Genomic DNA, 55188 nt, shown 5'->3' with positions numbered 1-55188 from the left:
CGGGCGACCGAACTGGGCGTGGTCCTGCGGGACGGCCTGTCGGCCCTGCTCGGCAAGGGCGTCGTCGGCTTCCGCTCCCGGGGCCTGTGGGCGGGCGTCGACATCGACCCGGCGTTCGGCACCGGACGCGAGATCGGCGAACGCCTGATGCGCGAGGGCGTCCTGGTCAAGGACACCCACGGCTCCACGATCCGCCTGGCCCCGCCGCTGACGATCACCGCGGAGGAGCTGACCGGGGCGTTGGAGACGCTGGAGAAGGTGCTGGCGTAGACGACGCGACTCGGCGGCCCGGCTGTGTGCGTCTGGGTCGGGCTGCCGGGTCTCGGCGCGTGGATTGTCGCCCGGCGTGTTGGGCTGCGCGGGGCTGCCGTCGGCTCCGTGGGTGCTGCGCCCGGCGTGTTGGGCTGCGCGGGGCTGCCGTCGGCTCCGTGGGTGCTGCGCCCGGCGTGTTGGGCTGCCCGGGGCTGGCGTCCGCGCTGTGGATCGTGCACCCGGCGTGCGGAGTTGCGTGGGCCTGTCGTCGGCTCGCCCGGTGGGTGAGCTGTCGGAGGAAGACAGGCAGCTGATCCGGACGGGCGCGACACCGGGCCGCACCCGGCTGTACCCGGCCGCCGGGCCAGGACGCGGTGACCGTACCGGTTCGGCGTCCGCAGGTGCGGCCGACCGGGCCACCCCGACCTGCGCGTCCGAGTCGCCTGCCCGGCCAGGGCCGCTGGACGTGCCCGGATCACGCCGATGCTCCCCTCCGGAGGCAATGCGCCCTTAAACCGCTCCCGTCCTCACACCCCGCACACGCCCGGCCCCCACAAAGAGGCAGTGGCGGCCGGAAGGGTGAAGATGGGGACAAGTGGTGGTAGACCGCTCTCAGCGACAGAGAGGTCGGCCGTGGGCACATTCGAGGAGCAGGAGCAGGGCGTTGCCCGGCACGGGTTCGACGTGGCGGACGCCGCGCCCGTGCTGGTCGATGCGCGGGGCCTGGTGACGGGTTGGACCAGGAGTGCGCAGCGGCTGCTGGCGTACACCGCCTCCGAGGCGGTGGGCAGGAGCGTCGCCGAGCTGCTGAGCTCCGAGGACGCGGTGCGCGTGCCGGAGTTGATCGAGCGGTGCCGCACGGAGGGCGGCTGGGTGGGGCTGCTCACCGCCCTGCGCGCGGACGGTACCCCGGTCGGACTGAACGTGCGGATCACATCGGCCCAGGATGCCCAGGGCCCCTCCCGCTGGCTGGTGCTGCTGTCGGAGCTCGCGGACGCCCCCGGCTGGGACATGAGCCGCGACACCCTGGAGCAGATGGTCGCCCGCTCCCCCGTCGGCATAGCGATCGTCGACACGGAGCTGCGCTACGTCTGGTCGAACGCCGCCCTCGCCCGCTACGGCGGCGGCCCGCCACCCCACCGGCTCGGTCTGCGGCTCGCCGACATCCAGCCCGGCCTGGACTCCGAGTCCATCGAGACACAGATGCGCCAGGTCCTGGAGACCGGCGTGGCGATCGTCGGCTACGAGCACGTCGGACACGCCCGCTCCGCCCCGCTGCGCGAGACCGCCCACATGATGTCGTTCACCCGGCTCGACGACGGCCACGGCCACCCCACCGGCGTGTACTACACGGTGGAGGACATCACCGAGCGGCACCGCGCCCGACAGCGCCTCGCCCTGCTCGACCGGGCCGGCGAGCACATCGGCCGCACCCTCGACATCACGCGCACCGCCCAGGAGCTGGCGGAGGTGGCCGTACCCGGACTCGCCGACCTGGTCACCGTGGACCTGCTGGAGTCGGTGCTGCGGGGCGGGGAGCCCGAGCCCGGACCGCCGGGCGACAGCGATCCGATGCCGCTGCGGCGGGCCGGGCAGCGTTCGGTTGCCGAGGGCGTGCCGCAGGCCGTAGTGGCCGTCGGCGATCCGGTCACGTATCCGGCCGAATCGCCTCCGACCCGTGCCCTGCGGACCGCCACGTCCTGGCGCAAGGAGAAGCTGGACCCGCTCGCCGAGGCATGGGCCGAGCACGCGCACGGCGGGCAGCCGGCCATCTTCCTGGAGCTGGGCCTGCACAGCGTGATGATCGTGCCGATCCGCTCGCGGGGCATCACCCTGGGCCTGACCACGTTCTTCCGGCGCCATCGTCAGGAGCCCTTCGAGGAGGACGACCTGCACCTGGCGGAAGACCTGGTCTCCCGCGCCGCCGTCTGCGTCGACAACGCCCGGCGCTACACCCGCGAGCGCGACGCGGCGCTCGTCCTGCAACGCAGCCTGCTGCCGCACCGGCTGCCCGAACAGGAGGCGGTGGAGGTGTCCGCCTGCTACCGGCCGGCCGACGAACTGACCGGCCTGGGCGGCGACTGGTACGACGTCATCCCGCTGTCGGGCGCCCGTGTCGCCCTGGTGGTGGGCGAGGTGCCCGGGCACGGCATCGACGCCGCCGCGGCCATGGGAGGACTGCGGACCGCCGTACGGACGCTGGCCGCGCTGGATCTGCCGCCCGAGGAGGTGCTGGCCCACCTCGACGACGTGGTCGCGCGCTCGGCTCGTGAGGACAGCGTCGAGGCGGGCGGGGAGGCGGCCGCCGTCGCCCAGTCGGTGGGCTCCGGGTGCGTGTACATCGTCTACGACCCGGTCGACGGGACGTGCACGATGGCGGCCGCGGGCCATCCGGCGCCCGCCGTCGTCATGCCCGACGGCACCGTCACCTTCGTGGACCTGCCGCAGGGGCCGCCGCTCGGCGTGGGCGGCCCGCCCTTCGAGTCGGTGGAGCTGGCGCTGGCGGAGGGCAGCACGCTCGCCCTGCACACCGACGGGCTGCTGGCCGGCGGGGACGAGGGGGCCGTGAACAGCGACCGGGAGCGGCTGCGGCAGGCCCTGGAGCGGCCCGCCGCCTCGCTCGAACTGCGCTGCCGGTCCGTGGTCGAGGCCCTCGTCCCGTCCCGCCCGTACGACGACGTGGCCCTGCTCATGGCCCGCACCCGGCTCCTGGGCGCCGAACAGGTCGCCGACTGGGACCTGGCCGCCGACCCGGCAGCCGTCGCCGACGCCCGTAAGACCGTGACCCGGCAGCTGGCCGACTGGGGGCTCGAAGAGCTGGCGTTCACGACGGAACTGGTGGTCAGCGAGCTGGTCACCAACGCCATCCGGTACGCCACCGGCCCCATCCGGCTGCGCCTGATCAGGGAGCGCGCCCTGTTCTGCGAGGTCTACGACGGCGGTGCCACGGCCCCCCATCTGCGCCATCCCCGCACCACGGACGAGGGCGGGCGCGGGTTGCTGCTGGTCTCCCAGTTCACACAGCAGTGGGGCACACGGTTCGTGCCCGAGGGGAAGATCATCTGGGCGGAGCAGCCCCTGACCGACCCCTTGGCCTGACCTGACGAATCCGTGCAGATGTAGTACATCCATACATACGCCGCATGGCGTGGGAAACTGGTCAGATCCCGGTGGTGAGGCGGGAGCCATGAACGAGACGGCGATCGACTACGAGGCGGTGTTCCAGGGACTGCCGGGGATGGTGGCGCTACTGACCCCGGAGCTGGTCTACGCCGACGCCAACAAGGACTTCCAGCGCCTGTCCGGACGTATGCGCGAAGAGCTGATCGGCCGGTATCTCTTCGACGTCTTCCCCGACAACCCCAACGACACCACCGCCACCGGCATGCGCAACCTCCACAAGTCGTTGCTGCGCGTGCTGGCCGGCGGCGAGCGCGACGCCATGGCGTTGCAGCGCTACGACGTGGAGGACCCGCTGCACCCCGGCGAGTGGGAGGAGCGGTACTGGAGCCCGGTCAACGCGCCCGTCTTCGGTCCCGACGGCAACGTGGCGCTCCTCGTGCACCGGGTGGAGGAGGTCACCGAGCTCATCCGGCTGCGCGGCGGCACCGGCGGCGACAGCCGGGCCCGCGTGCTGGAGGCCGAGCTGTACACCCGGGCGCGTGAGCTCCAGGACCTCAACGAACGGCTGCGGCAGTCCCACGCCCGCGAGCGCGAGGTGGCCCTGGCGTTGCAGGAGGCGATGCTGCCCGCCCGCCGGCAGGTCGGCAACCACCGGGCCGCGGTGCGCTACCGGCCCGCGGTCGGCGCACTGAACGTGTGCGGGGACTGGTACGACCTGGTCGATCTGGTCGGCGGCAACCGGATCGGGGTCGCGGTGGGCGACGTGGTCGGGCACGGTCTGGAGGCGGCCGGCGTGATGGGGCAGCTGCGCAGCGCGCTCAGCGCCGCGTCACGCGTCGCCGACGGACCGGCCCAGGCGCTGGACGTGCTGGGGCGGTACGCGCATGTCGTCGACGGCGCCGAGTCGGCCACCGCGGTCACGACGTTCATCGACTTCGACGCCCACACCATCACCTACAGCAGCGCCGGACATCCGCCGCCCTGCCTGGTGCACGCCGACGGCCGGGTGGAGTTCCTGGACCTGGCCACCGATCCTCCGCTGGACGCCCGTCCCGACCCGAGGCCGAGACCCGAGGCGCTGGTCTCCTACACCAGCGGCGCCACACTCGCGCTGTACACCGACGGCCTGGTCGAACGCCGCCGCGAGGACATCGACACGGGACTGTCTCGTCTCGCCGACTCCCTCGTCCGCCATCGCACGGCCGACCCGGAGTCCCTCGCCGACGCCGTTCTGCTGGAGCTGTTGCCGCCGGGCGGCGCGACGGACGACACGGCGCTGATCATCGTGCGGCTGTGATGGACGAGCAGACGCACCCGTGCCTCGCAAGGGCCGGGCACCTGCCAGCCGTGGATCACGATCACGCCAATCGCCGCAGGCGGGTTGCCGCGGCCCGACCCGGAACACCAGGCTGGTCCGGCGGCCCTCCCCATCCGCGAACGACACCGGTCCGACGTCCACCTGACATCCAGTCAGGAACATCGGTATGGGTCGGTATCCGTCCGTCCCGGCCCGGTTCCGGCGGCCCACCCCTGCGCCTACACTGGCACCCCCACGGCACGCTGGTTGACCTGCCAGAACACGGCGGCCCGAGCTGATCCCCCCGAGTGAGGAGCGCCCCCCTTGTTCTACTACGTACTGAAATACGTGCTGTTGGGACCGCTGCTGAGACTGGTCTTCCGGCCTCGAATAGAGGGCCTGGAGCACGTGCCGGCCACGGGCGCGGCCATCATCGCGGGCAACCACCTGTCCTTCTCGGACCACTTCCTGATGCCGGCGATACTCAAGCGGCGCATCACCTTCCTCGCGAAGAAGGAGTACTTCACCGGCCCCGGCATCAAGGGCCGGCTGACCGCCGCCTTCTTCCGCAGCGCCGGACAGATCCCGGTCGACCGCACCGGCAAGGAGGCGGGCCAGGCCGCGATCCGCGAGGGCCTCGGCGTCCTGAGCAAGGACGAACTGCTCGGCATCTACCCCGAGGGCACCCGCTCGCACGACGGCCGCCTCTACAAGGGCAAGGTCGGCGTCGCCGTGATGGCCCTGAAGGCAAAGGTCCCCGTCATCCCCTGCGCGATGATCGGCACCTTCGAGGCGCAGCCTCCGGGCAAGGTCATCCCGAACATCCACCCCGTGAAGATCCGCTTCGGCGAGCCCCTGGACTTCTCCCGCTACGACGGCATGGAGAACGAGAAGGCCATCCTGCGCGCCATCACCGACGAGATCATGTACGCGATCCTGTCGCTGTCCGAGCAGGAGTACGTCGACCAGTACGCGGCGGTCGTCAAGGCCGAGGAGACCGCCGCCAAGGCGGACAAGGAGCGCAGGTTCCTCCGGCTGCCCAGCCGCTGACCCGACGCCGCCGACCGCGTGGGCCGGCGGCCCTCACCCCAGTGACGCCAAGGCCTCGTCGAGCAACCCACGCAACCGCAACGCATCATCCGCCACCGCGCTGACCAGAACGGCCGGCCCGGCAAGCGGCATCACCGCGGCACCGCCCCCCAGCACCCCGGCCGCCACCGGGGCCCGCGCGAACTCCGGCCGCACGACGACCAACTGCCCCACGGCACGACACCCACCCAGCCCCGCGGGACCGTCCCAGCCACCCGGCGCACCGGGCCCACAGGCCAACTCCTGGTCGAGCACCATCCGCCCCGCGACCCGCACCCGGATCCGGCTGTTGAGTCGGCCGGGCTCCTCCCCCGCGCGCCCGAGCACCTGCTCCTCACGCAGCACCAGCCGCCCGGCCGCACCGACGTCGACGCGGGTCATCACGGTCAGATCGCTGCCCCGGGCGGCGATCAACTGCTCGGGCAGCCAGTGCAGTTCACCGCCGTCGGCCACGGACAGCCGTACGTCGTAGCGGGCCTCGTCCTTGCCCTGCCCCGGCAGCGCGATGGTGGCCGCCGCCGATCCGACGCGCAGCCGGGCGCCCTGTTCCACATCGGCCTCGACGGTGAAGTGATCCCCGCCCAGCGGCCCGCTCATCGCGCCGACGAGCACGACCCGCGCCTCGGCGCCGCTCCCCCGGGTCCGCCGGAGCGCCAGGGGTCCGCCGCCGTCGAGGACGGGCAGCGCCGTGCCGCCCCGCCCGTCGTCCCGGGCGACGATCCGCGCGAGCGCCCGTACCCTCACCTGGTCCACGCCGCGAGTTGTGCCCGCACCCAGCCGGCGACGTCCGTCACACCCGGTTCGCTGCGCAACGACTGGAAGACGACCGGCAGTTCGGCGCGCTGCGCCTTGGCGTCCGCGGCCATCCGGGCCAGGTCGGAGCCGACGTACGGCGCGAGGTCCGTCTTGTTGACGACGAGCAGGTCGGCGGTGGTGACCCCGGGACCGCCCTTGCGGGGGATGTCGTCGCCTCCGGCCACGTCGATCACGAAGATCTGGGCGTCGACGAGCCCCTTGGAGAAGGTGGCGGTCAGATTGTCACCGCCGGACTCGACGAGGATGAGATCGAGCGGCCCGACCTCGTCCTCCAGATCCTCGACGGCTTCGAGGTTCGCGGAGATGTCGTCCCGGATCGCGGTGTGCGGACAGGCCCCCGTCTCCACCGCCGTGATCCGCTCGGGCGGCAGCACGGCCTCCCGCAACAGGAACTCGGCGTCCTCCCGCGTGTAGATGTCGTTCGTGACGACGGCCAGGGACAGTTCGTCCCGCAGGACCCGGCACAGCGCCGCGACGGTCGCCGTCTTCCCTGACCCGACGGGTCCACCGAGCCCGATCCGCAGGGCCCGGCGCGATCCGTCGGGACGGCGGGCGTCGGCGCTGACGGCAGCGGGGCCCTGGTGGGAGTGGTCGAGGTGCATGGCGCTCCTTCGCTATGAGATCTACGGATCTAGAGGGGACTGACCCGGCGGGATGGCCGGGGGGGTGCTCGCTACGACGCGAAGAGCCGCACCGGCCAAGCGGCGTGCACCTCCGCCCCGATCTCCAGCAACGCCCCCGACACCGCCGGTAGTTCATCGACCCCGCCCTCGGTCACCCGGCGCCCGGCCTCCACCCCCCGGTCCACGACCCGGTCCACCTCGGGCGCCAACCGGGCCAGCACAGCCGTGGCGTCGAAGGGGTCGAGGCTCAGCAGCCGCACCGTCGCACTCGCCGGCCCGCTCACGCTCTCGTACGCCGCGCAGTACGCCGCCTCGACCGCCCCCAGCCCCGCCGCGCGGGCCACGGTCCCCAGCACGACCGGCTGATGGGCGCCCTTGGGGAACCGACTTGCCAGGGCGTCGAGTTCGGCCGACGGCCAGGTCGCCCGAGCCGCCCGGGTCAGCTGCCGGCCGAGCTTGCGCGCGGCCAGCCGCAGGGCGGGCGACGGTGTGCGCGCGTCGGCCGCCTCGTCCAGAGCGACCGCGTCGACGCCGAGCGCGGCGGCCGCGGCGAGCGAGGCCGCGACCAGCCCGGCGGTGTGCAACCGCCCCCGGCAGAAGTCCTCCAGGCCGGCGGCGTCGGTGATCCGCCCCGCCTTGACCGCCGCCTCCGCCCCGCCGGAGTGCGCGTGCCCTCCGGCGGGGAAACGCCCGTCGGCCAGGACGAGCAGTGCCGCGCGCGACATCAGAAGAGGAAGTAGCGCTGGGCCATGGGCAGTTCGGCGGCCGGAGCGGCCTCGACCAGCTCCCCGTCGATGTGCACGGCGAAGCTGTCGGGGTCGATCCGCACATCCGGGCGCGCGTCGTTCTCCCGCATGTCGGCCTTGGTGACACCGCGCGTCGACTCGATGGCCACGAACCGCTTCCCGAGCTGGAGCCGCTCCGGGAGCCCGTCCTCGACGGCGAGCGGCGCCACGAAGTTGACCGAGTTGGACGCCGGGGCCCGCCCGATCGCGCCGAACATCGGTCGGGGCAGGATCGGCTGCGGGGTGGGGATCGAGGCGTTGGCGTCGCCCATCTGCGCGTACGCGATCTGCCCGCCCTTGATGACGAGCTGCGGCTTGACCCCGAAGAACGCCGGCTCCCACAGCACCAGGTCGGCGAGCTTGCCGCTCTCCACGGAGCCGATCTCGCGGCCGAGGCCCTGCGCGAGCGCGGGGTTGATCGTGTACTTGGCCACGTACCGCCGCACCCGGAGGTTGTCGGCCCGTCCGTCCCCCGGCAGCGCGCCGCGCCGCCGCTTCATCACATGCGCGCTCTGCCAGGTCCGCATGACGACCTCGCCCACCCGCCCCATGGCCTGCGAGTCGGAGGAGATGATCGAGATCGCGCCGAGGTCGTGCAGTATGTCCTCCGCCCCGATGGTCGACGGCCGGATCCGGGACTCGGCGAAGGCGAGGTCCTCGGGGACGGCCGCGTTGAGGTGGTGGCACACCATCAGCATGTCGAGGTGTTCCTCGGCGGTGTTGACGGTGAACGGCCGCGTCGGGTTGGTCGAGCTGGGCAGCACGTGCGGCTCGGAGACTACGGTCATGATGTCCGGCGCGTGCCCGCCGCCCGCACCCTCGGTGTGGTACGCGTGGATGCCCCGGCCGCCGATGGCGGCGAGCGTGTCGCCGACGAAGCCGGCCTCGTTCAGTGTGTCGGTGTGGATGGCGACCTGGATGCCGGTCCGGTCGGCGACGGTCAGCGAGGCGTCGATGACGGCCGGCGTGGAGCCCCAGTCCTCGTGCAGCTTGAGGCCGAGCGCGCCGCCGCGGATCTGGGACAGCATCGCCTCGTGGGAGACGGTGTTGCCCTTGCCCAACAGGCCGACGTTGACGGGGTGTTCCTCCATCGCCTCCAGCATCCGGGCCAGATGCCAGGGGCCGGGGGTGACGGTGGTCGCCTTGGAGCCCTCGGCGGGTCCGGTGCCGCCGCCGACGAGCGTGGTGATGCCGGAGGCGAGGGCCTCGTCGGCGATCTGGGGGCAGATGAAGTGGACGTGCGCGTCGATGGCACCGGCGGTGAGGATCCGTCCGTTGCCCGCGATGATCTCGGTCTCGGGGCCGATGACCAGGTCCGGGTGCACCCCGTCCATGGTGTCGGGGTTGCCCGCCTTGCCGATGCCGGTGATCCGGCCGTCGCGGATGCCGACGTCGGCCTTGACGATGCCCCAGTGGTCGACGATCACGACGCCGGTGATCACGGTGTCCGGGGTGCCCTCGGCGCGCGTGGCCCGGGACTGGCCCATGGACTCGCGGATCACCTTGCCACCGCCGAACACGGCCTCGTCCCCGGCGAGTCCGGGACCGCCGGAGCGGTCCTCCTCGATCTCGACCAGCAGATCGGTGTCGGCGAGCCGGATGCGGTCACCGGTCGTCGGGCCGAACAGGTCGGCGTACGCGGCGCGGGAGATCTCAGGCATCGAGGGCACCTCCGGTCTCGGCGCGCAGACCGGGCACGACCCGGGCGCCGGTGAGCGGGACGAGCTCGACCTCGACGGGGATGCCGGGCTCGAAGCGTACGGCGGTGCCGGCGGCGATGTTCAGCCGCTTGCCGCGGGCGGCGGCACGGTCGAGCTCCAGGCCCGGGTTGGCCTCCGCGAAGTGGTAGTGGGAGCCGACCTGGACGGGCCGGTCGGCGGTGTTGAGGACGGTGAGACGGGTGACCTCCCGGCCCTCGTTGTATGCGATCGGGCCGTCGGCGAAGAGGATCTCTCCGGGAATCATCGAGGCCCCCTTCACACGATCGGGTCGTGGACGGTGACGAGTTTGGTGCCGTCCGGGAAGGTCGCCTCGACCTGGACGTCGTGGATCATCTCGGGGATGCCCGCCATGACGTCGTCGCGGGTGAGCAGCTTGCGGCCGGAGGACATCAGCTCGGCGACGGTGCGGCCGTCGCGCGCGCCCTCCAGGATGTGCGAGGTGATGAGGGCGACCGCCTCGGGGTGGTTGAGCTTGAGCCCGCGGGCCCGGCGCTTCTCGGCGACGTCGGCCGCCACGTGGATGAGCAGTCGCTCTTGCTCGTGCGGGGTCAGTTGCACGTCCCACCTCACAGTCCTCGCTCCGGACCGTGCGGGGTCCGGTTTCCGCGGCCACCGGGCCGAAGTCCCTGGTGGCGTGGATCCGCAGGCTAGTTGGACCGCGTTTCGGGCAAGTTAACCAAGCTGTGATCAGCCGGTTACGGAGCCGTCGTCCCGCATGCTCATCAGCGCGCGCAGACCGTCCCGGAGCACCTCGACCGGGGCGGGCCCGAAGAGGGACTGCTGGGCGATGAAGCCCAGCACGGACGCGATCATCGTGCGCGCCACATCGTCGGGCGCCACGTCGGCCCGCATCATCCCGGCCTTCTGGTAGCCCTCGACGATCTGCCCCCAGGCCGCGCGCACCGACAGATAGCCCTCCCTGAGGATCGCCGCCAGCTCCTCGTTGCGCAGGGTCTCCGTCCACACCTGGACGACGAGCCGCGGAAACGCGGGCCGGCCGTCGACGACCAGGGACTCGCGGGCGGCGAGTGTCCGGCCGAGCACGGAGGTGACGAGTTCGTCCGGCGGCGGGGGCGGGGTCTGGCGCGCCGCCTCCTCGAAGGCCGCGCGGACCGAGCCGAGCACCTCGGAGACGATCGCGCCGATCAGCTCCTCCTTGCCGCTGAAGTAGCGGTACACCGCGCCTGCCGACAGGTCGACCTCCTTCAGCACGTCCTGCATGGACGTGGCGTGGAAGCCGTTGCGGGCGAAGCAGATCGAGGCGCCGTCGAGGATCTGCCGGCGGCGGGCGTCGAGGTGTTCCTGGGATACGCGGGCCATGGTCCAAAACTAAAACGAACATTCCTTCTTGACAAGGGAGCGAGGTCGGGAGGACGGTGGTGGCGTCAGCAAAACGAACGATCCTTCTTTTTAGCCGTCGCAGAAGCGACCTCCAGCCACCACCCTCAGACGTCCAGGGAGCCTCCATGTCCACGCCCTCCGCTACACCGCGCCCCAGGCACACGGCGGCCCCCCGACGCCTGATCGCGATCGTCGTGCTCGTCCCCGTCCTCGCCGCGCTCGCTTTGTGGGCGTTCGCCTGGCCGGCCGCCCGCACGGCCCCGCGCGACCTGCCGCTCGGCGTGGCGGGACCGGCCGCCGCCACGGCCCAGGTCGAGCAGCGACTCGAGCGGAACGAGGGCGCGTTCGACCTCCACCGCTACGCCGACGAGACCGCCGCCCGTGAGGCTGTCGAGGACCGGACCGTGTACGGCGCCGTCGTCGTGACTCCGGAGGGCCCGAAGCTGCTGACCGCGTCGGCCGCGAGCCCCGTCGTCGCCCAGCTCCTACAGCAGGCGGTGACCCAGCAGGCCGCCGCCGAGGGCACCCAGGTCAAGACCGTCGACGTCGTGCCCGCCCCCGAGAACGACCCGCGCGGCGCGGCCCTGAACGCGAGCGTCCTGCCGCTCGCCCTGGCCGGCATGGCGGCCGGCGCCGCGGTGACCCTGCTCGGGCTGCGGGGCATCCGCGCCGCGAGCGCGCTGGTCGTGGCCGCCGCGCTGATCGGCGTGGTCGCGGCGGCGATCGCGCACAGCTGGCTGGGCGTGCTCACCGGCGACTGGTGGGCGGAGGCCGGGGTCCTGGCGCTGGCGACGCTGGCCGTGAGCGCCGGCGTGGCGGGACTGGCCGCGCTCGTCGGCACCGCCGGCATCGGGATCGTGGCCGGCACGGTGATGCTGTTCGGCAACCCCTTCTCCGGCGCCGCCTCGGCCCCGCAGATGCTGCCCGAGCCGGCCGGCGCGATCGGCCAGTGGCTGCCGCCGGGCGCGGGCACGACCCTGCTGCGCTCGGTGTCCTTCTTCGACGGCGCCGCGGCGACCGGCCCGGCCCTGACGCTGGCCTGGTGGGCCGCACTGGGACTCAGTGCGGTACTGCTCGGCGCCGCGCTCAAGGCCCGCAGGACCACCACCGAGCCCGCCACCGACCGCGAACTGGCGCCCGTCGGCTGACCCCCGACCACACCGAACCGACCGTGCGCCCCCGCTGTAGCGGACGGGGGTGCACGGTCTCGTTGTGCGCGCTGGGGAGGGGCCGGCCCGCGCTAGGAGGGGTTCGGCCCCCGGTGCTCCGCGGCGATGCCGAAGCGCCGGTGTTCACGGGGAGCGGACGCGACCTCGTGGACGCGGGAGACCGCGCCGATCACCTGGTCGTCGGCGGGGGCGTCGAGGGCGTCGAGTCGCTCCAGGTCAGCGGCGGAGACAAGGGCGATCAGGGGCTTGCCGTGCCGCGTCACGACGACGCGCTCGCCGCCGTACACCACTCGGTTGATGAGGTCGGCGAGTTCAGCCCGGGCTTGCGTCACCGGAATCTCGTAGGCCATGCTCCCCACATTACGTCATGTACGTCCTGTACATTTTTTACAGGCACCCCGGCAAGGGAGCGTGAGTCATGACCCGACCGTCCGCCCGCTACGTACTGCCCGAGTTCACCGAACGCACGAGCTCAGGCCTCAGGACGCAGGATCCGTATTCCAAGCTGCTGGAGGAACGGATCGTCTTCCTCGGCACACCGGTCGACGACACCTCGGCGAACGACGTGATGGCGCAGTTCATGTACCTGGAGCACAAGGACCCGGACCAGGACATCTCGCTGTACGTCAATTCACCCGGCGGCTCGTTCAGCGCGATGTCGGCGATCTACGACACGATGCGGTTCGTCGCCTGCGACGTGGAGACGGTCTGCCTGGGCCAGGCCGGCTCCTCCGCCGCCGTACTGCTGGCCGCGGGCACGCCCGGCAAGCGGTTCGCACTGCCCGGGGCCCGGGTGGTGATCCATCAGCCGGGCCTGCCCGAACCGGTCCAGGGGCAGGCAAGCGATCTGGCGATCCAGGCCGAGGAACTGACGCGCGTCCGTGCCCGCCTGGAGGAGATGCTCGCCGAACACACCGGCCGCAGCCGCACGCAGGTGGCCGAGGACATCGAGCGGGACAAGATCCTCACCGCCGAAGAGGCCCTGGAGTACGGGCTGGTGGACCGCATCATCCCCCACCGCAAAGCCACGCTCGCGTCGCCCACGGGGCGGTGATCGGCCGGTGCTGCCACCCGAGTTGCCGCCGCTGCCCGCGCTGACCCGCGCGGAGGCGAGCTGATCGACCGTTACCTCGACGTGGTGGACCTGCTCGGCCGGATCAACCCGGCCCAGCACGGCGACACCTATCGCGGACTGCGTGCGGCCCAGGCGCTCGTGAGCAAGGCGGCCGAGCTGCGGGACGCGCTGGCGCTGATGCACCGGCGTGGCGAGACGGAGCTGCACGCCCCCACGCTGGCGCGTGCGTTGCGCGTGCTGGACGGAGAGCGCCGGACGGCTCGTGTCACGGTGCCGCCGCGCTCCGACAGTTGACGACGCACACAGGCGATTCCGGACGCTTCGACCCACTGACGAGGCGTCCGGATGCGAGCCGAAACGGACCGAACGGGGTACCCCCTTTCGGCGTAGTCGCCCGCCCTTTTTCGCGCCCGTCAAGGTTGCGCAACAGGTAGTACCGCCAGGCGGATTTGGGTGTTCCGCCGCTGGTCCGGGACTCCTCGGCCCCCTGGACACCCGCGCACGCCGGGGGGCACCCACCCGAACGGGTGAGTGGTGAGTAACCCCACAAATCCCCGATTCCGTTGGGTATTTCGCTCATCCGTGCGTCAAGATCCCTGACTGACGACAAGCCCCCGCCACAGCGGCGGGGCGGTCCGGGCGGACGCCGAGTCCTGCCGCCGCCCGGATGCCCGGTCGACAGGAGTGGATCGGCAGGAGTGGAGGACCCGAGCAAGACGGGTCGCCGGAGCGGACGTTCGTTCGAACCGAGCAGCCCTTGGGGTGAAGCCGCGACCTCGCGGCCGGGCAACTTCGCCAGCCCGAATCCGACAGGTCATCCTTCTCAGGCGGCTGACGAAGGGTTGCGCATGACTGCGCTCAATCGTGTCCCGTCGCTCATGGTCCGGGCCGGAACGGCTTCGGCTCTCACCATCGCCGCAGTGGGCGGCTCGATAGTGGCACCCGGCTTCACCTCCGAGGCCGAGGCCGCCACGCCGGCGTCGAAGGCACTCAAGGTCGCGGCCTCGAAGAAGGGCGCCCCCTACAGGTGGGGCGCCACCGGGCCGAACCGGTTCGACTGCTCCGGGCTCACGCTGTACTCGTACAAGAAGGCCGGCAAGAAGCTGCCTCGTACGGCGGCCCAGCAGTACAACAAGACGCGCCACATCTCCGCCAAGAACCGCAAGGCCGGGGACCTGGTGTTCTTCCACTCGGGGTCGTACGTCTACCACGTCGGCATCTACGCCGGGAAGGGCAGGATCTGGCACTCCCCGAAGTCCGGGGACGTCGTGAAACTTCAGCGGATCTGGACCAGGAGCGTCTGGTACGGCCGGGTCAAGTGACCCTCCCGGGGGCGGTGACGGCGACCTGACCTGCCGTCACCGCTCCTGGGGCCTCAGAGAGCCGCCAGCGGCCCGGCGAGCAGCGCCACGCCGAAGGCCGTCAGCGCGACGCCGGTGACGAGCGTGACGGCCCGCGCGGCGCGCGGGCGGCGCAGCCACCTGCCGAGCCGGTCCACCAGCAGGGCGACGACCTGGAACCACACCAGCGCGATCGCCAGCACGATCAGGGCCAGCAACAGGGTCCTGGGCAGCGCGGGAGCGCCCGCGGGCACGAACTGCGGCAGCACGCTGAGGAAGGTCAGCGACGCCTTCGGGTTGAGGGCGTTGGTGACGAAGCCCTGCCGCAGGGGCCGTGCGGTGGAGTCCTCGCGCTCGTCCAGCACGTCGGTGTGCCGGTGCCGCAGTGTCTGGACGCCCAGGTAGAGCACGTAGACGCCGCCGACCACCTGGAGGGCGCGGAACAGCGCCGGTACGGCGGCCAGGACCGCGGCGACCCCCACCACGGCCAGCGTCACATGGACCAGCAGCCCGGCCCCGATCCCGAGCGCGCAGGCGATGCCCGCCCGGCGGGAGACGAGGGCGTTGCGTACGACCACGGTGAAGTCGGCCCCGGGCATGGCGACCAGGCCGGCCGAGACTCCGGTGAAGGCGATGAGCTGAGCGTCCATGCGGTCCAGACTGCCGCGCGGAGGCCTTCAGTAGGTATTTCGGATATTCTGGGTTTACCTAAAGCACTGCTTAAGCCTGAAGTCCATTGCTGAGCCCACGGCCCTTGAAGCGTTGACCTGAGTCAGATCGGCGGCCCGTATGTACGACCCGACCCGGCTCGCCGCCCTCGTGGCGGTCGCGGAGGCGGGTTCGATCACTCGGGCGGCGGAGCGGCTCGGCTACACCACGCCCGCGCTGTCGCAGCAGTTGGCCAAGCTGGAGCGCGAGGCGGGCACCGCCCTGCTGGTACGGCACCACCGAGGGGCTCGGCTGACGGGGGCGGGCGAGCTGCTGGTGGCCCGGGCCCGGCGCGTGCTGGACGAGCTGGAGCGGGCCCGGCACGAGCTGGCACGGCTGACCGGGCTGACGGGCGGCACGCTGCGGCTCGGCACCTTCCAGACCGCGGGCATCCATCTGCTGCCCCCGGTGCTCAGCGCCTTCCGCCGGGCGCACCCGGACGTGGAGCTGACGGTCGCCGACTACGAGCCCTCGGCCGGTGTCGCCGCGGTGGCGGCGGGCGAGATCGACCTGGCGCTGAGCCACGCCTACGAGCCGGGAGATCCGATGCCGCTGCCCGCGGCTGTCGGCGTCGAGCCGATCCTGGTCGAGGAGCTGGTCCTGGTGTCCGCTCCGGGCCACGTCCTCACCAGCGGCACCGCGCGGCTTGCGCTGGCCGAGCTCGCCGGACAGCCCCTGATCAGCATGGCGCCGGACGCTCCGGCGCGGCGGGGCGTGGAGGAGGCGCTGGCCGGTGCCGGTGCCACTCCCTCGGTGCTGGTGCCGACGCCCGGATATCTGCTGGTGTGCGCGCTGGCGAGCGCCGGGCTCGGGGTGGCGGTGGTGCCGGAGATGGTGGCGCGCACGTCGGTCACTCCGGTCGGGGTGCGCGCGCTGGAAGGCGGGCGGTTGCGCCGTACGGTCTCGGTCGCCTTCCGGAGCGAGGAGGCGGCGCCCGCGGCGGATGCCTTCCGGGCCCTGCTGCGCGGTGCGTTCGGCCGGTCCTCGGGGCCGCCGCAGCAGGTCTGAGGGGGCTATGAGTCCTGTGGTGCGACGGCGCCGACCGGCGCGGCGGGCACGGTCCAGGGCAGTTCGATGGAGACGGTCTTGCCGCCCTCGCGGGTCGGGCGCACTCTCAGTTTGCCGCCGCACTCCGCGGTCAGCCAGCGGATGATCACCATGCCGCGTCCGTTGTCCTGCTGCACGGCGGCCGGTAGTCGCTTGGGGAAACGCGGATGGCTGTCGGTGACCCCGATGCGCAGGTGTTCGTCACGGTCGAGGGCGAGGTCCACCGTGAAGGTGGGTGACTGGCCGAGGGTGTGTTGTACGGCGTTGGTGGTGAGTTCGGAGACGATCAGGCGGATGGTGTCGGCCACTTCCGTATCGGGTGGCAGTCCCCACTCCGCGAGGGTGGTGAGCACATAGGCCCGGGCCGCGGAGACCGAGGCGGGATCGCTCGGCAGAGTGACGGATGCTTCCAGATGATCTGCCATGGCGACGTCGTCCCTTTCCCACGGGACCGCAGTCCGACACGGAGCGGATGGTTCGAGTACGGTCCCGGACTGGTGCTTCGTCGCCAGACTGCCATTACCGCGCCCGTCACGGGTGGCGATCCACCAAGATATGCATATATCTGTCGCTCGAAGCGGTGAACTCTGCGACGGCAGACCGTATTTGGGCGGCTCGATTGGAGTAAGGAGTTGCCCATGCAGCACGGTCCCGCGGTGCGCCGCCGAAAACTGGGCGCGGAACTGCGCACGTTGCGCACCGGGGCGGGGCTCACCAGTGGTGAGGCGGCCCGGTTGGCAGGCTGGCACCAGTCCAAGGTGAGCCGGATCGAGACCGGCGCCAGCGGGGTGAAACCGGCCGATGTGCGGTTACTGCTCGACGTCTACGGCGTACAGGACGCGCAACTGCGCGAGTTGCTCCTGGTGTTGGCGGGGTCCGACGACGGTGGTGGCCGGCACAACTGGTGGCACGCGTACCGCGGCGTTCTGCCGCCGACGTACCGGGATTTCATCAGCCTGGAGTCCCAGGCGAGGGCGATGCGCACGCTGGAGACGTCCGTGGTACCGGGGCTGCTTCAGACGCCGGAGTACGCCCGCGCGGTGACCCGGGCCGCGGTGGGCGGGCTCGACCCGGAGGCCGACGACCGCCTCGACGCGCTGGTCGCGGTGCGGCTGGCCAGGCAGGACGTGCTGCGGGCCGATCCGCCGCTGAAGCTGAGCGCGGTGCTGGACGAGGCGGTGCTGCGCCGCGAGATCGGCGGGCCCGAGGTGATGGCGCGGCAGTTGCGCCGGCTGACGGAGGCGGCGCGGCTGCCCCAAGTCAGCCTCCAGGTGCTGCCGTTCAGGGCCGGTGAGCATATCGGCATCACCGGGCCTTTCGTTATCTTCTCTTTTTCGAGCACTTCTGATCTGGATGTGGTTGTTCTCGACCACTTGACGAGTAGCCTCTACCTCGAACGGAAAGAAGACCTCCAGGCCTACACGGAGGCCTTCAACGCCCTTCGGATCCATGCCCTTTCGCCCGAGGAATCGCTGGATTACATCGCCGCGCTAGGTGGCGGCGCGTAAGGAGGCACCATGACCGCACTGCCTCGGAACCTGCCCTCAAGTGCAGAACTGCCCGGGGTGCGATGGCTGCGCAGCAGCTACAGCACGGGCGCGAACAACTGTGTCGAGACGGCACGGCCGCACTCCGGTCCACAGGCCGGACTGCTCGCCGTACGTGACTCCAAGGACCCGGCCGGACCCGCGCTGCTCTTCTCCCCCGAGAGCTGGGCGGGCTTCACGACCGCGTTCCACTCCTGATCGTTCCGATCAGATCTGATCGATTCCGGTCAGTTCCGTCAGGGGCGAGAGCAGGGCCGTGTCACGCCGACTCATGGTCGTGTCTCGCCGATCACCCGTACAGCGCGTTCGATCTGCCCCTCGGAGAGGTCCGCGCGGGCGGTCAGCCTCAGCCGTGAGATGCCGTCGGGAACGGAGGGAGGACGGAAACAGCCCACGGCGAGACCGGCCGCCCGGCACTCGGCCGCCCAGCCGACGGCCCCCTCCGGGGACGGCGCGCGCACCGAGACGACCGCGGCGTCCGGCCGTACCGCTTCCAGTCCCGCGGCGGTCAGCCGGGCGTGCAGTTCGCGTGCCACCGCGCGCGCCCGCGCCGCCCGCTGCGGCTCGCGGCGCAGCAACCGCAGTGCCGCGAGGGCCGCGCCCGCCGACGCCGGGGCGAGGCCCGTGTCGAAGATGAACGTCCGGGCCGCGTTGACCAGATGCTCGATCACCCGGGCGGGGCCGAGGACGGCGCCGCCCTGGCTGCCGAGCGACTTGGACAGCGTGACCGTCACGACGACGTCGTCGGCGCCCGCGAGCCCCGCCGCCTGCGGGGCGCCGCGGCCGCCGTCGCCCAGCACGCCGAGGCCGTGCGCGTCGTCGACCACCAGCCCGGCGCCGTGGTCCCGGCACGCCGCGGCGAGCCCGCCGAGCGGGGCGGCGTCGCCGTCGACCGAGAAGACGGTGTCGGACACGACGACGGCGGGTCCCTCGTGCGTCCGCAGGGCCTTACGCACGGCGTCCGGGTCGGAGTGCGCCACGACCTGTGTCGCGCCGCGCGCCAGCCGGCAGCCGTCGATCAGCGAGGCGTGGTTGCCCGCGTCCGAGACGATCAGCGAGCCGTGCGGCGCCAGCGCGGTGACCGCGGCGAGGTTGGCCGCGTAGCCGGACGAGAGGACGAGCGCCGCCTCGAAGCCGCAGAAGTCGGCCAGCTCGCGCTCCAGCTCGGTGTGCAGCTCCGTGGTGCCCGTGACGAGCCTCGAACCGGTCGCGCCGCCGCCCCACAGGCGCGCGGCCCGCGCCGCGCCCTCGGTGACCTCCGGATGACGGGTCAGGCCCAGGTAGTCGTTGCTCGCGAGGTCCAGCAGCGGCGAGTCGGCGGGGCGAGGGCGCAGGGTCCGCACGAGTCCGGCGCGGCGGCGCAGCTCCGCCTGCTCGTCGATCCAGCCGAACGCCATGGGTCCTCCGGGGGGTTTTGTAGGTAGCGAACAGACACTAGCGGCACGACCCATGACCCATGGTGTGGCAATACCCACACCTTGAAGGGGGTGTGTTGTGTGATCCCTACCTTGGCCCGGAGCCGGTCCATAGGACAGGATCGGCTTCCATGGACCTGCTGAACACGCTGGTGGACAAGGGGCTTCGGCGCGAGCTGCCGACCCGCGAGGAAGCACTGGCCGTCCTCGCCACTTCCGACGACGACCTGCTCGATGTGGTGGCCGCGGCCGGAAAGGTACGCCGTCACTGGTTCGGCCGACGGGTGAAACTCAACTACCTCGTCAACCTCAAGTCGGGCCTGTGCCCGGAGGACTGTTCGTACTGTTCCCAGCGGCTCGGCTCCACCGCCGGCATCCTGAAGTACACCTGGCTCAAGCCGGACGAGGCCTCCCACGCCGCGGCCGCCGGATTGGCGGGTGGCGCCAAGCGGGTGTGTCTGGTGGCGTCCGGGCGCGGCCCGACGGACCGGGACGTGGACCGGGTCTCCGAGACCATCAGGACGATCAAGGACCAGAACGAGGGCGTCGAGGTGTGCGCCTGCCTCGGTCTGCTGTCCGACGGCCAGGCCGAGCGGCTGCGCGAGGCGGGCGCCGACGCGTACAACCACAACCTCAACACCTCCGAGAGCACCTACGCGGACATCACGACCACGCACACGTACGCCGACCGGGTGGACACCGTGAGCAAGGCGCACGCCGCGGGTCTGTCCGCCTGCTCCGGCCTGATCGCGGGCATGGGCGAGAGCGACGAGGACCTCGTCGACGTCGTCTACTCGCTGCGTGAGCTGGACCCGGACTCGGTACCGGTCAACTTCCTGATCCCGGTCGAGGGCACCCCGCTGGCCAAGGAGTGGAACCTCACCCCGCAGCGGTGCCTGCGGATCCTGGCGATGGTCCGGTTCGTGTGCCCGGACGTGGAGGTCCGCATCGCGGGCGGCCGCGAGGTCCATCTGCGCACCATGCAGCCGCTCGCCCTGAACCTGGCCAACTCGATCTTCCTCGGCGACTACCTGACCACCGAGGGCCAGGCGGGCAAGGCCGACCTGGAGATGATCGCCGACGCCGGCTTCGAGGTGGAGGGCACCGACCAGGTGACGCTGCCCGAGCACCGGGCGGCGACGGCCGGCGGCGGATGCGGGTCGCACGAGAGCGCGGGATGCGGCTCGCACGGGAGTGCCGGCTGCCGGTCGCACGAGGGAGGCGGGGTGTGCGGTACGGCCGCTCCCGCCGCGCCGGTGGGCGAGCCGCGCACCGACCTGGTCGCCGTACGCCGGCGGGGCGCGGGAACGGACCTCGCACCCAATGCCTGACCTGAGCGTGCCCGAGCTGCTGGAGCTCGACCGGCGGCATGTGTGGCATCCGTACGGGCCCATGCCGGGCCTGGCGGAGCCGCTCGTGGTGGAGTCGGCGAGCGGGGTACGCCTGAAGCTCGCGGACGGTTCGGGCGAGTTGGTCGACGGCATGTCGTCCTGGTGGTCGGCCGTCCACGGCTACAACCACCCGGTGCTCAACGAGGCCGCGCGCGAGCAGCTGTCCCGGATGAGCCATGTGATGTTCGGCGGGCTCACGCACGAGCCCGCCGTACGGCTGGCGAAGCTCCTTGTCGATATGTCGCCCGAGGGCCTGGAGCATGTGTTCCTCGCCGACTCCGGGTCGGTGTCGGTCGAGGTCGCGGTCAAGATGTGCTTGCAGTACTGGCGTTCGCTGGGCCGTCCCGACAAGCAGCGGCTGATGACCTGGCGGGGCGGCTACCACGGCGACACCTGGCAGCCGATGTCGGTGTGCGACCCCGACGGCGGCATGCACGAGCTGTGGTCCGGGGTGCTCCAGCGCCAGGTGTTCGCGGACCCGCCGCCGGCCGGGTACGAGGAGTCGTACGCGGAGCACCTGCGGTCGCTGATCGAGCGGCACGCGCACGAGCTGGCGGCGGTGATCGTCGAGCCGGTCGTGCAGGGCGCGGGCGGGATGCGGTTCCACTCCCCCGCGTATCTGCGGGTGCTGCGCGAGGCGTGCGACGCGCACGACGTGCTGCTGGTGTTCGACGAGATCGCGACCGGGTTCGGCCGCACGGGCGCCCTGTTCGCGGCGGAGCACGCGGCGGTGACGCCGGATGTGATGTGTGTGGGCAAGGCGCTGACCGGCGGCTACATGACGATGGCTGCCAGTTTGTGCACGGCCCGCGTGGCCGACGGGATCTCGCGGGGCGAGGTGCCGGTGCTCGCCCACGGCCCGACCTTCATGGGCAACCCGCTGGCGGCGGCCGTCGCCTGTGCCTCGATCGAGCTGCTGCTGGGTCAGGACTGGCTCACCGAGGTCAAGCGGATCGAGACGGGACTGCGGGACGGACTGGCCCCCGCTTCGGACCTTCCAGGCGTGCGGGACGTACGGGTCCTGGGCGCGATCGGCGTGGTCCAGCTGGACCACGCCGTGGACATGCGGGCGGCGACCGAGGCCGCCGTACGCGAGGGCGTGTGGCTGCGGCCGTTCCGCGACCTCCTCTACACGATGCCGCCGTACGTCACGGGTGACGCGGACGTGGCACGGATCGCCCGCGCGGTGTGCGCGGCCGCACGGGAGGGCTGACATGCCGGTACTGGTGATCACGGGCACGGGCACGGAGGTCGGCAAGACGGTCACGACCGCCGCGGTCGCCGCGACGGCGGTGGCCGCGGGCCGGTCGGTGGCCGTGCTGAAGGCCGCGCAGACGGGCGTACGCCCCGACGAGAGCGGGGACGCGCAAGAGGTCGCGCGCCTCGCGGGCGCGGTGACGACGGCCGAACTCGCCCGCTATCCCGAGCCGTTGGCGCCCGCGACCGCGGCGCGGCGGGCCGGTCGCGCGCCGGTCCGTCCGCAAGAGATCGCCGAAGCCGCCGCCAAGCTGGCCACCGAGCACGACCTGGTGCTCGTGGAGGGGGCCGGCGGGCTGCTCGTCCGCTTCGACGAGGCGGGCGGCACCCTGGCGGACGCCGCCGCGCTGATGGCGGCGCCGGTGCTGGTGGTCGCGTCGGCGGGCCTGGGCACCCTCAACACCACGGAGCTGACGGCACGTGAGCTGCGCGGCCGCGGGCTGGACCTGCTGGGCGTGGTGATCGGCAGCTGGCCCGAGGCACCCGACCTGGCGTCACGATGCAATGTCGCGGACCTGCCGGAGGTGTCGGGGGCGCCGCTGCTGGGGGCGGTGCCGGCGGGGGCCGGGTCGCTGGCGCCGGCCGACTTCCGTGCGGGGGCGCCGGGTTGGCTGGCGCGGAGGTTGTCGGGGACGTGGGACGCGGAGGCGTTTCGGGGGCAGGAGGCGCCCTGAGGGGGTGTCGGACCCGCGGGCCATCCTCTGATCATGGCCGATGCGGACGCGCTCATCCGGTCCCGTTCATCCGCCCCCGCTCTCGTCGCCCTCCGCGATGAGCCGCACCAATTCGATGCGGGACCGGATCCCCAGGCGGGTGAACACGCCTCGTAGGTGATGGTCGATGGTGCGCGGGCTGAGGGCCAGGCGGGCGGCGATCTCACGGTTGGTGGCGCCTTCGGCGGCCATACGGGCGACCAGGAGTTGCTGGGCCGTGAGGCGGGTGGTGGGGGTGTCGGAGCCGGCCGGTGCTCGGGCTGCCGGGGTGCCCAGGGCGCGGAGTTCGGTGCGGGCCTGGGCCGCGCAGTGCGGGGCGCCGAATGAGTCGAACGCCTCCAGGGCGCTGTGCAGGCGGTCGCGGGCCTCCGTACGGCGGCGCAGTCGGCGCAGGGCGCTGCCGAACAGCAGTTCCGTGCGGGCGCGTTCGAAGTCGCGGGTGCCGTGGGCGTGCAGGTCCAGCGCGGTGCGGTAGTGGTCCACCGCTTCCGAGCCGGGGGCGAGCAGGGCGCGGCAGCGGGCGCTGAGGGCGAGGTCGTCGGGGCTGCGCACGGCGTCGGCCCAGCGGTCGTAGTCGGCGTGTGCCACCCGGGCGACCCTGGTGTCGCCGGTGCGGACGGCGGCCTCGACGTAGTGCGGGGTGGCCAGGTGCCGGATGGCCCGGTGGCCGTGGCCGGGACCGAATCCGGCGAGGGCGCGCAGCCGGGCGGCCGCGTCGGCGAAACGGCCGGTGCTCAGGTCGAGGAAGGCGAGCGCCCACTGGGCGAGGGCCGCCGGCAGGCCCAGGCCGCGGGCCAGCGCGTACGACCGTGCCGTGGCGGCACGTTCGCGGCAGACGGCGGCGTCCGCGGTGAGCGCCGCGAACATGGCGAGGGCCGCTTGCAGATGACAGGCGCCGTTGTCCTGCCCGGTGGCGTGGGCCTGCCACAGGGCGTCGGTGGCGGCGGCCTCGCCGGCCCGGGGGCGTCCCGTCCAGAAGTCGGCGTACGCCTGGAACTCCAGCGCCTGCGGCACGGTCACCGGTGTGCCCCGCGCCCGGGCGGAGGCCGCCGCGCGGACGGTCGCGGTGGCCGCGCGGGAGTGGTCGCCGAGGAGCAGCGCGGCGATGGCGGCGTGGATCAGAACGGTGGGATCGCCACCCGGTCCACACCGCCCGGCAGCCGCCTTCAGCAGCTCGCGCGCGTCCTCGTACCGTCCGTCGAAGGCGGCGACGAGCCCGCTCAACGTGCCGGGCTGGTCGACACCGAGCCGCTCGGCGACCCGGGCCGCCTCGCGGAGGCGGCGTACGTCTCCCGTGTAGAGGGCGGCCTCGGTGGCTCGGGCGAGGAGATGGGTCGCGGTGTCCGCGGTGGCGGCGGGGCGGGCCGGCGCCGCGCCGCCGGAAGGAGCCGGGGCCCTGCCGTCCGCTCCGGCCCCCACCGCCCGCCCGACCGCCGTCACCAGCGCGTCGAACGCCTCCGTCGCGTTCCCCGCCCGCAGGGCCAGCACCCCGCTCAACGCCTCGTCGGCCACCATGTCGGCCAGTCTCCTGGCCCGGTCCCCGTCGCCCGAACGCCAGGCGTATCCAGCGGCCCCCGCCGCCAGACGGGCCCGCCCGGACGGGTCGGGACACAGTGCGGCGGCCTGTTCCGCCAGAACCCGCGCCGCGCGGAGCCGTCCCGCGCCGGCCGCCGTCCGCGCGGCGGCACCGAGTTCCACGGCCAGCCGCCCGCTGGGGCCGGGCGCCCCCGCGCCCCGGTGCCAGGAGCGCCACGGCCCCTCGCCCTCACCGTTCAGCACGCAGGCCAGCAGACGGTGGACGTCGCGACGGTCGGAAGGTGAGCCCGTCTCGTAGGCCGCGATCCGCGTCCATGCGTCGCGGAACACGACCCCGCCCGCTCCGGCGTGCGCGAGCCCGGCCGCCTCGGCGGCGTCCAGGGACCGGGTGTCGAGTCGGGCGGCCATGACGGCACGCGGGAAGGCGTCGGTCGGTACCGGGTACTGGTCGGCCGCCGCCAGCAGCAGGAGCAGGCGGGTGTCGTCCGGCAACGCCCTGATCCGCGCCCTGAGTTCGCCCAGCAGGGCCGGGGCCAGCTCGGCCGGCCGCACGGGCAGCGGGTCGGCGCCCGACGCCTGGCGGTCGGTGAGGCGCGGGACCAGTTCGGCGGCGGCGCGCGGATCGCCGTCCACGGCACGCAGCACGCGGACGCGGACGCCTTCGGGAAGCGAGGAGGCGGGCGGTGGCCAGGCGTCCTGGGGCGGCGGTGGCGAAGTGCGGTCAAGAGGTGGGGGGTTCACCGGAGTCACCACGCAAATGACGTTACTGGCGGGTTACTTGAATCGTAAAGACCGGCGACTTCACCGATGCGGCGCGCGTAGACCCGCCTCGACACTCCTGACAACCCCACACGTTTCAGGAGGCATCATGCAGCGCCCCACGCGTCGCATCGCCACGGCCGTCTCGGCGGTGGCCACCTCGCTCCTTCTGTCACTGTCCCTCTCCCCCACCCCCGCGCACGCCGCGACCCACGACCCCGTCGTCTTCGTGCACGGCCTCAGCAGCTCGGCGAGCAGCTGGGACGACTGGAAGGGCTACTTCCAGGCCGACGGCTACAGCGCGGCCGAGCTGGACGCCTGGTCGTACGACTGGGCCCAGCCGAACGCCACCACCGCTCAGCAGCTCTCCACCGAGATCAGAAACGTGCTCGCCCGGACCGGCGCGTCGAAGGTCGACGTCGTCGTGCACTCCATGGGCGCGCTCAGCTCCCGCTACTACCTCAAGAACCTCGGCGGGACGTCGTACGTCGACGACTTCGTCTCGACGGCCGGCACGAACCACGGCACCTCCACCGCCTCGTGGTGCGCATGGCTGTACACCTCGTGCGCGGAGATGAACACCGGCAGCTCGTTCCTGACCGCCCTGAACTCGGGCGACGAGACCCCGGGCGGCGTGTCGTACGCCAGCTACTGGTCGAACTGCGACGAGGCGCTCACGCCCGACACCACCGCGATCCTGAGCGGAGCGACCAACGTCGAGGTCGGCTGTGTCTCGCACACCGACATGAACAACGACCACGGTGTCTACGAGCAGGTCCGGGACTTCATCGGCTGAGCCTGGCGGAAACGACGACACACACGGCGACAGCGGGGGTGCGCGGGCGCCCTGAGGGGGACAATCAGGGTGAGCCCTGTCCTGCCCGGGAGGTCCCCATGGCCCTGCGGTCCGCCGACTCCGGCAAGGTGACACGGGATGCCGTGCACCACCCGCTGTTCGCCCGCTTCTACGCACGGATCAGCGTCAACGCCGAGACCAAGATGGGCATGGCCGACGTCCGCGACCGGCTGCTGGCCGGGCTGTCCGGCCGGGTGCTCGAGGTCGGCGCCGGGAACGGCCTGAACTTCGCCCACTACCCGAGCGCGGTCTCGGAGGTCGTCGCGATCGAACCGGAGCGTCTGCTGCGCCGGCTTGCGGTGGAGTCAGCGCGGCGCGCCGAGGTGCCGGTGGACGTGGTGCCGGGCGCGGCGGAGGCGCTGCCGGTCAAGAGCGAGGCCTTCGACGCGGTGGTGCTGTCGCTGGTGATGTGCAGTGTGCGGGACGTGCCGCGGGCGCTCAGCGAGGTACGGCGGGTGCTGCGGCCCGGCGGGGTCGTGCGGTTCTTCGAGCACGGCCGGGGCGGCGGGCGCGCGATGCTCCTCACACAGCGGGCGCTGGACCGGACGGTGTGGCCGCTGGTGAGCGGTGGCTGCCATGTCTCCCGCGACCCGCTCGCGTCGCTGCGCGCGGCCGGCTTCGAACTCGGCCCCGTCCGGCGGGTGATGATGCCGGAGAACGGGCCCGCGCTCCCCTCGTCGTACTGCGTGCTGGGTACGGCGTGGCGACCGCCGGTCGGCGAGCAGCCACCGGCGTAGGTCGACCACGGCCTCGAAGGCGCGCGATCAGCCCTGGGGCAGGCCGTGCCGGTCGACTGCCGAACGGATCCGGGCGAGCCACTCCGTGCCCAGCCGGCGCCCGTCGGGCAGTTGGTCGCCTCGATCCCAGCGCCAGGTGGTGATCATCGCCAGCACGAGGATCCGGCACTGGCGCAGCAAGTCCTGATCGGCACCCGGGTAGTGCTCGCCGACTTCTTCGGGCGCGTGGGCGAGGTCGAATTCGACGGGCCCACGGCAGCACGTCTCAAGGTCGATGAACAGCGGGCCGTGCCTCGTGGTGAGCAGGTTGCCCGGGTGCGGCTCACCGTGCAGCAGCTGTTCGGCGCCGCCGCGCTCGCCGATCGCTCGGCTCAGGCTTCGCAGCGTGTCGCCGAGCAGCTCCCGGTCCGCCTCGGCGAGCGCCGGAGTGCGCTCGCGGTCGGCCACGAGTCGCCGCGCCTGCCGGACCCGGTCCGTGAACCGCGGCGTCGGGAGATCGAGCTCGCGCATGCCGGCATGCAGCCGCCCGAGCGCGTGGGCGTAGGCGGCCGGCGAGAGCTCTCCGGGTGCCACCGGTGCGTAGTAGGTCCACAGCGTGACCACGAAGCCGTCCCGCTCATGGACGCGTGGTTCCACGCGTGGTTCGAGCGCGGCCACAGGGCACGCGGATTCGGCGAGCCGCTGGGCGAGCTCCACTTCGAACCGCGCGATCTGGTCCTCGACCGGTGCCACCCGGGCCAGGACGTCACACGGCAGCAGACGCAGCGTGAGCTTGTTCGAGTCGTGAAGGACGATCGCGTCGTCGGCTGTCAGGCCGAGCGATGAGGCGATCGACCTGGCCGCGGCCACCGCACGCGGGGCCACCGAAATGTGCACCGTCGCCTGCTCCCTCTCCCTTGCCCGCTGCCATGGCCTGGGCGACGGGCGGCTTTTCCCGCGGCGCGATCCGGGCGCCGGCGGTCACCGGCGCCGCAGCGCGCTCACATGCTCCACTGCCGCAGTTCCGCCGCGATGTCGCCCACGGTGGCCTCCCCGCTCTTCACCAGCCGGGCCAGGTCGCGCACCTGCTCGGGCGAGGTGGCGACCTTCAGGCCGCTGGCGACGAGGTAGGCGTAGGCGACGGCGGAGGCGAACAGGGCGTTGGAGCGCTCCAGCGCGGGGACGTGGACGAGCAGTTGGAGCAGGGCGGCGGCTCGGGCCTGCGGACTGTCGTAGACGGGGACGTCGAAGATCTCGGCTTCATGGCGTGCCACGGCGGCGACGAGGGCTCCCCAGTCGGTGACCTGGGGGTCCCCCGGCGTCCTCTTCTCGGCGAGCATCAGCAGCCATGCGAGGTCGATGTTCAGATAGCTCAACGGATCAGTGGCGACCTTCGCGCGTGCCCTCACGGTCGGCGCCGAACTCCTCGACGAACACCGACTCGTACTGCTTCATGAAATCGGCGGCGGCCTCCACGAAGGTGTGGCCGACCTCCCCGGTGTCCTGTCTGACCAGTTCCTCGATGTAGCGGTTGACGCTCATCCCTCGGGCCAGGGCGCGCTCGCGGGCGGCGCGGGCGGTGCCCTCGTCCACTCTCACGTTCAGCTGGGTCTTCGCCATACCTCGAAGCTAGCGCGGGAGTGCTAGCACCGGCAAGTGGGTCCGGTCGAGAAGTGCCGAGGAGTCAGGGTGCCCCTTACACCGATATCGGGGGCCCGACCTGGGGTGGAGACCGACCGGGACCTCGGGGGGATAGAGCTGTGGGATGGATCACATTACCCTCGGCGGGTACGGGAGTCGTCGTACGAGCGCCGTCCGTCCGGGAAGCGTCGCAGTCGTCGCAGTCGTCGTACGGGAGTCGTCCCATCCCTTCAGGAGGCGGTCTTGTCCACAGCAGCTGCCCGGCACGTGCCGGGCCCGGCCTCGGCGGACGGCATCGCGGCCCGCGCCCGAGGGCTGACCAAGGCATACGGCTCGGGCGAGACCGCGGTGCTGGCCCTCGACTCGGTGGACGTGGACATCGCGCGCGGCCGTTTCACGGCGGTCATGGGTCCTTCGGGCTCGGGCAAGTCCACGCTGATGCACTGCCTGGCGGGCCTGGACAACGTCTCGGCGGGCCAGGTGTGGCTGGGCGACACCGAGATCACCGGGCTGAAGGACCGTGAGCTGACCCGGCTGCGGCGGGACCGGATCGGCTTCATGTTCCAGTCGTTCAACCTCATCCCGACCCTGAACGCGGTCGAGAACATCACCCTGCCCATGGACATCGCGGGCAAGAAGCCGGACGAGAAGTGGCTGGACCAGGTCATCGACACGCTCGGGCTGCGGGACCGCCTTCGGCACCGGCCCTCCCAGCTGTCCGGCGGCCAGCAGCAGCGGGTCGCCTGTGCCCGCGCCCTCGCCTCCCGGCCGGAGCTGATCTTCGCGGACGAACCGACCGGCAACCTCGACTCACGATCGGGCCTTGAGGTGCTCGGCTTCCTGCGCGAGGCGGTCGACCAGCTCGGGCAGACCGTCGTCATGGTCACCCACGACCCGGGTGCCGCCGCCCACTCCGACCTGGTGGTGTTCCTGGGCGACGGGCGGATCGTGGACGAGATGGAACGGCCGACCGCCGAAGCCGTCCTGGAACGGATGCGCCACTTCGCCGGGGGCAACCCCCAAACCCCCGGCCTCGACGAGATCGGCGCCCGGTCCGACGGCGACGTGACCAGAGCCCCCGAGGAGAACTGACCCCGTGCTGAAGGCGACCCTCAGGAGCTTTCTCGCCCACAAGGGCCGGCTGCTGCTGTCCGCCCTGGCGGTGATCCTCTCGGTGGCGTTCGTCGCCGGCAGCCTGATCTTCTCCGACACCGTCGGCCGCACCTTCGACCGGCTCTTCGCGTCGACGGCCGCCGACGTCACCGTCACCCCCAAGGAGACCCTCGACGAGACGATCCCGTCGGGACAGACGCTGACTCTGCCGGCCTCGCTGGCCGACCGCCTGGCCCGGGTCGACGGCGTCGCGTCGGCCCGCCCGGACGTGGATGTGGACGGCATCACCGTCGTCGACAAGGACCGGGAGTCGGTGGGCCCGACCACCGGCGCCCCGACGCTGGCCACCGCCTGGAACCCGACCGAGCGCAGCCCCGTGGAACTCAGCTCCGGCCACGCCCCCGAGGGCCACGGCCAGGTCATGATCGACGCGGACACCGCCGACGACAAGGACGTCCACATCGGCGACCGCCTCACCGTGATCGGGCAGCAGGGTTCCTTCCCGGTGGAGGTCGTCGGCATCGTCACCTTCACCACCACCAACCCCGGAGCCGCGCTGGTCTACTTCGACCCCTCGACCGCGCGGACGAGGCTGCTGGGCGACCCGGAGGGCGCCACCAGCATCTCCCTGGACGCGGCCGAGGGCGTCAGCGACCCGGTGCTCAAGCAGCGCGTGGCCGAGGCGCTCGGCGGCGACAGCGGCGCCTACGAGCTGCGCACCGCCGACGAACAGGCCGAGTCGGACGTCGAACAGCTGGGCGGGTTCCTCGACATCATCAAGTACGTGATGCTCGGCTTCGCCGGGGTCGCGGTCCTCGTCGGCATATTCCTGATCGTCAACACCTTCTCGATGCTGATCGCCCAGCGCACCCGGGAACTGGGCCTGCTGCGGGCGCTCGGCGCGGACCGGCGTCAGGTGCGGCGCTCGGTACTCACCGAGGCGCTGCTGCTGGGCCTGGTCGGCTCGACGGCGGGCCTCGTGGCCGGGATCGGGCTGGCCGTCGGACTCATCGAGCTGATGGGTCTGCTGGGCATGAAGATCAGGACGTCCGAGATGGTGGTCGGCTGGGGTACGCCGGTGGTGGCGTACGTCGTCGGCCTGGGCGTCACCTTCGTCGCGGCGTACCTCCCGGCCCGGCGGGCGGCGGGCGTCTCACCCATGGCGGCTCTCGCGGACGCCGAGATCGCCGAGATCGGACGACCGCTGCGGCTGCGCGCGGTGGTGGGCTCGGTGGTCGGGGCGGCGGGTGCGGCGGCGCTGGTGGGCTGTGTCGTGGCGTCGAAGACGTCGTCGTCGGCTTCCCTGCTGGGTCTCGGCGTGCTGCTGACGCTCATCGCGACCGTGATCGCCGGACCGCTGCTCGTCCGTCCCGTGATCCGGGTGCTCGGCGGGGCCTTCCCGGCGGTGTTCGGTTCGATCGGCCGGATGAGCCAGCGCAACGCCCTGCGCAACCCCCGCCGTACCGGCGCCACCGCCGCCGCCCTGATGGTGGGCCTCGCGCTGGTCGGTGGGATGTCCGTGGCCAGCGCCTCGATGACCACGTCGTTCGACCAGCAGATCGACAAGACCCTGGGCGCCGACTTCGTGGTGCAGAACGGCAACTTCGTGCCCTTCCCACGGGAGGTCACCGAGCGGATCCGTGACACCGAGGGCGTGGGGCTCGTCGTACGCTCGCAGTTCACGACGGTCGCGGTGGGGCTGCCGGACGGCGACCGTGTGAAGACGACCGCGGCGGGATACGAACCCGAGCTCGACCAGGTCGCCAACATCACCTACGCCCGCGGCGACAGCGCGGCCGCGCTCGCGTCCGGCCGGCTCGCCATGGACAAGGACTTCGCCGAGGACCACGGCGTACGGGTCGGCAGTGCCGTCCCGGTCGAGTTCCAGGGCGGCAAGCGGGCCGAGCTGACCGTGGGCGCCCTCACCGACCAGGAGTCCGCCGACGGCTTCGGTGCCCAGGGCGGCATCTACTTCGGCCTGGCCACGCTGGAGAAGTACGCGCCAGGGGGACAGGACGCGGCCGTGTACGTCAACGCCGCCTCCGGCACGAGCACGGCCGATCTGCGGGCCGGCCTGGAGAAGACACTCGACCCGTATCCGCAGGTGCAGGTGCGGGACATCGCCGACTACAAGGACCTGGTGCACGACCAGATCGCCGTACTGCTCTATCTCGTGTACGCGCTGCTCGGGCTCGCGATCATCATCGCCGTGCTCGGTGTGGTCAACACCCTCGCGCTGTCGGTCGTCGAGCGCACCCGGGAGATCGGACTGCTGCGGGCCATCGGGCTGGCCCGGCGGCAGCTGCGTCGGATGATCCGGCTGGAGTCGGTGGTGATCGCCGTGTTCGGGGCGGTCCTGGGCCTCGCGCTGGGGCTGGTGTGGGGCGTGTGCACCCAGCAGGTGCTGGCCCTTCAGGGCATGACCGCCCTCGCCATCCCCTGGGGGACGATCGTCGCCGTGGTGATCGGCTCGGCGGTCGTGGGTGTCGTGGCGGCGCTGCTGCCGGCGTTGCGTGCCTCGCGCATGAATGTGCTGGCGGCCATCGCGCACGAGTGAGGGAGTCGCGGCGAGCGCTCAAGTCCCTTGAGGGTGAGGAGAGTTCATGTCGCAGTCCGCAGGCCGTCCGCGTCCGTTCCGCTTCGGCGTCAATCTGATGACCGCCGCCCCGGCCGGCGAGTGGCGGGCCAAGTGCCGTCGGGCCGAGGAGCTCGGCTACGACGTCCTCCTGGTCCCCGACCACCTGGGGATGCCCGCGCCGTTCCCGGCCCTGGTCGCGGCGGCCGAGGCGACCGAGCGGCCGCGAGTGGGCACTTTCGTGCTCAACGCGGGGCTGTGGAACCCGGCCCTGCTGGCCCGGGAGGTGGCGACGGCCGACGCGCTGACCGGCGGCCGGCTGGAACTGGGGCTGGGCGCGGGTTACGTGCGGGCGGAGCACGACACGGCGGGTCTGCCGTTCGGCACTCCTCGCGAGCGCGTGGACCATCTGCGGCGCACGGTCGAGGAACTGGGGCGGTTGCTCGGGGACGCGTCGTACCAGCCGCAGCCGACGCAGCGGCCCCGAGTGCCGCTGCTGGTCGGCGGCAATGGAGACCGCGTGCTGCGGCTGACCGCCGAACACGCCGACATCGCGGCATTCGGGGGCGCGTACCCGGACCCGAAGAGCTCGACCGGGCGGCTGCTCCCCGTCACGGCCGAGCAGCTCGACGAACGGGTGGCTCGCTACCGGCGGTTCGCGGCGGACCGGCCGGGAGCCGCCGAGCTGAACCTGCTCCTACAGATCGTGACCGTCACCGAGGACCGCGAGGCCGTGATCCAGCCGCTCCTCGACCGGGTGCCGGAGCTGACCCTGGAGCAGGCCCTGGCACTGCCCGTCGTCATGACCGGCACCCTGGAACAGATCACCGCGCAGGTGCTGGCCCAGCGCGAGCGGTACGGGTTCTCGTATCTGACGGTCCTGGAGCCGTACATGGAGGCGTTCGCCCCGGTGATGGCGCGGCTGCGCGGCAAGTAGCTGTCCGGATACTGGAATTCCGCTTCCGGCTCCGCCGCCCATGATGGGATCACGGCATGACTGATCTGCGGATACGGCCGGCGACGGCCGAGGACCTCGACTCCGTGCTGGCCTTCTGGAAGACGGCCGCCGAGGGCACGAGCATCAGCGACGACCGGGAGGGCGTGGAGCGGCTGGTCGCCCGCGACCCCGAGGCACTGATCCTGGCGGAGCTGGAGGGTGACCTGGTCGGCACGGTGATCGCGGGCTTCGACGGCTGGCGCTGCCATCTGTACCGGCTGGCGGTGCACCCGGAGCGCCGGCGCCTGGGCATCGGCTCGGCGCTGCTGGGCGCCGCCGAGGAGAGGTTCGCACGGCTCGGCGGGCGCCGGGGCGACGCGATGGTGCTCCAGCGCAACGAGACCGCGCATCATGCCTGGCGCGCTGCCGGGTACACGCCTGAGGAACACTGGCGGCGCTGGGTGAAGCCTCTGACCGGCTGAACCTTCGCCGGCTGAACCGATCACCGTCCGACCCGGCATCGACCAGCTTTGCCGATCCTTTACTATTGCCGGGACTGCTTCGGTCCTCCAATGAAAGGTGTGAGCGTCCGCCCATGGGCGAGCCTCCCAGTCCCAGACATCGCGCGATCCTCCCCACCCTGTCCGACCATGGGACGGAGGTGACCCGATGACCGAAGTGATCCTCCTGCTGGTGGCGATCCTGCTGTCGCTCGCCTGCGGTGCCTTCGTCGCGGCCGAGTTCTCGCTGACCACGGTCGAGCGCAGCGAGCTGGAGCGGGCGGCCGAGCGCGGCGAGCGGGGCGCTTCCGGCGCCCTCAAGGCCGTGAAGAGCCTGACCTTCCAGCTCTCCGGCGCTCAGCTCGGCATCACGGTCACCAACCTGGTCGTCGGCATGCTCGCCGAGCCCTCCATCGCCAAGCTCCTCGCCGGCCCGCTGGAGTCGCTCGGCGTCTCCCGCTCAACCGCGAGCTCGATCGCGCTGGTGATCGGCACCGCGCTGTCGACCATCGTGCTGATGGTCGTGGGCGAGCTGGTGCCCAAGAACTGGGCGATCTCCTCGCCCCTGGCCGTGGCCAAGCGGGTCGGCAACGCGCAACGCTGGTTCAGTGCGATCTTCCGCCCGTTCATCAGCCATCTGAACAACACGGCGAACCGCGTGGTGCGCCGCTTCGGAGTCGAGCCGACCGAGGAGCTCGCCGCCGCGCGCGGACCCCAGGAGCTGGCCGCCCTGGCCCGGCACTCCGCGCGGGAGGGCGCCCTGGAGGCGGACACCGCCGAGCTGTTCGTACGGACCCTGAACCTGGCGGACCTCACCGCCGAGAACGTCATGACCCCGCGGGTCCAGGTCGTCGCCCTGGACGCCCTGGCGACCTGCGCGGACGTGGCGAACGCGACCCGGGCGACCGGCCTGTCCCGGTTCCCCGTCTACCGCGACAGCCTCGACGCGGTCGTGGGCACCGCGCACATCAAGGACATCCTGGCGGTGCCCGCAGAGCTCCGGCCGCGCGTCTCCGTCTCCGAGCTGATGCGCGAGCCGCTGCTGGTCCCCGAGACGCTCACCGTCGACCGGCTCCTCGACCGGCTGTCCGGCAAGCGCACCATGGCCGTGGTGATAGACGAGTACGGCGGTACGGCCGGCGTGGCCACGCTGGAGGACATCGTGGAGGAGGTCGTCGGCGAGGTACGCGACGAGCACGACCCGCACGAGACGCCCGACATCGCCGCCGCCGGCAGTGACGACGAGGGCCGGGCGCTGTACTCGGCCGACGGTTCGGCCCGGGTCGACCACCTCGCGCGCGTCGGCCTGCGGGTGCCGGAGGGGCCGTACGAGACTCTGGCCGGGCTCGTCGCCGCCGAGCTCGGCCGCATCCCCTCCGTCGGTGACCGCGTCGACGTCGCCGGCTGGCGGCTCGACGTGGTGGACGCCTCCGGGCGCAGAGCCGCGCGGGTGCTGCTGCACTCGCCGCTCGACGACGCTCCGGAGACCGAGAAGGAGGACGGGCGATGACCGCCGTACAGCTGTTCATCGGTTTTCTGACCCTGGTCGTGAACGCCTTCTTCGTGGGCGCCGAGTTCGCGCTGATCTCCGTACGCCGCTCCCAGATCGAGCCGTACGCCGACGAGGGCGACCGGCGCGCCAAGAGCGTGCTGTGGGGCTTGCAGCATGTGTCCGCGCTGATGGCGGCCGCTCAGCTCGGCATCACGCTGTGCACGCTGGTGCTCGGTGTGGTCGCCGAGCCGGCCATCGAGCATCTGCTGGAGCCGCTCTTCCACGCGGTGGGCGTGCCGGAGGGCGCCGGGCACGTGGTCTCCTTCGTGATCGCGCTGGCGGTGGCGACCTATCTGCACATGCTGCTCGGCGAGATGGTGCCGAAGAACATCGCGCTGGCCGAGCCGGTGCGCAGCGCCCTGCTGCTCGGTCCGCCGCTGGTCACGCTGTCCCGCGCGCTGCGGCCGGTGATCTTCACGGTCAACGCGTTCGCCAACACGCTGCTGAAGCTGCTGCGCGTCGAGACCAAGGACGAGGTCACGGCAACCTTCTCGGACGCCGAACTGGCACGGCTGGTGCGGGACTCCGGCGAGGCCGGCCTGATCGACGAACGTGCGCGGGAGCGGCTGAACGACGCCCTGGAACTGGGCCGGCGGCCCGTGCGCGACGTGGTGCTCCCGCTGGAACGCGTCGTCTACGCGCGCGTGGGCGTCACTCCGGAGGAGCTGGAGGGGCTGTCGGCCGAGTCGGGCTTCTCCCGTTTCCCGGTCGTCGACGAGGGCCGGCACATCGTCGGCTACCTGCATGTGAAGGACGCGCTGGACGCCTCCCCGCGGGACGTGCCGTTCGAGGTGGAGGACATGCGGCCCATCGCAAGGGTCCGGGAGGGCACGCCGCTGGACGACGTGCTCACCGCGATGCGGGGCAGCCGTACGCACCTGGCCGCCGCGCTCGGCAGCGACGGACGGCTGGCCGGGCTGGTGACCATGGAGGACGTGCTGCGGGAGCTGTTCGGGCAGCGCGCCTGACGGCCCTGCCGAGGTGGTACCCCGGGGCGACCGACCGACGGGTATGGCGCCCGGGATACCATCTCTGTCGCCATGCACACGAACCCCACACACAGCAGCCTGGTCGCGGTCGGCGACTCCTTCACCGAGGGCATGTCGGACCTCCTCCCGGACGGTTCCTACCGGGGCTGGGCCGACCTCCTCGCCGGGCGGATGGCCGCCCGCACACCCGGCTTCCGGTACGCCAACCTCGCGGTGCGCGGGAAGCTGATCGGGCAGATCGTCGCCGAGCAGGTCGACGTGGCCGCCGCGATGAACGCCGATGTGATCACGCTCGTCGGCGGGCTCAACGACACGCTGCGCCCCAAGTGCGACATGGGGCGGGTGCGCGGTCTGCTGGAGGAGGCGGTGGAGAAGCTCGCCCCGTCCTGCGGCCGGCTGGTGCTGATGCGCAGCCCGGGGCGGCAGGGGCCGGTCCTGGAGCGGTTCCGGCCGCGCATGGAGGAGCTGTTCGCCTGCGTGGACGAGCTGGCCGAGCGGCACGGGGCGATGGTCGTGGACCTGTACGGGGCTCCCTCGCTGGCCGACCCGCGCATGTGGGACGTGGACCGGCTGCATCTGACGGCCGACGGGCATCGCCGGGTCGCGGAAGCGGTGTGGCAGGCGCTCGGCTACGACCCCGAGGACACCGAGTGGCGCACGCCGATCCCGGCCACCCTGCCGCCGGGGTGGGTCGCACGGCGGTCCGCTGACGTGCGGTTCGCGCGGCAGCATCTGCTGCCGTGGATAGGGCGGCGCCTGACGGGGCGGTCGTCCGGGGACGGGCTGCCGGCCAAGCGGCCGGAGCTGCTGCCCTACGAAGGGCCGATGGCCTAGGCCCGGTCGGCCCGAAGGCACGGGCCGGAGGGGCGAGGCGCTCCTGCCGCCGGTCCGCGACAGGAGCGGTGTCCTACGCCCTGAGCCGGGCCGTCCCCCGGCTTTCGGCGCCCTACCGGCGTGCGGCGGCCCGGCTCCGCCGGTACAGCACGGTTCCGGCGATCAGCAGCGCGCCACTGGCGGCGATGCCTCCGACGACGCTCTCGGCGCCGGTCTCGGGCAGGTGGGGGTGGGTCGGCTTCCCGGGAGGCGTCGTGGACGCACTCGGCGTCGGCTCGTGGGAGGGCGGCGGTGTGACGGTCCTGGTGGGTGTCGGGGTCGGCGTGGGCGTGGGCGTGTCGCAGCCGTAGCCGTACCCGTAGCCACAGCCGTCGTCGTTGGGCTCGTCGGAGCCGTAGCCGGCGTCGCTCGGTTCGTCCGAGCCGTAGCCGTAGCCGTCGCCGCTGGGCTCCTCGCTGCCGTACCCGTAGCCGGCGTCGCTCGGCTCCTCGGAGCCGTATCCGTACCCGTGGTCGCTCGGCTTCTCGGTTCCGTAGCCGTCCTCGGCCGGCTTCTCGTAGCCGTAACCCTCGGAGCTCGGTGACTCGGTGCCGTAGCCGGAGTTCCCGGATTCCGAAACGGTGTCCTCGGAGGCGGTCCTCGGCAGATCCAGTCTGTCGAGCCTGTCATTCACCTCCTGGACCCGCTCCTGCACCTCGCCGACTTTCTCGTGCACGTTGCCGAGTTTCTCGTCCAGCTGGTCCAGCCCGTCCGAGCCGTCCGTGCGACCCGACAGCGCGGCGGCGGAGTTCACCACGGTCCCGTGGGTTCCTGGGGTCGCGGACGCGCATGTGCCGTACAGGGACAGGGCGCTCGTCGCGGCGGCCGCCACGATCAATCCCCTGGTCAAAGCCTGTCGCATTCTCGTTGTCTTTCTCTTATCGGAATGGGGAAGCCGACGTCGGTCATTGACGCGATCTCGTCGATTGCCGGAATTCGTCAGGTCGTCGCAGGCGCCGTGATGCCGCGCGCTCGAACTCGCCACGACTTGCAGACTATGAACGAGATGTGGAGGCCCCCGGAAACCAGGACGCGTCGACAGTCTGGGAATTCACCCGATCGCCAGCCGGCGCCGACCGGCACCTCTGACCTGGGGCACTCGGTGGGCGTGGCCGAGGGGGCCGCGAGGCGCCGGGTAAACTCCGTACACGTGACTTCTGCGCCCGCCAAGCCCCGCATCCCGAACGTCCTCGCCGGACGTTATGCCTCCACCGAGCTCGCCACGCTCTGGTCCCCCGAGCAGAAGGTGAAGCTGGAGCGGCAGCTCTGGCTCGCCGTGCTGCGGGCCCAGAAGGACCTCGGCATCGAGGTGCCGGACGCGGCGCTCGCCGACTACGAGCGCGTCCTCGACACCGTCGACCTGGCCTCGATCGCCGAGCGCGAGAAGGTCACGCGGCACGACGTGAAGGCGCGGATCGAGGAGTTCAACGACCTCGCCGGGCACGAGCACGTGCACAAGGGCATGACGTCCCGAGACCTCACCGAGAACGTCGAGCAGCTCCAGGTCCGCCTCTCGCTGGAGCTGATGCGCGACCGTACGGTCGCCGTGCTGGCGCGCCTCGGCAAGCTGGCCGGCGAGTACGGCGAGCTGGTCATGGCCGGCCGTTCGCACAACGTCGCCGCGCAGGCCACCACCCTGGGCAAGCGTTTCGCCACCGCCGCCGACGAGCTGCTCGTCGCGTACGGGCGCGTCGAGGAGCTGCTGGGCCGCTACCCGCTACGCGGCATCAAGGGCCCGGTCGGCACGGCGCAGGACATGCTGGACCTGCTGGGCGGTGACGCCACGAAGCTGGCCGAGCTGGAGCACCGGATCGCTCAGCACCTGGGCTTCTCGCAGGCGTTCACCTCGGTCGGCCAGGTCTACCCGCGCTCGCTGGACTACGAGGTGGTCACCGCGCTGGTGCAGCTGGCGGCGGCGCCGTCCTCGCTGGCGAAGACGATCCGGCTGATGGCCGGGCACGAGCTGGTCACCGAGGGCTTCAAGCCGGGCCAGGTCGGCTCCTCCGCGATGCCGCACAAGATGAACACGCGGTCCTGCGAGCGCGTCAACGGCCTGATGGTCATCCTGCGCGGCTACGCCTCGATGACCGGTGAGCTGGCGGGCGACCAGTGGAACGAGGGCGACGTGTCCTGCTCGGTGGTGCGCCGGGTCGCGCTGCCGGACGCGTTCTTCGCGCTGGACGGCCTGCTGGAGACGTTCCTGACGGTGCTCGACGAGTTCGGCGCCTTCCCGGCGGTCGTGGCCCGTGAGCTGGACCGCTACCTGCCCTTCCTCGCCACCACCAAGGTGCTGATGGGCGCGGTGCGCGCGGGCGTCGGCCGTGAGGTCGCGCACGAGGCGATCAAGGAGAACGCCGTGGCCTCCGCGCTGGCGATGCGTGAGCAGGGCGCCGAGCGCAACGAGCTGCTCGACAAGCTGGCCGCCGACGAGCGCATCCCGCTGGACCGCGCCGCGCTGGACGCCCTGATGGCCGACAAGCTGTCCTTCACGGGTGCGGCGGCCGACCAGGTCGGCGTCGTCGTCGGCCGGATCGAGGAGATCGTCAAGCAGCGCCCGGAGGCCGCCGGTTACACGCCCGGGGCGATCCTCTGACGTCGCGGCCGGCATGACGCGCTTCACCGCCGAGCAGTTGGAGGCCGCCCGCGACCGTCTGGTGCCGGACGTCGTCGCGGACGGCCTCGACGTGCTGTTCTGCGGCATCAACCCCGGTCTGATGACAGCGGCGACCGGCCATCACTTCGCCCGCCCCGGCAACCGCTTCTGGCCGGTGCTGCTTCTCTGCACTTCACTCGAAAGACTGACGAGACGGTTCGCTGGGCAGCACTAACCTCAATCGGCCCATCGTGTGCCACCGCAGGGGCCCACGAGGTGCGAGCGAGCTCGTGGAGAAGTTATCGCATCAGTAGGTTAGGGCTGGAGCGCTGTGCCAGGATTGCCCGATGGACTACGACCTGACGCGTTTGGGGTGGCGGGAGTTCGAGCATTTGTCTCAAGCGCTCGCCAAGTGCGTGCTTGGCCCCGGTGTTTCAGTCTTCGGCGACGGTAAGGACGGCGGTCGGGAGGCGACATTTACCGGCCAGGTTCCGTACCCCAATGGACAGCAAGCTTGGGATGGCTACGGGGTAATACAGGCCAAGTTCAGGCAACGTTCTCAAGGCGTTAGTTCTGGCACCGAATGGCTTGAGCGTCAGATTGAGGCGGAGTTCAAAGCGTGGCTGCACCCTGATTCCAAGCGCGGGCGGATGCCGGAGTACTTAGTTTTCACGACCAATGTGCCCCTCTCGCCCGTGCCTGAAACCGGTGGGATCGCTCGCGTGGACCGCCTTATAACTTCCTACTCCGAGAACCCGAAAGTTGCTCTAAAGGGCTGGACTGTATGGCACGGCGACGAGATTTGCCGCTTCCTCGACATTCATGAAGGGGTCCGCCGGGCATTTGCTCACTTCATCACCCCTGGAGATGTACTCTCGCGTCTTCTCACCACGGTCAGCGATGCGGACGCCGAGACCGCAGAATTGATCCGCGCGCACGCCGGCAGGGAACTCCTGTCCGATCAATGGGTGCGCCTCGGTCAGGCTGGAGCTCAGACAGACGATCAAAAGACGCGACTCGGGCCCGTAGCGGTCGACCTGCGCGCCACCTTCGGAGAGCGTGACACGCGTCCACAGGCCGAACAAGCACCCATCTACCAGGACGGACCAAACTCGTACTCCACGCGTGTCGCCTCGTACGTCCTCGAACGCGGTGACACGGTTCTACGTCCGTCGCGATACGCCTCAGCGGAAGCCCGGAACGTTGTGTTGATCGGTGGCCCTGGGCAAGGAAAGAGCACCCTAGGACAGCTGATATGTCAGGCCTATCGCGTCGCTCTCCTTGACGAAGAAGGTGAGCACTTGCTCACCACCGAGGCGCGCACGGTCCTGCATGCCCTTCGTCGCAATTTCGCAGAGATCGGCCTGCAACCACCGCAAGGCCGCCGGTGGCCTATTCGTATCGCGCTCAACCAATACGCCAATGCCATCCTTGGCGGCGAGGACGTCAGTCTCCTGCGCTTTCTAGCCGACAGGGTTGGCCACCGCAGTTCCGTACCGGTCACCAGCATCCACATCAAGCGCTGGTTGCGGACATGGCCGTGCCTGCTTGTCTTGGATGGGCTCGATGAGGTGGTCTCACGTGAAACACGGGAAGAGGTGATGTCCCGCATATCTGATTTCCTTCTTGAGGCCCGGCAGATCGACGCAGATCTCCTTGTTATCGCAACGACGCGCCCGCAGGGCTACAAAGGCGAATTCCACTCCGGCGACTACGAGACCCTCACTTTGGTCCCCATGCCGGACAGTGACGCATTGCACTACGCTGAGCGACTCGCCGCCGCGCGCCATCGCGATGACCCCGACATGCGTGACACCGTCTTAGAACGAATCAGAACAGCCATCTCCGAGGAGGGCACTACCCGCCTCCTGCGCTCGCCGCTACAAGTGACCATCATGTCTTTGCTCGTCGAGCGACGCGCCCGGCTGCCCCAAAACCGCTACGAACTCTTCGATGCCTACTACGACACCATATACGCCCGCGAGGTAGATAAGCCTGGAATAACCGGACAGCTCCTCGCCGACCATCGGCTCCACATCGACTGGCTTCACCAACACGTAGGGATACTCCTCCAGACTCGCGCAGCCCAGTCAAGGGAACTGGATGCGGTGATCGAGGATGATGAGCTTCGCGAGCACATCCGGCAACGGCTACACGAGGAAACCGAGGACCAGAACGAGGCCGAAGTCCTGGCCAGCCGTCTGCTGGAAGCGGCAACCGACCGACTTGTCCTGCTCGTTGCCCCGAATGCCGGTTACATCGGCTTCGAAGTACGAAGCCTTCAGGAATACATGGCTGCCCGAGCGTTGATCTCCGGCCCTGAGGCTGAAATTGTTCCCCGACTCGAATCTCTCGCTGCCAGCTACTCATGGCGTAACACCTGGATGCTGGCCGCCGCAGGAATCTTCACCCACCGTCCGCACCTGCGCAGCGACCTGATCAACGCACTACGTGCGCATGACTCCAGGGATGCCGTCACGATGATTCTAGTCCCCGGTGCGCAACTGGCGCTCGACCTCCTGGATGACGACTTCACCCGCCATCACCCTCGCTTTCACAATCTGCTGGTCGAATATGCAACCACGCTCATCGGTCGCCCGCCGCGGGTCGATGTTCTCCAGCGCGCCGCACATAGTTTGGCCACGGCAGCGCAACGCCATGAGCAAGCTCGCATCCGGATCGAACACGCAATCAGGGACGCACTGAGCGCCCGCGATGCTCGGCTCTTGACAGGTCTCGGAGTCCTCAGCTTCCTGGCCCAAGTCAAAGGGCCAGGAAGCTCATCAGCGCGCCGTCTACTCGGCACGACCACCCGCAGTTTGGGAGCCAAGGAACGTGCAGCAGCCGCAGTCCTGTCCAGTCAATATCTTTCGGGAAAAATTCCCGATCTCCCTTCAGTTAATTTCAAAGTACTCGGAAAATCCAATCTCGCCCAATATCTGCGGGATCAGCTACCGACAGGGGATCTCTCAGGGTTTCAGCCCCTCCCAAACTTCCTCAATGCACTTGAACGCCACCCTGTCCAGCAGATACAAGTCGAAGGCATTACTGTGCCTGTCGTTGAAGCTTCGGTTCCCCTGGACAGTGAGGGAGCACTCGCTGCCATTGGCCACCAGATATCGATCGAGGCGTGTATCAACGTCATTAACGACCAGGAGATCACATCCTGGCAGATCAGCATGGCCTTCACGCAGCTTCTCGACTTGCTGACTTACTCCTCTTTACTGCCTCCAAGTGACCTCAATGTAACCGGCATAAGTTGAATGCTCGTGAGCTTTCACCTGGAGGTCCGAACCTTTCTTAGGTCCAGCATTCATCTATGCTTCTGGACCTCAGAGAACCCGCAGAATACCTTGGGGAACTTCGGGAGTTAGCTCGAATCCCTCACTCGTCCTTCTTTTCTTTGCGTGACATTGGGATGCCCAGGTCAACGGCTTGGCGCCTCGTTCGCTTTCGCGTCTCATCGCGCTTGGTACGGAGGAAGGTAAGGGTCAACTTGATTCCTTCGACTTCGCCGAGCCAGTTCTCCTCTTCAGCCCTCCTCAGTCGGTCCACAAGGTCGAATTCGAGTTCTTCGAGTCGGTCGAGCATCTTCGGGTTGATGTGCAGTACGGGGCAGCCGTCCGGAGCCACCCGGCCAACACCGCCGTCTCGGCCTCGGTCGCTTTCTCCCAGGCCACCCCGAGCAGCCACAGCACCCTAAACCAGCGCAGCAGCCCGTACCCGTAGCTGCGGACCGTCAGCGGACTGCTGTCGTTCAGAGCCAGGTCACGCAGATACGCAGTGACCGGTTCGATCTCGTCGTCATACCCGTTGACGACGATGTACGGCGGATGAGCGCCCCGCGCAGGGAACACCGCCCCGACGCGGGGGATATCCGCCCGCCCCTCCGTGAGTTCGTGTCGAAGATCCATTTTCACTCTCCTCGTTGACCTCGGGGACCATCACCGAGACCAACGAGAAGAGATGGTGCAGATAACTGTGCACCTGTCCGGCTTCACGCCGAGGCTGCTGAAACCGTCGGAGCAGGGCGAACTGCCGTCCTACGGACTGGGTATCACGAACGTCGTCGCGCGGGCGACCGCGCGGGCCGACGAGCTGAGCGCGCGGGAGTACCAGGAGGGCGGGCGGCTGCTGACGGCGAAGGTGGCACGGCTGCGGCCGCGTTGGCTGGCCGTCGTCGGGGTCACCGCCTATCGAGCGGCGTTCGACGACCGTGGGGCGCGGGTGGGTCCGCAGGAGCGGATCATCGGGGACACCCGGTTGTGGGTGCTGCCGAACCCGAGTGGGCTGAACGCGCATTGGACGGCCGCGACGATGGCGGAGGAGTTCGGACGGTTGCGGGTGGCGGCCGGCGCCGGCACCTGACGGGTCATGGGGGGGCCGTCTCGGTGCCCCTCAGGGCGGGTCTATCTCGGTGACCATCAGAAGGAGTGCGGGCTCGGCCTCGGGGTCACGGTCGGAGACGGCCAGATTGACCCAGCGGCCCGTGCCGGTCGCGCTCCAGGTGCGCAGGTCGTCGGCCCTGGTGCCGAACTCGGCCCAGGGCTCGGGTATGTCCTCTCCGCGCAGACCGCGCTCCTGAAGGGTCACGCTGCCCCAGCGCTCCGCCTTTCCCCATCGCTCGTCGAACCGCAGGACCAGGGCGGCCTCATGGGCGTAGAGGTCGTCCCTGCTCGGCCACGAGCCGGGCCCTAACTCGGTCATGTAGTAGCCCGGTCCGCCCAGGGCGAACTCCGTCCTGCCGTGCTCCGCGGGAAAGTCCCGGGTGCACAGCAGGTCGGTCAGGGCGAGATCCTTCGCGACGTCCATGTGATCCAGTATTGCCGCCGCCACTGACAATTGGCGGGGCGTCAGTCGCCTGCCGCCGTCAGGCGTCCCGGCGTCGCACGCTCCACGCCCCCGCGAGCAGCGCGGCCGTCGTCCACAGCGCGGTCACCGCCAGCCCCGACCACGGCCCGAGTGTGCCGTCGTACGTCTGGTGGAGGGCGATCTGGCCGGCCTTGTCGGGCATGAGGTCCGCCAGGGTTCCGGCGGCGTCGCCGATGACGAAGGACACCACGAGGATGAACGGGATGAGCAGGGAGAGCGTGGCGACTCCGCTGCGCAGCAGTGCGGTGAGGCCCGCCGCGAACAGGGCGATGAGCATGAGGTAGACCCCGCAGCCCAGGACCCCGCGCACCTGCTCGGCCGTCGTGAGGCCGCTCGCCGCCGAACCGAGTCCCGCGCGTCCGACGGCGAACGCCGTGCCCGCGGTGACCAGTCCGGCGAGCAGTGCGGCCGCGGCGATGGCCGTCGTCTTGGCGGCGAACCACAGCCCGCGGCGCGGCACCGAGGCGAGCGACAGTCGGAGCGCACCCCCGTGGTACTCCGACGAGACGGCCGACGCGCCGAACGAGATGGCGGCGATCTGACCGGGCAGGACACCGGACAGGGCGCTGAAGAGCGGGTCGAAGTCCGGGTCGGAACTCCCCTCGGCGCCTGCCAGGGCGGAGAACGCCGTGGTCACGGCCCACAGCGCGAGCAGCGCTCCCGGCATCGAGCGCAGCGTACGGATCTTGAGCCATTCCGAACGGAGTACCGGCGCGAATGTCATGATCAGGCCTCCTGGGGCTGTGCGGTGAACTCGGCCTCGGTCGCGGTCAGGTCCAGATACGCCTGCTCCAATGTGCCCTCCTCGGCAGCGAGTTCGAGGAGCGAGACGCCCGCCTCGGAGGCGAGCCGGCCGATGTCGTCCACGCGCGCGTGGCGCACCGTCCAGTGCCCGTCCTCGTGCCGGACGGCGTCGTGCCCGTGCCGGGCGAGCGCTGACTCCAGTGCCCGGGCGTCCGTGGTGCGCACACGGACCCGGGGTTCCACGCGCGCGTGGATGAACTCCCGCATCGGGGTGTCGGCGAGCAGACGGCCCCGGCCGAGCACGACGAGATGGTCGGCGAAGGCCGCGGTCTCGGTCATCAGGTGGCTGGAGACCAGGACCGTGCGCCCCTGCCCGGCGAGCCGGCGCAGCAACTGGCGGATCCAGATGATGCCTTCGGGGTCGAGTCCGTTGGACGGCTCGTCGAGCAGGACGACCTCGGGGTCGCCCAGCAGGGCCGCCGCGATACCGAGCCGCTGACGCATGCCGAGCGAGTACGTCCGCACCCTGCGCCGCGCGACCGAGGCGAGCCCGGTCTCCTCCAGCACCTCGTCCACCCGGCGATCGGCGATGCGGTTGCTCGCGGCGAGGACGCGCAGGTGGTCGCGGCCGGTGCGGGAGCCGTGCGCGGCCTGGGCGTCGAGCAACGCGCCCACGTGGCGCAGGGGTTCGCGCAGGCTCGGGTAGGCGCGGCCGCCGATCGTGGCGGTTCCGGAGGTCGGCCGGTCGAGGCCGAGGACGAGCCGCATGGTGGTGGACTTTCCGGCGCCGTTGGGCCCGAGGAAGCCGGTGACACGGCCGGGGAGGACGGTACAGGTGAGGTCGTCGACGGCTCTTCGGGTGCCGTACTCCTTGGTGAGGGCCCGGAATTCGATGCTGGTCATGGCAGCAGCCTGGCCCGGTGGGGCGGGTCGGCTCCTCCCCCGCCGGTGGAGATCGTCTCCCCCGAGCGGGGGAGGTCCGTTGTCAGTGGCGGCTGGCACGATGACGAAATGGTCCGCTTGCTGCGCCCGTTCGGTCGGGCGGTGACGTACACACGATGGCTGCATCTGTGCATCGCCGTTGTGTGGCCGAGCATGTGGCTGTTCGTCGAGGAAGCCTGGTGGACGTGGGTGGTGGCCGGCGCGGTGCTCGCCCCCGCCGGGCTGGTGCCCGCGATGCGGACCGTGGAGGGGCTCCAGGCGAGACTGCTGCTGACCGCTCATCGGGAGGACGTGGAGAACACCGACATCGTCGTCGCGCCGTCCGCTTCCTGGGGCGAGAGGGGGCGGCTGGTCGTATGGCTGGAGGCGCGGTTGCTGCTCGGCTGCGCGACCGCGGTCGTCAGCGCCCGACTGGTCTTCGCCACGGTGAACCTGCTGTCGGCGCCGTTCACCGGTGACTTCACCGAGGGCGGGCTGTGGCTCCGCGACGCCGGCCCCTGGTGGCAGTTCCTGTTCGCGCCTGTCCCCCTGGTCGCGCTCGCGGTGACCGTGGTCGCCTCGGGCCGGCTCATCACGGCACTCGCGGTCCGTCTCCTCGGCCCCTCCCCCGCGGAGCGCCTGGCCGCGCTGGAGGAGCGCACCGAGCAACTCCTGGAGCGCAACCGCATCGCCCGCGAGCTCCACGACTCCATCGGCCACGCCCTGACCGTGGCCGTCGTCCAGGCGGGCGCCGCCCGAGCGGCCGGTGATCCCGCCTTCACCGACCGGGCCCTGGCCGCCATCGAGGAGACCGGCCGGGCCGCCCTGGAGGACCTGGAGCGGGTCCTCGGCGTCCTGCGCGAGTCACCGCGGCCGGTCGGCGGCCGGCCGACGCTCACGGACGCGGACCGGCTGCTGGAGTCCGCGCGGGCGTCGGGCGCGAAGGTCGACATCGAGACGACGGGCCCGTTGGACTCGGTGCCCGGTCCCGTGTCCCGGGAGGGCTATCGCATCCTCCAGGAGTCGCTGACCAATGTGCTGCGGCACGCGGGCCCGGTCCCGGCCGCCGTCCGCATCGCCGTCACGGACGGCACGCTCACCCTGGAGATCCGCAATCCGCTCACCGCGGAGATACCCGGGCCCGGTAGCGGCAGCGGGCTGCGCGGCATCCGCGAGCGCGCCGCCCTGCTGGGCGGACACGCGCGGACCGGTCCCCACGAAGGTGACTGGCAGGTGCATGTGGAGCTGCCGGTGAGTTGATCTAGGCTGGCCGGATGCCGGTGACCGTTCTCCTCGTCGACGACGAACCTCTCGTCCGCGCGGGTCTGCGGGCCGTGTTGGAGGCCCAGCCGGACATCGAGGTCGTCGGGGAGGCGGCCGACGGGGCGGCGGTGATTCCGCTGGTGCGGCAGTTGCGGCCGGACGTGGTCGCCATGGACGTACGGATGCCGCTGCTGGACGGGATCGAGGCCACGCGCGCGGTGCTGCGCACGGTCGACGAGCCGCCGAAGATCCTCGTCGTCACCACCTTCGAGAACGACGAGTACGTGTACGAGGCGCTGCGCGCCGGCGCCGACGGGTTCCTGCTGAAGCGGGCACGGCCGGTCGAGATCGTTAACGCGGTGCGGCTGGTCGCCGAGGGCGAGTCGCTGTTGTTCCCGGCGTCGGTGCGGCAGCTGGCCGCGCAGTACGGCGACGACGGCGGGAACCGGGCGGCGCGTGCGGTCCTGGAGCGGGCCCGGCTGACCGAGCGGGAGGCCGAGGTGCTGAGGCTGATGGCGCGCGGGCTGTCGAACGCGGAGATCGCCGCCCGGCTGGTGGTCGGCACGGAGACGGTGAAGTCCCATGTGAGCGCCGTCCTCGCGAAGTTGGGGGCGCGGGATCGCACGCAGGCGGTGATCACGGCGTACGAGTCGGGGTTCGTGGCCCCTGGGTGAGCGTGATCGGCTACGAAGGTGGCGCGGGCCGAGCACGGCCCCGTCGGGCATTCCGGCGGAGCGACTCGCCGGGGTCCGTCCCGGCGAGTACCATCCGCCCAACATGGCCACGAGCTGGAAGGACGGACGTTGGGGCAGCTGACCGGCGGGGATCCCTCGCTGCTGCGAAGGATCAACTCCGCGGTGGTGCTGCACGCGCTGCGTGCCACGGACGCCGCCACGCTGACGGAGATCACGCGGGTGACCGGACTGTCCCGGCCGACCGTCGAGGGCGTCGTCGAGGGGCTCATCGACGCGGGGTACGTCGTCGAGAAGGCGGCGGACGAGAGTGTCGCGCGGCGTCAGGGGCGGCCCGCGCGGCGGTTCCGGTTCCGGGCCGAGGCGGGCCATCTGCTGGGCGTGGAGATCGGCGCGCATCGGATCGCCGCGCTCCTGGCCGACCTGGACGGCCGGGTGCTCGGCGCCATCGCCAAGGACGTGGACGAGGCGGCTCCGGCGGACGAGCGGCTGGAGCGGGTGCGTACGGCGGTCGCGGAGCTGTTGCGCCGGGCGGGGGTCGCGCGCGGCTCGCTGCGGGCCGTGGGGGTGGCCACGCCGGGCATCGTGGAGGCGGACGGCACGGTGCGGCTGGGCGCCGCGTTGCCGGAGTGGACGGGGCTGCGGCTGGGCGAGCGGCTGAGCCGGTCCTTCAAGTGCCCGGTGCTGGTGGAGAACGACGCGAACGCGGCGGCAGTCGCCGAGCACTGGAAGGGTTCCGCGACGGAGTCCGACGATGTGGTGTTCGTGCTGGCCGGGCTGAGTCCGGGCGCGGGTTCGCTGATCGGCGGGAAGTTGCACCGGGGGTTCGGCGGGGCGGCCGGTGAGATCGGCGCGCTGCATCTGCTGGGCCGCGAGGCGACACCGGAGACGCTGCTGTCCACCACGGACGAGCCGCTGCGTCCGCTGGACGAGCACGCCGTCGCCGCGGTGTTCGCGCAGGCCCGCGAGGGCGACCAGCGGGCCCGCGCGGCCGTCGACCGCTTCATCCAGCGTCTCGTCCACGACGTGGCCGCGCTCGTCCTCGCCCTCGACCCCGAACTCGTCGTGGTCGGCGGCTGGGCGGCCGGCCTGGACGGTGTGCTGGAGCCGCTGCGCCGCGAACTGGCCCGCTACTGCCTGCGCCCGCCCAATGTCGCCCTGTCGCTCCTCGGCGAGGCGGCGGTGGCCACCGGCGCATTGCGGCTCGCCCTCGACCATGTGGAGGAGCAGCTGTTCGCGGTGGAGGGGACGGTCACCGGCCGACGTTGACGGCCTTCCGCGTGGATGGCCGCCTGCCCTTGAACGCCGTGCGCCCCGGACGGGATCCGGGGCGCAGGCGTATGTCGGCCGAAAGAGCGGTCGGTCAGGACGCCCGGCGCTGCGCGTCCTCGTGTATCTCCACGCCACCGGAGTCGCCGAAAGTGAGCCGGCAGGTGTCCGCGCGGTAGGTGGCGACGGAGAGAGCGACGGTGCGGCCCTCGGCGAGGTAGCGGGTGGTCACCACGAGGACCGGGGCCCCCGGCAGGCGGTCCAGTTCCTTGGCGTCGTCCGCGCGGGCCGAGCCCAGCTCGACGGCGCTCTCCCGGCCCTCAAGACCCATGCGGTGCAGCTCGCGCAGCACGGCACGCGCGCGTGCCGTCCCGGACGGGGCGTCGATGCCGGAGAGGTCGGGCACCGACGACTGCGGGATGTAGAGCAGCTCGGCGGCGACGGGCTGGCCGTGCGTCACGCGCGAGCGGCGCACGATGTGCACGGGCTCGTCCTGGCCGCATTCGAGGGCGTCGGCGACGGAGGCGGGCGCGACCGCGAGCGCGCAGTCCGCGGCCTGCCAGACGTCGTCGGCCGCACCCGGCCAGGCGTGCTGCTCGCTGCCGACGGCCACACCGACGCGCGGCGGCGCGACGGTCGTACCGACGCCGCGGCGGCGCTGGAGCCTACCTTCCAGCTCCAGCTGTTCGAGGGCCTGGCGGAGAGTGGCTCGGGCGACGCCGAAGCGGGCCGCCAGATCACGCTCGTTGGGCAGGATCTCGCCCACCGAGAACTCCGAGTCCAGTGCCTCAGTGAGCACGGTCCTCAGATGCCAGTACTTCGGTTCCGGCACCGATTCCAGTTGCGTGGTCCCCACCCTGTCCTCCGCAATCGCCGTGGCCCGGCGGCGTTTTAGCGCCCTTGTTTATTAAAGGTTGTTGCACTTATCAGCGACGATAGGGCGGCGCTCACCCTTGGTCAATACCAATCGCCGGGAACGTTCACGGAACGGCTCGCGCGGTTCTGGCCGCACGAGCGCCGGCCGGCGCTACGCGGTGGCCAGCGACGTCAGCTTGTCGGGGTTGCGGATGATGTAGACGGACTGGATCCGCCCGTCCAGCACCTCGAGTTGGAAGATGCTGTCGGGCTTGTCGCCGGACCGGATCAGCAGCGCGGGGCCGCCGTTGACCTCCACGAAGTGGAAGGACGCGTCGGGGACGTCGCCCTTGCGTGCGGCGCCGACGAGGAAGCGGCCCACGTGGTCGGCCGTCTCCAGGACCCGCAGCGGCGCCTTCGCCTTGCCGCCGCTGTCGCCGACCAGCCGGACGTCCGGGGCCAGTAGTGACATCAGCCCTTCCAGATCGCCCTCCGCGGCGGCGGCCAGGAACCGCTCGGTGAGGTCGCGTCGCAGGGCGGGGTCGACCTCGTAGCGCGGTCGTCGCTCGTCGACGTGTCTGCGGGCCCGCCCGGACAGTTGCCGTACGGCCGTCTCCGAGCGGTCGAGCATGACGGCGATCTCTCCGTACGGGTAGCCGAAGGCCTCCCTCAGGACGAACACGGCCCGCTCCAGCGGCGACAGCGCCTCCAGGACGACGAGGACGGCGAACGAGACGGAGTCGGCGAGGACCGCGCGCTCGGCGGTGTCCTGGACGGTGTCGCCGAAGTCGGTGACGTACGGCTCCGGCAGCCAGGGGCCGACATAGGTCTCACCGCGTGCCTTGACCTGGCGCAGCCGGTCGATGGCGAGGCGTGTGGTGATGCGCACCAGGTAGGCGCGCGGCTCGCGCACCTCGGAGCGGTCGGCGCCGGACCAGCGCAGCCACGCCTCCTGCACCACGTCCTCCGCGTCAGCCACCCGCCCGAGCATGCGGTAGGCGACCCCGAGCAGGACGGGGCGATGCTCTTCGAACACGTCGGTCTCGATGTCGGTGGCCACCGCACCATCCCAGCCCACCCGTGCCGCCCTGTCCAGGCGACAACCGGCGGGACGGACGGGACTCGCCCCGGGGGTCTACCCGCCGGTAGCAATTGCTGACAGGCTGTCTACCCCATGCCCGGCCCATGAGCCCGACGAGGAGCAGCATGTCCGCCACCGTCTCCTTCGAAGTCCCCACCCCGTACGGTCCGCAGAGCATGAACCTCTCCTACGCGCGCGAGGGCACCGGCGAACCCCTTCTCCTGCTGCACGGCATCGGCCACCACCGCCAGGTGTGGGACCCGGTCATTCCCGTGCTGGCGCACGAGCGCGAGGTGATCGCCGTCGACCTGCCGGGGTGCGGACAGTCGCCGTCGATGCCGAAGGGGATGACGCACGACCTGCCGACGATGAGCCTCGCGCTCGCCGCGATGTGCGAGGCCCTGGAACTGGAACGGCCGCACGTCGCGGGCAATTCGCTCGGCGGACTCCTGGCCCTCGATCTCGGCCGGGCGAAGCTCGCGCGGTCCGTCACCGCCCTGTCCCCGGCGGGTTTCTGGTCGCAGCTGGAGCGGCAGTACGCCTTCACCGTCCTGACCGGGATGCGGCGGACCGCCGAGCGCATGCCGCTGCCCCTCGTCGAGTGGCTGTCCCGCTCGGCGGCCGGCCGCGCCGCCCTGACCAGCACCATCTACGCCCGTCCGGGCCGCCGTTCGCCCGAGTCCGTGGTCGCCGAGACGGTCGGACTGGCCCGCGCGGAAGGTTTCTTCGAGACGCTCCGGTCGGGCCGGGAGGTGCGGTTCACCGACGATGTCTCGGAGATTCCGGTCACGGTGGCGTGGGGCAGCAAGGACCGGCTGCTCGTGCCCCGGCAGGGGGTCCGGGCGAAGCGGATCATCCCCCGGGCGCGGCTCGTGCGGCTGCCCGGATGCGGCCATGTGCCGATGAGCGACGATCCGGCGCTGGTCGCGCGGGTGCTGCTCGACGGCAGCCGCTGAGCGGGGTGGGACGGGCGGCGGCCGGGTCGCGGCCCTGGAACGCGGTGCCGGTGGATCGGGGTTGGCCGCGTTGCGGGCGGCGGGCTTGGGCGGCGGGCTGCTTCCCTGCGGGTGGCCGCGTTGCGGGGGGGCTTGGGCCGGCCGCTTCCCTTTGCGTGGCCGCGTTGCGGGGAGGGCGCGTGGGTCGGCGGGCTGCTTCCCTGCGGGGGGCCGCGTTGCGGGGGGGGCGGGCTTGGGCCGGCCGCTTCCCTGCGGGTGGCCGCGTTCCGGGCGGCGGGCTCGGGCGGGCCGCTTCCCTGCGGGCGTTCAATCCTGTTGACGCGTGAGCGGCGCGTGGTTCGGCGGCCGGTGCGTCGGTGGCTGCTCCGGGGCCGGTGGGCGGGCACGGCAGCCCAGGACGACGCCCGCGCCGACCAGCGCACTGCCGAGGGCCTGCGGGACGCCGTAGGAGCCGGTTCCGACGAGCGGTGCGGTGCAGGCGGCCGCGACGGGGATGAGCCCGGAGAACAAGGTGGCGCGTTCTGCACCGAGCCGCTGCATGCCCATGTACCAGCACACGAACCCCACGACCGTCACGATCACCGACTGCCACAGCAGGGCCGCGGTCTCGGTGGTGTCCGGGCGGCGCAGCCAGGCGCCGCCGTCGAGGATCGCCCCCGCCACGGCTGACTCGACGGCCGCGACACCGCACACGACGGCCGACAGCGGACGCGGGCCGAGCGGCCGCAGCACGGGCACGGCCAGCACCGCGAACCCGACCTCGCCGGCCAGCGCGCACGCCGAGAAGGCGATGCCGGTGCCGTCCGTGCGGCCCCACCCCTGGACCGCGCAGGCACCGGCAACCACGAGCGACGCGCCGCCCAGCACCCCGCGGCTCGGCCGGCGCCGCTCCAGCAGGGGGACCAGGACGACCACGACCACCGGCGCACAGCCGACGAAGACGCCCGGGACGGCCGGTTCGGCAGTGCGTTCGGCGGCGATCACCGCGAGGTTGAAGCCGACCATGCCGATCGCGGCGAGCAGCGCGAGGCGGGCCCACTGGCGGCGCGTGAGAGCCCGCAGCCGGGCCCGGGCGCCCGCTCCGAGGCTCGGCAGAAGCAGCAGACACGCCAGTCCGTAGCGGAGGAACTGGCCGCCCGCGTACGGGTACTCGCCGAGCAGGCTGTTGGCGGTGAAGGAACCTCCGACGAGGACGCAGGCGAGCGCTGCGAGGAGGGCGCCGCGTGTGGTGGTGGCGTTCATGGCACGACGTTAGGAACGGCGGCGGTCCGCATTAAGGTCCACTCTCATGACGTCATCGCGGACCAATCCGGACCTGCCGGCCGGCTCCCCGGCCTGGGAGTTGCTGCTCCCCGCCGCGTCGGCGCCGGCACGCGCGCGTGGGCGTTCGCTTCAGGCCGCGCTGCGCGAGGCGGTGCGTTCGGGGCGGCTGCTGCCGGGGACGCGGCTGCCGTCGAGCCGGGACCTGGCGGCCGACCTAGGGGTGTCACGCGGGCTGATCACCGAGGCCTACGAGCAGTTGACGGCGGAGGGGTATCTGCGCAGCGGGCGCGGTGCCGGGACCTGGGTAGGCGACGCGGTCCGGGCCGCCCGGCCCCGCGCGCGTGACCTCGCTCCGCGCTCCGCCGGCACGGGGGCCGACTTCGTGGCCGGGACGCCGGATGTGTCGCTGTTCCCGCGCGCCGCTTGGGCCGCCGCACAGCGCGCCGTACTGGCCGGGCTGCCGCACCACGAACTCGGCTATCCCGATCCACGCGGGCTGCCCCGGCTGCGCACCGCCCTCGCGGAACTGCTCGCGCGCCGCCGAGGCGTGGTCGCGGACCCCGAGCGCCTCCTGGTCGTCTCCGGGGTGTCGCAGGCCACGGCGGTGCTGGGCTTCGTGCTGCACGCGCGCGGGATGCGCGAAGTCGGGGTCGAGAACCCCGGAAGCCCGCAGCACGACGCCCTGTACGCGGCCGCGGGCGTGACCACCGTGCCGGTGCCCACGGACGAGGAGGGGCTCACCGTCGGCCCGCTGCGGGAGTCGGGAGTACGGTCCGTGGTCACCACGCCGGCCCATCAGTTCCCGACCGGCATCGCCTACTCCGCCCCGCGCCGTGCCGAACTGCTCGACTGGGCGCGGTCCGTCGACGGCTACGTACTGGAGGACGACTACGACGGCGACTTCCGCTACGACCGGGCTCCCGTGGGCGCGCTCCAGGGCCTCGATCCGGAGCGGGTCGCGTACGCGGGGTCGGTCAGCAAGTCCCTCGCACCGGGGCTGCGGCTCGGCTGGCTGCTCGTGCCCGAGGCGCTGGCCGAGGAGGTCGTGGAACGCAAGCGGACCATGGACCTCGGCCATCCCACCCTGGACCAGGCGCTGTTCGCCCGGTTCGTGGAACGCGGCGACTACGACCGCCAGCTGCGCCGCTGCCAGCGCGCGTACCGGGAGCGGCGTGACGCCCTCGTCGCGGCGCTGGAAGAGCACTTTCCGGGCTCGGAGGTGACCGGGATCGCGGCGGGGCTGCATGTCATCGCCGCACTGCCGGAACGGTACGGCCCGCAGGAGCGGTTCCTCGCGCGCGTACGCGAGGCCGGTGTGGCGGTGCGCCCGCTGTCGGACTACGTACACGCGCGCGCCGGGGACGCCGGAGATGCCGGGCGTGCCGGGCAGGCGGGTGTGCGGCTGGTGATGGGGTACGCCCATCTGTCCCCCGCGCGGATCCGGGACGGCGTACGGCTGATGGCCGGTGCGGTGGTGACGGCTCGGAGGTGACCGGGATCGCCGGGACGGGCGTCGGGGGCTGACCGGACCGGCGGGACGGCGGCACGGCACTGACCGGACCACCGGGACGGCGGCACGGCACTGACCGGACCACCGGGACGACCGCACCGCGCTGATACCGGACCGCCGGGACGACCGCACGGCACTCACCGGACCGCCGGGACGGCCGCGGGGCCAACGGCCGGGTGATCCGGGAGGCGCGTAGGCGTGTCCCTCGTATGGCGGGCCGGTCGGGCCGGTTCCCTTGCGGATGCGGTCAGTTGTTCACTCGTGGTTTGCGTGTGCGCTGCGGCGTACCAGTAGTTGTGGCACTGCCCACTGGCCGGATCCCGCCTCTGGAGGCCTCCATGTCCCACCGTCCGTTCCCGGGTCGCCGCAGCGTTCTGCGCGGCTCCCTCGCCGCGTCGGCGGCGCTCACCCTG

Annotated in this window: 54 protein-coding genes, 2 pseudogenes and 1 riboswitch (2 of these 57 only partly in view); of the genes and pseudogenes, 33 read left to right on the top strand and 23 right to left on the bottom strand. The window is 71.5% G+C overall.

Features of this window, described 5'->3' with window-relative positions; all coding sequences use genetic code 11:
- From rocD to ACIQWG_RS01025, 4 genes are all read left to right on the top strand, one after another.
- A protein-coding gene (gene rocD, locus ACIQWG_RS01040) for an ornithine--oxo-acid transaminase (protein ID WP_404088877.1) crosses the window boundary here: on the top strand, window positions 1–270 show its end. The gene continues 948 nt to the left of window position 1, outside the view; the window shows 270 of its 1218 coding nt (coding positions 949–1218); its start codon lies beyond the left edge, outside the window; it ends in the stop codon at window positions 268–270.
- Between the two features lie 615 nt (window positions 271–885).
- A complete protein-coding gene (locus ACIQWG_RS01035) occupies window positions 886–3351 on the top strand; it encodes a SpoIIE family protein phosphatase (protein WP_404088875.1) in 2466 nt (821 codons plus the stop codon).
- Window positions 3352–3439: 88 nt separating this feature from the next.
- A complete protein-coding gene (locus ACIQWG_RS01030; protein ID WP_404088873.1) occupies window positions 3440–4672 on the top strand; it encodes a PP2C family protein-serine/threonine phosphatase in 1233 nt (410 codons plus the stop codon).
- Window positions 4673–4996: 324 nt separating this feature from the next.
- Entirely contained in the window at window positions 4997–5722 is a 726-nt protein-coding gene (locus ACIQWG_RS01025; protein ID WP_404088872.1) for a lysophospholipid acyltransferase family protein, read from the top strand.
- Between the two features lie 33 nt (window positions 5723–5755).
- On the opposite strand, the gene ACIQWG_RS01020 is transcribed toward ACIQWG_RS01025, so the two are convergent.
- From ACIQWG_RS01020 to ACIQWG_RS00990, 7 genes are all read right to left on the bottom strand, one after another.
- Window positions 5756–6514, bottom strand: a complete 759-nt coding sequence (locus ACIQWG_RS01020) for an urease accessory protein UreD (RefSeq protein WP_404088871.1) — start codon at window positions 6512–6514, stop codon at window positions 5756–5758.
- Window positions 6502–7179 (bottom strand): urease accessory protein UreG, encoded by a 678-nt coding sequence (gene ureG / locus ACIQWG_RS01015; RefSeq protein ID WP_404088870.1) that lies wholly within the window; start codon window positions 7177–7179, stop codon window positions 6502–6504. Before ureG ends, ACIQWG_RS01020 begins: the two co-directional genes overlap by 13 nt.
- 71 nt (window positions 7180–7250) lie before the next feature.
- Window positions 7251–7925, bottom strand: a complete 675-nt coding sequence (locus ACIQWG_RS01010) for an urease accessory protein UreF (protein WP_404088868.1) — start codon at window positions 7923–7925, stop codon at window positions 7251–7253.
- On the bottom strand, window positions 7925–9646 hold the full coding sequence (locus ACIQWG_RS01005; RefSeq protein ID WP_404088866.1) for an urease subunit alpha: 1722 nt from the start codon (window positions 9644–9646) through the stop codon (window positions 7925–7927). The genes ACIQWG_RS01010 and ACIQWG_RS01005 overlap by 1 nt, the downstream gene beginning before the upstream one ends.
- Entirely contained in the window at window positions 9639–9950 is a 312-nt protein-coding gene (locus tag ACIQWG_RS01000; RefSeq protein ID WP_404088864.1) for an urease subunit beta, read from the bottom strand. Before ACIQWG_RS01000 ends, ACIQWG_RS01005 begins: the two co-directional genes overlap by 8 nt.
- An 11-nt stretch (window positions 9951–9961) precedes the next feature.
- Window positions 9962–10264: an urease subunit gamma gene (locus ACIQWG_RS00995; protein WP_037740020.1), complete on the bottom strand. Its 303-nt coding sequence runs from the start codon at window positions 10262–10264 to the stop codon at window positions 9962–9964.
- Window positions 10265–10393: 129 nt separating this feature from the next.
- Entirely contained in the window at window positions 10394–11026 is a 633-nt protein-coding gene (locus tag ACIQWG_RS00990; protein ID WP_404088862.1) for a TetR/AcrR family transcriptional regulator, read from the bottom strand.
- Window positions 11027–11172: 146 nt separating this feature from the next.
- On the opposite strand from ACIQWG_RS00990, the gene ACIQWG_RS00985 reads away from it, so the two are divergent.
- A complete protein-coding gene (locus tag ACIQWG_RS00985; RefSeq protein ID WP_404088860.1) occupies window positions 11173–12195 on the top strand; it encodes an ABC transporter permease in 1023 nt (340 codons plus the stop codon).
- Window positions 12196–12287: 92 nt separating this feature from the next.
- Here the strand turns inward: ACIQWG_RS00985 and ACIQWG_RS00980 are convergent, their stop codons facing one another.
- On the bottom strand, window positions 12288–12566 hold the full coding sequence (locus ACIQWG_RS00980) for a type II toxin-antitoxin system Phd/YefM family antitoxin (protein ID WP_404088858.1): 279 nt from the start codon (window positions 12564–12566) through the stop codon (window positions 12288–12290).
- Between the two features lie 68 nt (window positions 12567–12634).
- Between ACIQWG_RS00980 and ACIQWG_RS00975 the strand changes: the two genes are divergently transcribed.
- The 3 genes and pseudogenes from ACIQWG_RS00975 (at window position 12635) to ACIQWG_RS00965 (ending at window position 14613) form a co-directional block, all read left to right on the top strand.
- Window positions 12635–13270 carry an ATP-dependent Clp protease proteolytic subunit gene (locus ACIQWG_RS00975; protein ID WP_404088856.1) on the top strand — a complete coding sequence of 212 codons (636 nt, stop codon included), beginning with the start codon at window positions 12635–12637 and terminating at the stop codon, window positions 13268–13270.
- A 7-nt stretch (window positions 13271–13277) separates the two neighbouring features.
- Window positions 13278–13585: pseudogene (locus ACIQWG_RS00970) on the top strand (hypothetical protein).
- A 340-nt stretch (window positions 13586–13925) separates the two neighbouring features.
- Window positions 13926–14136: riboswitch (cyclic di-AMP (ydaO/yuaA leader) on the top strand.
- A 3-nt stretch (window positions 14137–14139) separates the two neighbouring features.
- Window positions 14140–14613: a C40 family peptidase gene (locus ACIQWG_RS00965; protein ID WP_404088854.1), complete on the top strand. Its 474-nt coding sequence runs from the start codon at window positions 14140–14142 to the stop codon at window positions 14611–14613.
- A gap of 53 nt (window positions 14614–14666) precedes the next feature.
- Here ACIQWG_RS00965 and ACIQWG_RS00960 read toward each other — a convergent pair whose 3' ends face one another.
- The gene (locus tag ACIQWG_RS00960; RefSeq protein WP_404088852.1) at window positions 14667–15281 is read right to left on the bottom strand and encodes a LysE family translocator; all 615 of its coding nucleotides are present in this window, start codon (window positions 15279–15281) and stop codon (window positions 14667–14669) included.
- Window positions 15282–15420: 139 nt separating this feature from the next.
- Here ACIQWG_RS00960 and ACIQWG_RS00955 point away from each other — a divergent pair, with 139 nt between their 5' ends.
- Window positions 15421–16347, top strand: a complete 927-nt coding sequence (locus ACIQWG_RS00955; RefSeq protein WP_404088851.1) for a LysR family transcriptional regulator — start codon at window positions 15421–15423, stop codon at window positions 16345–16347.
- Window positions 16348–16352: 5 nt separating this feature from the next.
- On the opposite strand, the gene ACIQWG_RS00950 is transcribed toward ACIQWG_RS00955, so the two are convergent.
- Window positions 16353–16811 (bottom strand): ATP-binding protein, encoded by a 459-nt coding sequence (locus ACIQWG_RS00950; protein ID WP_404088849.1) that lies wholly within the window; start codon window positions 16809–16811, stop codon window positions 16353–16355.
- A gap of 213 nt (window positions 16812–17024) precedes the next feature.
- Between ACIQWG_RS00950 and ACIQWG_RS00945 the strand changes: the two genes are divergently transcribed.
- Window positions 17025–17894: a helix-turn-helix domain-containing protein gene (locus ACIQWG_RS00945; protein WP_404088847.1), complete on the top strand. Its 870-nt coding sequence runs from the start codon at window positions 17025–17027 to the stop codon at window positions 17892–17894.
- A gap of 9 nt (window positions 17895–17903) precedes the next feature.
- The gene (locus ACIQWG_RS00940; protein WP_404088845.1) at window positions 17904–18131 is read left to right on the top strand and encodes a DUF397 domain-containing protein; all 228 of its coding nucleotides are present in this window, start codon (window positions 17904–17906) and stop codon (window positions 18129–18131) included.
- Window positions 18132–18202: 71 nt separating this feature from the next.
- Here the strand turns inward: ACIQWG_RS00940 and ACIQWG_RS00935 are convergent, their stop codons facing one another.
- Complete coding sequence (locus ACIQWG_RS00935) at window positions 18203–19330, bottom strand: 8-amino-7-oxononanoate synthase (RefSeq protein ID WP_404088843.1); 1128 nt, start codon at window positions 19328–19330, stop codon at window positions 18203–18205.
- Window positions 19331–19479: 149 nt separating this feature from the next.
- On the opposite strand from ACIQWG_RS00935, the gene bioB reads away from it, so the two are divergent.
- Genes bioB through bioD form a run of 3 tightly spaced genes read left to right on the top strand, consistent with a single transcriptional unit; the run spans window position 19480 to window position 22670 of the window.
- Window positions 19480–20679, top strand: coding sequence for a biotin synthase BioB (gene bioB, locus ACIQWG_RS00930; protein WP_404088841.1), 1200 nt, complete (start codon window positions 19480–19482; stop codon window positions 20677–20679).
- Entirely contained in the window at window positions 20672–21952 is a 1281-nt protein-coding gene (locus tag ACIQWG_RS00925; protein ID WP_404088839.1) for an adenosylmethionine--8-amino-7-oxononanoate transaminase, read from the top strand. Before bioB ends, ACIQWG_RS00925 begins: the two co-directional genes overlap by 8 nt.
- A 1-nt stretch (window position 21953) precedes the next feature.
- Window positions 21954–22670, top strand: a complete 717-nt coding sequence (gene bioD, locus ACIQWG_RS00920; protein WP_404088837.1) for a dethiobiotin synthase — start codon at window positions 21954–21956, stop codon at window positions 22668–22670.
- Window positions 22671–22736: 66 nt separating this feature from the next.
- On the opposite strand, the gene ACIQWG_RS00915 is transcribed toward bioD, so the two are convergent.
- Complete coding sequence (locus tag ACIQWG_RS00915) at window positions 22737–24998, bottom strand: LuxR C-terminal-related transcriptional regulator (RefSeq protein ID WP_404088836.1); 2262 nt, start codon at window positions 24996–24998, stop codon at window positions 22737–22739.
- 115 nt (window positions 24999–25113) lie between these two features.
- Here ACIQWG_RS00915 and ACIQWG_RS00910 point away from each other — a divergent pair, with 115 nt between their 5' ends.
- Together ACIQWG_RS00910 and ACIQWG_RS00905 are read left to right on the top strand one after the other, a co-directional pair.
- Window positions 25114–25800, top strand: coding sequence for an esterase/lipase family protein (locus ACIQWG_RS00910; RefSeq protein ID WP_404088834.1), 687 nt, complete (start codon window positions 25114–25116; stop codon window positions 25798–25800).
- A 98-nt stretch (window positions 25801–25898) separates the two neighbouring features.
- Window positions 25899–26597 (top strand): class I SAM-dependent methyltransferase, encoded by a 699-nt coding sequence (locus ACIQWG_RS00905; RefSeq protein WP_404088833.1) that lies wholly within the window; start codon window positions 25899–25901, stop codon window positions 26595–26597.
- A 27-nt stretch (window positions 26598–26624) separates the two neighbouring features.
- Here ACIQWG_RS00905 and ACIQWG_RS00900 read toward each other — a convergent pair whose 3' ends face one another.
- The 3 genes from ACIQWG_RS00900 to ACIQWG_RS00890 form a co-directional block, all read right to left on the bottom strand.
- Window positions 26625–27473 (bottom strand): phosphotransferase enzyme family protein, encoded by an 849-nt coding sequence (locus tag ACIQWG_RS00900; RefSeq protein WP_404088831.1) that lies wholly within the window; start codon window positions 27471–27473, stop codon window positions 26625–26627.
- A gap of 104 nt (window positions 27474–27577) precedes the next feature.
- Window positions 27578–27952, bottom strand: a complete 375-nt coding sequence (locus tag ACIQWG_RS00895; RefSeq protein ID WP_404090745.1) for a fic family toxin-antitoxin system, toxin component — start codon at window positions 27950–27952, stop codon at window positions 27578–27580.
- Window positions 27953–27956: 4 nt separating this feature from the next.
- Complete coding sequence (locus ACIQWG_RS00890; protein ID WP_404088830.1) at window positions 27957–28196, bottom strand: toxin-antitoxin system HicB family antitoxin; 240 nt, start codon at window positions 28194–28196, stop codon at window positions 27957–27959.
- A 264-nt stretch (window positions 28197–28460) separates the two neighbouring features.
- Between ACIQWG_RS00890 and ACIQWG_RS00885 the strand changes: the two genes are divergently transcribed.
- The 7 genes from ACIQWG_RS00885 to ACIQWG_RS00855 all read left to right on the top strand — a co-directional run bounded on the left by ACIQWG_RS00885 (window position 28461) and on the right by ACIQWG_RS00855 (window position 36717).
- On the top strand, window positions 28461–29309 hold the full coding sequence (locus ACIQWG_RS00885) for an ABC transporter ATP-binding protein (RefSeq protein ID WP_404088829.1): 849 nt from the start codon (window positions 28461–28463) through the stop codon (window positions 29307–29309).
- A gap of 4 nt (window positions 29310–29313) precedes the next feature.
- A complete protein-coding gene (locus tag ACIQWG_RS00880) occupies window positions 29314–31887 on the top strand; it encodes an ABC transporter permease (protein ID WP_404088827.1) in 2574 nt (857 codons plus the stop codon).
- Between the two features lie 46 nt (window positions 31888–31933).
- Window positions 31934–32842 carry an LLM class F420-dependent oxidoreductase gene (locus ACIQWG_RS00875; RefSeq protein WP_404088825.1) on the top strand — a complete coding sequence of 303 codons (909 nt, stop codon included), beginning with the start codon at window positions 31934–31936 and terminating at the stop codon, window positions 32840–32842.
- A 56-nt stretch (window positions 32843–32898) separates the two neighbouring features.
- Window positions 32899–33324, top strand: a complete 426-nt coding sequence (locus tag ACIQWG_RS00870) for a GNAT family N-acetyltransferase (RefSeq protein WP_404088823.1) — start codon at window positions 32899–32901, stop codon at window positions 33322–33324.
- A gap of 187 nt (window positions 33325–33511) precedes the next feature.
- On the top strand, window positions 33512–34852 hold the full coding sequence (locus tag ACIQWG_RS00865) for a hemolysin family protein (protein WP_404088821.1): 1341 nt from the start codon (window positions 33512–33514) through the stop codon (window positions 34850–34852).
- The gene (locus tag ACIQWG_RS00860) at window positions 34849–35862 is read left to right on the top strand and encodes a hemolysin family protein (protein WP_404088819.1); all 1014 of its coding nucleotides are present in this window, start codon (window positions 34849–34851) and stop codon (window positions 35860–35862) included. The genes ACIQWG_RS00865 and ACIQWG_RS00860 overlap by 4 nt, the downstream gene beginning before the upstream one ends.
- A gap of 72 nt (window positions 35863–35934) precedes the next feature.
- Window positions 35935–36717, top strand: a complete 783-nt coding sequence (locus ACIQWG_RS00855) for an SGNH/GDSL hydrolase family protein (protein WP_404088817.1) — start codon at window positions 35935–35937, stop codon at window positions 36715–36717.
- A gap of 112 nt (window positions 36718–36829) precedes the next feature.
- On the opposite strand, the gene ACIQWG_RS00850 is transcribed toward ACIQWG_RS00855, so the two are convergent.
- Window positions 36830–37606 (bottom strand): LPXTG cell wall anchor domain-containing protein, encoded by a 777-nt coding sequence (locus ACIQWG_RS00850; RefSeq protein WP_404088815.1) that lies wholly within the window; start codon window positions 37604–37606, stop codon window positions 36830–36832.
- 300 nt (window positions 37607–37906) lie between these two features.
- Between ACIQWG_RS00850 and purB the strand changes: the two genes are divergently transcribed.
- The 3 genes and pseudogenes from purB (at window position 37907) to ACIQWG_RS00835 (ending at window position 42612) form a co-directional block, all read left to right on the top strand.
- Entirely contained in the window at window positions 37907–39349 is a 1443-nt protein-coding gene (purB, locus tag ACIQWG_RS00845; protein ID WP_404088813.1) for an adenylosuccinate lyase, read from the top strand.
- A gap of 13 nt (window positions 39350–39362) precedes the next feature.
- A pseudogene (locus tag ACIQWG_RS00840) lies at window positions 39363–39530 on the top strand (uracil-DNA glycosylase family protein); the annotation flags it as partial.
- Between the two features lie 166 nt (window positions 39531–39696).
- Complete coding sequence (locus ACIQWG_RS00835) at window positions 39697–42612, top strand: NACHT domain-containing protein (RefSeq protein ID WP_404088811.1); 2916 nt, start codon at window positions 39697–39699, stop codon at window positions 42610–42612.
- A 279-nt stretch (window positions 42613–42891) separates the two neighbouring features.
- On the opposite strand, the gene ACIQWG_RS00830 is transcribed toward ACIQWG_RS00835, so the two are convergent.
- The gene (locus ACIQWG_RS00830) at window positions 42892–43263 is read right to left on the bottom strand and encodes a hypothetical protein (protein WP_404088809.1); all 372 of its coding nucleotides are present in this window, start codon (window positions 43261–43263) and stop codon (window positions 42892–42894) included.
- A 52-nt stretch (window positions 43264–43315) separates the two neighbouring features.
- On the opposite strand from ACIQWG_RS00830, the gene ACIQWG_RS00825 reads away from it, so the two are divergent.
- On the top strand, window positions 43316–43717 hold the full coding sequence (locus ACIQWG_RS00825) for a mismatch-specific DNA-glycosylase (RefSeq protein ID WP_404088807.1): 402 nt from the start codon (window positions 43316–43318) through the stop codon (window positions 43715–43717).
- Between the two features lie 30 nt (window positions 43718–43747).
- Here ACIQWG_RS00825 and ACIQWG_RS00820 read toward each other — a convergent pair whose 3' ends face one another.
- From ACIQWG_RS00820 to ACIQWG_RS00810, 3 genes are read right to left on the bottom strand one after another with little or no spacing between them, the layout of a single operon-like run.
- The gene (locus ACIQWG_RS00820; protein WP_404088805.1) at window positions 43748–44161 is read right to left on the bottom strand and encodes a hypothetical protein; all 414 of its coding nucleotides are present in this window, start codon (window positions 44159–44161) and stop codon (window positions 43748–43750) included.
- Between the two features lie 58 nt (window positions 44162–44219).
- Window positions 44220–44945 (bottom strand): ABC transporter permease, encoded by a 726-nt coding sequence (locus tag ACIQWG_RS00815; protein ID WP_404088804.1) that lies wholly within the window; start codon window positions 44943–44945, stop codon window positions 44220–44222.
- Between the two features lie 2 nt (window positions 44946–44947).
- Window positions 44948–45868: an ABC transporter ATP-binding protein gene (locus ACIQWG_RS00810; RefSeq protein WP_404088802.1), complete on the bottom strand. Its 921-nt coding sequence runs from the start codon at window positions 45866–45868 to the stop codon at window positions 44948–44950.
- Between the two features lie 108 nt (window positions 45869–45976).
- On the opposite strand from ACIQWG_RS00810, the gene ACIQWG_RS00805 reads away from it, so the two are divergent.
- The 3 genes from ACIQWG_RS00805 to ACIQWG_RS00795 all read left to right on the top strand — a co-directional run bounded on the left by ACIQWG_RS00805 (window position 45977) and on the right by ACIQWG_RS00795 (window position 49110).
- Window positions 45977–47146, top strand: coding sequence for a sensor histidine kinase (locus ACIQWG_RS00805; protein WP_404088800.1), 1170 nt, complete (start codon window positions 45977–45979; stop codon window positions 47144–47146).
- A 14-nt stretch (window positions 47147–47160) separates the two neighbouring features.
- On the top strand, window positions 47161–47823 hold the full coding sequence (locus ACIQWG_RS00800) for a response regulator (protein WP_404088798.1): 663 nt from the start codon (window positions 47161–47163) through the stop codon (window positions 47821–47823).
- 129 nt (window positions 47824–47952) lie between these two features.
- Window positions 47953–49110 (top strand): ROK family transcriptional regulator, encoded by a 1158-nt coding sequence (locus ACIQWG_RS00795; RefSeq protein WP_404088797.1) that lies wholly within the window; start codon window positions 47953–47955, stop codon window positions 49108–49110.
- 94 nt (window positions 49111–49204) lie between these two features.
- Here ACIQWG_RS00795 and ACIQWG_RS00790 read toward each other — a convergent pair whose 3' ends face one another.
- Together ACIQWG_RS00790 and ACIQWG_RS00785 are read right to left on the bottom strand one after the other, a co-directional pair.
- Entirely contained in the window at window positions 49205–49966 is a 762-nt protein-coding gene (locus ACIQWG_RS00790) for a GntR family transcriptional regulator (protein WP_404088795.1), read from the bottom strand.
- Window positions 49967–50137: 171 nt separating this feature from the next.
- On the bottom strand, window positions 50138–51025 hold the full coding sequence (locus tag ACIQWG_RS00785) for an RNA polymerase sigma-70 factor (protein ID WP_404088793.1): 888 nt from the start codon (window positions 51023–51025) through the stop codon (window positions 50138–50140).
- A 146-nt stretch (window positions 51026–51171) separates the two neighbouring features.
- Between ACIQWG_RS00785 and ACIQWG_RS00780 the strand changes: the two genes are divergently transcribed.
- Window positions 51172–52002, top strand: coding sequence for an alpha/beta fold hydrolase (locus ACIQWG_RS00780; protein WP_404088792.1), 831 nt, complete (start codon window positions 51172–51174; stop codon window positions 52000–52002).
- Window positions 52003–52308: 306 nt separating this feature from the next.
- On the opposite strand, the gene ACIQWG_RS00775 is transcribed toward ACIQWG_RS00780, so the two are convergent.
- Window positions 52309–53244, bottom strand: coding sequence for a DMT family transporter (locus tag ACIQWG_RS00775; RefSeq protein WP_404088790.1), 936 nt, complete (start codon window positions 53242–53244; stop codon window positions 52309–52311).
- Between the two features lie 46 nt (window positions 53245–53290).
- On the opposite strand from ACIQWG_RS00775, the gene ACIQWG_RS00770 reads away from it, so the two are divergent.
- Window positions 53291–54757 carry a PLP-dependent aminotransferase family protein gene (locus ACIQWG_RS00770; RefSeq protein WP_404088788.1) on the top strand — a complete coding sequence of 489 codons (1467 nt, stop codon included), beginning with the start codon at window positions 53291–53293 and terminating at the stop codon, window positions 54755–54757.
- Between the two features lie 356 nt (window positions 54758–55113).
- Window positions 55114–55188: the beginning of an alkaline phosphatase D family protein gene (locus ACIQWG_RS00765; protein ID WP_404088787.1), read on the top strand. The gene runs 1500 nt beyond the window's last position; 75 of the gene's 1575 nt are visible here — the first part of the coding sequence; its start codon is at window positions 55114–55116; its stop codon lies beyond the right edge, outside the window.

The organism is Streptomyces sp. NPDC098781, assembly GCF_044759995.1.
GTDB lineage: Bacteria > Actinomycetota > Actinomycetes > Streptomycetales > Streptomycetaceae > Streptomyces.
The sequence above is the reverse complement of the archived record's forward strand: the minus strand, read 5'-3'. Positions and strand labels throughout refer to the sequence as shown.

Excerpts from the sequence above, each read along its gene's own strand:
- ACIQWG_RS01030 (WP_404088873.1), top strand. The coding sequence starts at position 3,440 with ATGAACGAGACGGCGATCGACTACGAGGCGGTGTTCCAGGGACTGCCG.
- ureG (WP_404088870.1), bottom strand. The coding sequence starts at position 7,179 with ATGCACCTCGACCACTCCCACCAGGGCCCCGCTGCCGTCAGCGCCGAC.
- ACIQWG_RS01010 (WP_404088868.1), bottom strand. The coding sequence starts at position 7,925 with ATGTCGCGCGCGGCACTGCTCGTCCTGGCCGACGGGCGTTTCCCCGCC.
- ACIQWG_RS01005 (WP_404088866.1), bottom strand. The coding sequence starts at position 9,646 with ATGCCTGAGATCTCCCGCGCCGCGTACGCCGACCTGTTCGGCCCGACG.
- ACIQWG_RS01000 (WP_404088864.1), bottom strand. The coding sequence starts at position 9,950 with ATGATTCCCGGAGAGATCCTCTTCGCCGACGGCCCGATCGCATACAAC.
- ACIQWG_RS00990 (WP_404088862.1), bottom strand. The coding sequence starts at position 11,026 with ATGGCCCGCGTATCCCAGGAACACCTCGACGCCCGCCGCCGGCAGATC.
- ACIQWG_RS00985 (WP_404088860.1), top strand. The coding sequence starts at position 11,173 with ATGTCCACGCCCTCCGCTACACCGCGCCCCAGGCACACGGCGGCCCCC.
- ACIQWG_RS00980 (WP_404088858.1), bottom strand. The coding sequence starts at position 12,566 with ATGGCCTACGAGATTCCGGTGACGCAAGCCCGGGCTGAACTCGCCGAC.
- ACIQWG_RS00975 (WP_404088856.1), top strand. The coding sequence starts at position 12,635 with ATGACCCGACCGTCCGCCCGCTACGTACTGCCCGAGTTCACCGAACGC.
- ACIQWG_RS00965 (WP_404088854.1), top strand. The coding sequence starts at position 14,140 with ATGACTGCGCTCAATCGTGTCCCGTCGCTCATGGTCCGGGCCGGAACG.
- ACIQWG_RS00960 (WP_404088852.1), bottom strand. The coding sequence starts at position 15,281 with ATGGACGCTCAGCTCATCGCCTTCACCGGAGTCTCGGCCGGCCTGGTC.
- ACIQWG_RS00955 (WP_404088851.1), top strand. The coding sequence starts at position 15,421 with ATGTACGACCCGACCCGGCTCGCCGCCCTCGTGGCGGTCGCGGAGGCG.
- ACIQWG_RS00950 (WP_404088849.1), bottom strand. The coding sequence starts at position 16,811 with ATGGCAGATCATCTGGAAGCATCCGTCACTCTGCCGAGCGATCCCGCC.
- ACIQWG_RS00945 (WP_404088847.1), top strand. The coding sequence starts at position 17,025 with ATGCAGCACGGTCCCGCGGTGCGCCGCCGAAAACTGGGCGCGGAACTG.
- ACIQWG_RS00940 (WP_404088845.1), top strand. The coding sequence starts at position 17,904 with ATGACCGCACTGCCTCGGAACCTGCCCTCAAGTGCAGAACTGCCCGGG.
- ACIQWG_RS00935 (WP_404088843.1), bottom strand. The coding sequence starts at position 19,330 with ATGGCGTTCGGCTGGATCGACGAGCAGGCGGAGCTGCGCCGCCGCGCC.
- bioB (WP_404088841.1), top strand. The coding sequence starts at position 19,480 with ATGGACCTGCTGAACACGCTGGTGGACAAGGGGCTTCGGCGCGAGCTG.
- ACIQWG_RS00925 (WP_404088839.1), top strand. The coding sequence starts at position 20,672 with ATGCCTGACCTGAGCGTGCCCGAGCTGCTGGAGCTCGACCGGCGGCAT.
- bioD (WP_404088837.1), top strand. The coding sequence starts at position 21,954 with ATGCCGGTACTGGTGATCACGGGCACGGGCACGGAGGTCGGCAAGACG.
- ACIQWG_RS00910 (WP_404088834.1), top strand. The coding sequence starts at position 25,114 with ATGCAGCGCCCCACGCGTCGCATCGCCACGGCCGTCTCGGCGGTGGCC.
- ACIQWG_RS00905 (WP_404088833.1), top strand. The coding sequence starts at position 25,899 with ATGGCCCTGCGGTCCGCCGACTCCGGCAAGGTGACACGGGATGCCGTG.
- ACIQWG_RS00890 (WP_404088830.1), bottom strand. The coding sequence starts at position 28,196 with ATGGCGAAGACCCAGCTGAACGTGAGAGTGGACGAGGGCACCGCCCGC.
- ACIQWG_RS00875 (WP_404088825.1), top strand. The coding sequence starts at position 31,934 with ATGTCGCAGTCCGCAGGCCGTCCGCGTCCGTTCCGCTTCGGCGTCAAT.
- ACIQWG_RS00870 (WP_404088823.1), top strand. The coding sequence starts at position 32,899 with ATGACTGATCTGCGGATACGGCCGGCGACGGCCGAGGACCTCGACTCC.
- ACIQWG_RS00865 (WP_404088821.1), top strand. The coding sequence starts at position 33,512 with ATGACCGAAGTGATCCTCCTGCTGGTGGCGATCCTGCTGTCGCTCGCC.
- ACIQWG_RS00860 (WP_404088819.1), top strand. The coding sequence starts at position 34,849 with ATGACCGCCGTACAGCTGTTCATCGGTTTTCTGACCCTGGTCGTGAAC.
- ACIQWG_RS00855 (WP_404088817.1), top strand. The coding sequence starts at position 35,935 with ATGCACACGAACCCCACACACAGCAGCCTGGTCGCGGTCGGCGACTCC.
- ACIQWG_RS00835 (WP_404088811.1), top strand. The coding sequence starts at position 39,697 with ATGGACTACGACCTGACGCGTTTGGGGTGGCGGGAGTTCGAGCATTTG.
- ACIQWG_RS00830 (WP_404088809.1), bottom strand. The coding sequence starts at position 43,263 with ATGGATCTTCGACACGAACTCACGGAGGGGCGGGCGGATATCCCCCGC.
- ACIQWG_RS00825 (WP_404088807.1), top strand. The coding sequence starts at position 43,316 with ATGGTGCAGATAACTGTGCACCTGTCCGGCTTCACGCCGAGGCTGCTG.
- ACIQWG_RS00820 (WP_404088805.1), bottom strand. The coding sequence starts at position 44,161 with ATGGACGTCGCGAAGGATCTCGCCCTGACCGACCTGCTGTGCACCCGG.
- ACIQWG_RS00815 (WP_404088804.1), bottom strand. The coding sequence starts at position 44,945 with ATGACATTCGCGCCGGTACTCCGTTCGGAATGGCTCAAGATCCGTACG.
- ACIQWG_RS00810 (WP_404088802.1), bottom strand. The coding sequence starts at position 45,868 with ATGACCAGCATCGAATTCCGGGCCCTCACCAAGGAGTACGGCACCCGA.
- ACIQWG_RS00805 (WP_404088800.1), top strand. The coding sequence starts at position 45,977 with ATGGTCCGCTTGCTGCGCCCGTTCGGTCGGGCGGTGACGTACACACGA.
- ACIQWG_RS00800 (WP_404088798.1), top strand. The coding sequence starts at position 47,161 with ATGCCGGTGACCGTTCTCCTCGTCGACGACGAACCTCTCGTCCGCGCG.
- ACIQWG_RS00780 (WP_404088792.1), top strand. The coding sequence starts at position 51,172 with ATGTCCGCCACCGTCTCCTTCGAAGTCCCCACCCCGTACGGTCCGCAG.
- ACIQWG_RS00775 (WP_404088790.1), bottom strand. The coding sequence starts at position 53,244 with ATGAACGCCACCACCACACGCGGCGCCCTCCTCGCAGCGCTCGCCTGC.
- ACIQWG_RS00770 (WP_404088788.1), top strand. The coding sequence starts at position 53,291 with ATGACGTCATCGCGGACCAATCCGGACCTGCCGGCCGGCTCCCCGGCC.